At 56.7% G+C, this 56,770-nt stretch carries 58 protein-coding genes (2 of these 58 running past the window's edge); 21 read left to right on the top strand and 37 right to left on the bottom strand.

The window, feature by feature from the left end; all coding sequences use genetic code 11:
- The 5 genes from BM205_RS15740 to BM205_RS15720 all read left to right on the top strand — a co-directional run.
- Positions 1-1,052 carry the 3' portion of an IucA/IucC family protein gene (locus BM205_RS15740; protein ID WP_092415813.1) on the top strand. Its footprint begins 772 nt before the window's first position, so 1,052 of the gene's 1,824 nt are visible here — the last part of the coding sequence; its start codon lies beyond the left edge, outside the window; the stop codon is at positions 1,050-1,052.
- Positions 1,043-1,810, top strand: a complete 768-nt coding sequence (locus BM205_RS15735; RefSeq protein WP_092415812.1) for an HpcH/HpaI aldolase family protein — start codon at positions 1,043-1,045, stop codon at positions 1,808-1,810. Before BM205_RS15740 ends, BM205_RS15735 begins: the two co-directional genes overlap by 10 nt.
- A 3-nt stretch (positions 1,811-1,813) precedes the next feature.
- Positions 1,814-3,073, top strand: a complete 1,260-nt coding sequence (locus BM205_RS15730; protein ID WP_092415811.1) for a type III PLP-dependent enzyme — start codon at positions 1,814-1,816, stop codon at positions 3,071-3,073.
- Positions 3,066-3,533, top strand: a complete 468-nt coding sequence (locus BM205_RS15725) for a ParB N-terminal domain-containing protein (protein ID WP_092415810.1) — start codon at positions 3,066-3,068, stop codon at positions 3,531-3,533. The genes BM205_RS15730 and BM205_RS15725 overlap by 8 nt, the downstream gene beginning before the upstream one ends.
- A 121-nt stretch (positions 3,534-3,654) precedes the next feature.
- Positions 3,655-5,886 (top strand): TonB-dependent receptor, encoded by a 2,232-nt coding sequence (locus BM205_RS15720; RefSeq protein ID WP_092415809.1) that lies wholly within the window; start codon positions 3,655-3,657, stop codon positions 5,884-5,886.
- A 61-nt stretch (positions 5,887-5,947) separates the two neighbouring features.
- On the opposite strand, the gene BM205_RS15715 is transcribed toward BM205_RS15720, so the two are convergent.
- The 14 genes from BM205_RS15715 to BM205_RS15650 form a co-directional block, all read right to left on the bottom strand.
- Complete coding sequence (locus BM205_RS15715) at positions 5,948-6,484, bottom strand: RBBP9/YdeN family alpha/beta hydrolase (protein ID WP_092415808.1); 537 nt, start codon at positions 6,482-6,484, stop codon at positions 5,948-5,950.
- A gap of 2 nt (positions 6,485-6,486) precedes the next feature.
- Positions 6,487-7,395, bottom strand: a complete 909-nt coding sequence (locus tag BM205_RS15710; protein ID WP_254783911.1) for an EAL domain-containing protein — start codon at positions 7,393-7,395, stop codon at positions 6,487-6,489.
- 39 nt (positions 7,396-7,434) lie between these two features.
- Complete coding sequence (locus BM205_RS15705; protein ID WP_014007003.1) at positions 7,435-7,650, bottom strand: TOBE domain-containing protein; 216 nt, start codon at positions 7,648-7,650, stop codon at positions 7,435-7,437.
- A 61-nt stretch (positions 7,651-7,711) separates the two neighbouring features.
- Positions 7,712-7,927, bottom strand: coding sequence for a TOBE domain-containing protein (locus BM205_RS15700; protein ID WP_092415807.1), 216 nt, complete (start codon positions 7,925-7,927; stop codon positions 7,712-7,714).
- A 66-nt stretch (positions 7,928-7,993) separates the two neighbouring features.
- Positions 7,994-8,830, bottom strand: a complete 837-nt coding sequence (locus BM205_RS15695; protein ID WP_092415806.1) for an ATP-binding cassette domain-containing protein — start codon at positions 8,828-8,830, stop codon at positions 7,994-7,996.
- A gap of 39 nt (positions 8,831-8,869) precedes the next feature.
- Positions 8,870-9,724 carry an aliphatic sulfonate ABC transporter permease SsuC gene (gene ssuC, locus BM205_RS15690; RefSeq protein WP_371326498.1) on the bottom strand — a complete coding sequence of 285 codons (855 nt, stop codon included), beginning with the start codon at positions 9,722-9,724 and terminating at the stop codon, positions 8,870-8,872.
- A 10-nt stretch (positions 9,725-9,734) separates the two neighbouring features.
- A complete protein-coding gene (gene ssuD, locus BM205_RS15685) occupies positions 9,735-10,883 on the bottom strand; it encodes an FMNH2-dependent alkanesulfonate monooxygenase (RefSeq protein ID WP_092415805.1) in 1,149 nt (382 codons plus the stop codon).
- A 40-nt stretch (positions 10,884-10,923) separates the two neighbouring features.
- Positions 10,924-11,922 (bottom strand): aliphatic sulfonate ABC transporter substrate-binding protein, encoded by a 999-nt coding sequence (locus BM205_RS15680; RefSeq protein WP_092415804.1) that lies wholly within the window; start codon positions 11,920-11,922, stop codon positions 10,924-10,926.
- A gap of 14 nt (positions 11,923-11,936) precedes the next feature.
- Positions 11,937-12,938: an aliphatic sulfonate ABC transporter substrate-binding protein gene (locus BM205_RS15675; RefSeq protein WP_092415803.1), complete on the bottom strand. Its 1,002-nt coding sequence runs from the start codon at positions 12,936-12,938 to the stop codon at positions 11,937-11,939.
- Between the two features lie 121 nt (positions 12,939-13,059).
- Entirely contained in the window at positions 13,060-13,650 is a 591-nt protein-coding gene (gene ssuE / locus BM205_RS15670; protein WP_092415802.1) for an NADPH-dependent FMN reductase, read from the bottom strand.
- Positions 13,651-13,720: 70 nt separating this feature from the next.
- Positions 13,721-14,737 carry a sulfate ABC transporter substrate-binding protein gene (locus BM205_RS15665; RefSeq protein WP_092415801.1) on the bottom strand — a complete coding sequence of 339 codons (1,017 nt, stop codon included), beginning with the start codon at positions 14,735-14,737 and terminating at the stop codon, positions 13,721-13,723.
- A gap of 141 nt (positions 14,738-14,878) precedes the next feature.
- Entirely contained in the window at positions 14,879-16,027 is a 1,149-nt protein-coding gene (locus BM205_RS15660; RefSeq protein WP_217646053.1) for an MFS transporter, read from the bottom strand.
- 22 nt (positions 16,028-16,049) lie between these two features.
- Positions 16,050-16,826 (bottom strand): DeoR/GlpR family DNA-binding transcription regulator, encoded by a 777-nt coding sequence (locus tag BM205_RS15655; RefSeq protein WP_092415799.1) that lies wholly within the window; start codon positions 16,824-16,826, stop codon positions 16,050-16,052.
- A 91-nt stretch (positions 16,827-16,917) separates the two neighbouring features.
- Complete coding sequence (locus BM205_RS15650) at positions 16,918-17,343, bottom strand: diacylglycerol kinase (RefSeq protein WP_092415798.1); 426 nt, start codon at positions 17,341-17,343, stop codon at positions 16,918-16,920.
- A 227-nt stretch (positions 17,344-17,570) separates the two neighbouring features.
- Between BM205_RS15650 and BM205_RS15645 the strand changes: the two genes are divergently transcribed.
- Positions 17,571-18,347: an IclR family transcriptional regulator gene (locus BM205_RS15645; RefSeq protein WP_092415797.1), complete on the top strand. Its 777-nt coding sequence runs from the start codon at positions 17,571-17,573 to the stop codon at positions 18,345-18,347.
- A 208-nt stretch (positions 18,348-18,555) separates the two neighbouring features.
- Here the strand turns inward: BM205_RS15645 and pbpG are convergent, their stop codons facing one another.
- Together pbpG and BM205_RS15635 are read right to left on the bottom strand one after the other, a co-directional pair.
- The gene (pbpG, locus tag BM205_RS15640) at positions 18,556-19,695 is read right to left on the bottom strand and encodes a D-alanyl-D-alanine endopeptidase (RefSeq protein ID WP_092415796.1); all 1,140 of its coding nucleotides are present in this window, start codon (positions 19,693-19,695) and stop codon (positions 18,556-18,558) included.
- Between the two features lie 181 nt (positions 19,696-19,876).
- Positions 19,877-20,644 carry a class I SAM-dependent methyltransferase gene (locus tag BM205_RS15635; protein WP_092415795.1) on the bottom strand — a complete coding sequence of 256 codons (768 nt, stop codon included), beginning with the start codon at positions 20,642-20,644 and terminating at the stop codon, positions 19,877-19,879.
- A 134-nt stretch (positions 20,645-20,778) separates the two neighbouring features.
- Between BM205_RS15635 and BM205_RS15630 the strand changes: the two genes are divergently transcribed.
- Entirely contained in the window at positions 20,779-21,561 is a 783-nt protein-coding gene (locus tag BM205_RS15630) for a helix-turn-helix transcriptional regulator (protein ID WP_092415794.1), read from the top strand.
- Between the two features lie 10 nt (positions 21,562-21,571).
- Here the strand turns inward: BM205_RS15630 and BM205_RS15625 are convergent, their stop codons facing one another.
- Positions 21,572-22,474: a DMT family transporter gene (locus BM205_RS15625; protein ID WP_092415793.1), complete on the bottom strand. Its 903-nt coding sequence runs from the start codon at positions 22,472-22,474 to the stop codon at positions 21,572-21,574.
- A gap of 45 nt (positions 22,475-22,519) precedes the next feature.
- Positions 22,520-23,446 (bottom strand): histone deacetylase family protein, encoded by a 927-nt coding sequence (locus tag BM205_RS15620; RefSeq protein ID WP_092415833.1) that lies wholly within the window; start codon positions 23,444-23,446, stop codon positions 22,520-22,522.
- A 328-nt stretch (positions 23,447-23,774) separates the two neighbouring features.
- Between BM205_RS15620 and BM205_RS15615 the strand changes: the two genes are divergently transcribed.
- Positions 23,775-24,341, top strand: a complete 567-nt coding sequence (locus BM205_RS15615) for a phasin family protein (RefSeq protein WP_092415792.1) — start codon at positions 23,775-23,777, stop codon at positions 24,339-24,341.
- A 109-nt stretch (positions 24,342-24,450) separates the two neighbouring features.
- Here the strand turns inward: BM205_RS15615 and BM205_RS15610 are convergent, their stop codons facing one another.
- From BM205_RS15610 to BM205_RS15585, 6 genes are all read right to left on the bottom strand, one after another.
- A complete protein-coding gene (locus BM205_RS15610; RefSeq protein WP_092415791.1) occupies positions 24,451-27,024 on the bottom strand; it encodes a DUF349 domain-containing protein in 2,574 nt (857 codons plus the stop codon).
- 115 nt (positions 27,025-27,139) lie between these two features.
- Positions 27,140-27,940, bottom strand: a complete 801-nt coding sequence (locus tag BM205_RS15605; protein ID WP_092415790.1) for a competence/damage-inducible protein A — start codon at positions 27,938-27,940, stop codon at positions 27,140-27,142.
- A gap of 143 nt (positions 27,941-28,083) precedes the next feature.
- Positions 28,084-28,974 carry an EI24 domain-containing protein gene (locus BM205_RS15600; RefSeq protein ID WP_092415789.1) on the bottom strand — a complete coding sequence of 297 codons (891 nt, stop codon included), beginning with the start codon at positions 28,972-28,974 and terminating at the stop codon, positions 28,084-28,086.
- A complete protein-coding gene (locus BM205_RS15595; protein WP_092415788.1) occupies positions 28,974-29,960 on the bottom strand; it encodes a sterol desaturase family protein in 987 nt (328 codons plus the stop codon). The genes BM205_RS15600 and BM205_RS15595 overlap by 1 nt, the downstream gene beginning before the upstream one ends.
- Positions 29,957-30,814 (bottom strand): polysaccharide deacetylase family protein, encoded by an 858-nt coding sequence (locus tag BM205_RS15590; protein WP_092415787.1) that lies wholly within the window; start codon positions 30,812-30,814, stop codon positions 29,957-29,959. Before BM205_RS15590 ends, BM205_RS15595 begins: the two co-directional genes overlap by 4 nt.
- A gap of 5 nt (positions 30,815-30,819) precedes the next feature.
- Positions 30,820-31,791: a YVTN family beta-propeller repeat protein gene (locus BM205_RS15585; protein ID WP_254783910.1), complete on the bottom strand. Its 972-nt coding sequence runs from the start codon at positions 31,789-31,791 to the stop codon at positions 30,820-30,822.
- Positions 31,792-32,069: 278 nt separating this feature from the next.
- On the opposite strand from BM205_RS15585, the gene BM205_RS15580 reads away from it, so the two are divergent.
- Genes BM205_RS15580 through BM205_RS15570 form a run of 3 tightly spaced genes read left to right on the top strand, consistent with a single transcriptional unit; the run spans position 32,070 to position 32,984 of the window.
- Positions 32,070-32,426 (top strand): FKBP-type peptidyl-prolyl cis-trans isomerase, encoded by a 357-nt coding sequence (locus BM205_RS15580; RefSeq protein WP_092415785.1) that lies wholly within the window; start codon positions 32,070-32,072, stop codon positions 32,424-32,426.
- Positions 32,427-32,473: 47 nt separating this feature from the next.
- The gene (locus tag BM205_RS15575; protein WP_092415784.1) at positions 32,474-32,695 is read left to right on the top strand and encodes a hypothetical protein; all 222 of its coding nucleotides are present in this window, start codon (positions 32,474-32,476) and stop codon (positions 32,693-32,695) included.
- Between the two features lie 34 nt (positions 32,696-32,729).
- A complete protein-coding gene (locus tag BM205_RS15570; RefSeq protein ID WP_092415783.1) occupies positions 32,730-32,984 on the top strand; it encodes an acyl-CoA-binding protein in 255 nt (84 codons plus the stop codon).
- Between the two features lie 46 nt (positions 32,985-33,030).
- Here the strand turns inward: BM205_RS15570 and BM205_RS15565 are convergent, their stop codons facing one another.
- From BM205_RS15565 to BM205_RS15545, 5 genes are all read right to left on the bottom strand, one after another.
- Positions 33,031-34,035, bottom strand: coding sequence for a 2-hydroxyacid dehydrogenase (locus BM205_RS15565; RefSeq protein WP_092415782.1), 1,005 nt, complete (start codon positions 34,033-34,035; stop codon positions 33,031-33,033).
- A gap of 10 nt (positions 34,036-34,045) precedes the next feature.
- The gene (locus tag BM205_RS15560; protein WP_092415781.1) at positions 34,046-35,455 is read right to left on the bottom strand and encodes a sodium:proton antiporter; all 1,410 of its coding nucleotides are present in this window, start codon (positions 35,453-35,455) and stop codon (positions 34,046-34,048) included.
- A gap of 107 nt (positions 35,456-35,562) precedes the next feature.
- Positions 35,563-36,756: a nicotinate phosphoribosyltransferase gene (gene pncB, locus BM205_RS15555; RefSeq protein ID WP_092415780.1), complete on the bottom strand. Its 1,194-nt coding sequence runs from the start codon at positions 36,754-36,756 to the stop codon at positions 35,563-35,565.
- 108 nt (positions 36,757-36,864) lie between these two features.
- A complete protein-coding gene (locus BM205_RS15550) occupies positions 36,865-37,275 on the bottom strand; it encodes a hypothetical protein (RefSeq protein ID WP_092415779.1) in 411 nt (136 codons plus the stop codon).
- Between the two features lie 37 nt (positions 37,276-37,312).
- Complete coding sequence (locus tag BM205_RS15545; RefSeq protein ID WP_092415778.1) at positions 37,313-38,251, bottom strand: cation diffusion facilitator family transporter; 939 nt, start codon at positions 38,249-38,251, stop codon at positions 37,313-37,315.
- Between the two features lie 309 nt (positions 38,252-38,560).
- Here BM205_RS15545 and fdxA point away from each other — a divergent pair, with 309 nt between their 5' ends.
- From fdxA to BM205_RS15530, 3 genes are all read left to right on the top strand, one after another.
- Complete coding sequence (gene fdxA, locus BM205_RS15540; RefSeq protein ID WP_041742182.1) at positions 38,561-38,884, top strand: ferredoxin FdxA; 324 nt, start codon at positions 38,561-38,563, stop codon at positions 38,882-38,884.
- A gap of 237 nt (positions 38,885-39,121) precedes the next feature.
- Positions 39,122-40,210, top strand: coding sequence for an NAD(P)/FAD-dependent oxidoreductase (locus tag BM205_RS15535; protein WP_092415777.1), 1,089 nt, complete (start codon positions 39,122-39,124; stop codon positions 40,208-40,210).
- Between the two features lie 209 nt (positions 40,211-40,419).
- Complete coding sequence (locus BM205_RS15530; protein WP_092415776.1) at positions 40,420-41,553, top strand: Fic family protein; 1,134 nt, start codon at positions 40,420-40,422, stop codon at positions 41,551-41,553.
- An 80-nt stretch (positions 41,554-41,633) separates the two neighbouring features.
- On the opposite strand, the gene pnp is transcribed toward BM205_RS15530, so the two are convergent.
- Positions 41,634-43,769: a polyribonucleotide nucleotidyltransferase gene (gene pnp / locus BM205_RS15525; RefSeq protein WP_092415832.1), complete on the bottom strand. Its 2,136-nt coding sequence runs from the start codon at positions 43,767-43,769 to the stop codon at positions 41,634-41,636.
- A gap of 317 nt (positions 43,770-44,086) precedes the next feature.
- On the bottom strand, positions 44,087-44,356 hold the full coding sequence (rpsO, locus tag BM205_RS15520; protein WP_014007042.1) for a 30S ribosomal protein S15: 270 nt from the start codon (positions 44,354-44,356) through the stop codon (positions 44,087-44,089).
- A 161-nt stretch (positions 44,357-44,517) separates the two neighbouring features.
- On the opposite strand from rpsO, the gene BM205_RS15515 reads away from it, so the two are divergent.
- Both BM205_RS15515 and BM205_RS15510 read left to right on the top strand, forming a co-directional pair.
- On the top strand, positions 44,518-45,015 hold the full coding sequence (locus BM205_RS15515; RefSeq protein ID WP_092415775.1) for a hypothetical protein: 498 nt from the start codon (positions 44,518-44,520) through the stop codon (positions 45,013-45,015).
- A 125-nt stretch (positions 45,016-45,140) separates the two neighbouring features.
- Positions 45,141-46,058, top strand: a complete 918-nt coding sequence (locus tag BM205_RS15510; protein WP_092415774.1) for a YihY/virulence factor BrkB family protein — start codon at positions 45,141-45,143, stop codon at positions 46,056-46,058.
- Here BM205_RS15510 and lolD read toward each other — a convergent pair.
- Together lolD and BM205_RS15500 are read right to left on the bottom strand one after the other, a co-directional pair.
- On the bottom strand, positions 46,049-46,759 hold the full coding sequence (gene lolD / locus BM205_RS15505; RefSeq protein WP_092415773.1) for a lipoprotein-releasing ABC transporter ATP-binding protein LolD: 711 nt from the start codon (positions 46,757-46,759) through the stop codon (positions 46,049-46,051). The two genes, BM205_RS15510 and lolD, sit on opposite strands and share 10 nt — an antisense overlap.
- Complete coding sequence (locus BM205_RS15500; RefSeq protein ID WP_092415772.1) at positions 46,752-48,017, bottom strand: lipoprotein-releasing ABC transporter permease subunit; 1,266 nt, start codon at positions 48,015-48,017, stop codon at positions 46,752-46,754. Before BM205_RS15500 ends, lolD begins: the two co-directional genes overlap by 8 nt.
- 280 nt (positions 48,018-48,297) lie before the next feature.
- Between BM205_RS15500 and BM205_RS15495 the strand changes: the two genes are divergently transcribed.
- On the top strand, positions 48,298-48,759 hold the full coding sequence (locus BM205_RS15495; protein WP_092415771.1) for a thioredoxin family protein: 462 nt from the start codon (positions 48,298-48,300) through the stop codon (positions 48,757-48,759).
- A gap of 60 nt (positions 48,760-48,819) precedes the next feature.
- Here the strand turns inward: BM205_RS15495 and BM205_RS15490 are convergent, their stop codons facing one another.
- Together BM205_RS15490 and BM205_RS15485 are read right to left on the bottom strand one after the other, a co-directional pair.
- Positions 48,820-49,587: an SDR family NAD(P)-dependent oxidoreductase gene (locus tag BM205_RS15490; RefSeq protein ID WP_092415770.1), complete on the bottom strand. Its 768-nt coding sequence runs from the start codon at positions 49,585-49,587 to the stop codon at positions 48,820-48,822.
- A gap of 13 nt (positions 49,588-49,600) precedes the next feature.
- Positions 49,601-51,283, bottom strand: a complete 1,683-nt coding sequence (locus BM205_RS15485; protein WP_092415769.1) for an AMP-binding protein — start codon at positions 51,281-51,283, stop codon at positions 49,601-49,603.
- Between the two features lie 160 nt (positions 51,284-51,443).
- On the opposite strand from BM205_RS15485, the gene BM205_RS15480 reads away from it, so the two are divergent.
- Entirely contained in the window at positions 51,444-52,460 is a 1,017-nt protein-coding gene (locus tag BM205_RS15480; RefSeq protein WP_175511279.1) for an AraC family transcriptional regulator, read from the top strand.
- Between the two features lie 26 nt (positions 52,461-52,486).
- Here the strand turns inward: BM205_RS15480 and nhaR are convergent, their stop codons facing one another.
- Positions 52,487-53,407 carry a transcriptional activator NhaR gene (gene nhaR / locus BM205_RS15475; protein WP_092415767.1) on the bottom strand — a complete coding sequence of 307 codons (921 nt, stop codon included), beginning with the start codon at positions 53,405-53,407 and terminating at the stop codon, positions 52,487-52,489.
- A gap of 98 nt (positions 53,408-53,505) precedes the next feature.
- Between nhaR and BM205_RS15470 the strand changes: the two genes are divergently transcribed.
- From BM205_RS15470 to BM205_RS15460, 3 genes are all read left to right on the top strand, one after another.
- Complete coding sequence (locus BM205_RS15470) at positions 53,506-53,859, top strand: HPF/RaiA family ribosome-associated protein (RefSeq protein WP_092415766.1); 354 nt, start codon at positions 53,506-53,508, stop codon at positions 53,857-53,859.
- 42 nt (positions 53,860-53,901) lie between these two features.
- Positions 53,902-54,594, top strand: a complete 693-nt coding sequence (locus tag BM205_RS15465; RefSeq protein ID WP_092415765.1) for a Bax inhibitor-1/YccA family protein — start codon at positions 53,902-53,904, stop codon at positions 54,592-54,594.
- Positions 54,595-54,659: 65 nt separating this feature from the next.
- Positions 54,660-54,938: a TFIIB-type zinc ribbon-containing protein gene (locus BM205_RS15460; RefSeq protein ID WP_092415764.1), complete on the top strand. Its 279-nt coding sequence runs from the start codon at positions 54,660-54,662 to the stop codon at positions 54,936-54,938.
- A 1-nt stretch (position 54,939) separates the two neighbouring features.
- Here BM205_RS15460 and BM205_RS15455 read toward each other — a convergent pair whose 3' ends face one another.
- A protein-coding gene (locus BM205_RS15455) for an ATP-dependent DNA helicase (RefSeq protein WP_254783915.1) crosses the window boundary here: on the bottom strand, positions 54,940-56,770 show its 3' portion. It continues 434 nt past the right edge of the window; 1,831 of the gene's 2,265 nt are visible here — the last part of the coding sequence; the start codon falls outside the window, past its right edge; its stop codon occupies positions 54,940-54,942.

The following is a 56,770-nucleotide window of genomic DNA, read 5'->3' as shown; positions in this document are numbered from 1 at the left end:
ACGAGGTGATACTGCCGACCTATCATCAGGCGCTTGCGCGCGGCGAGTTGCTGGCGCTGGGACCGTTGCTGGCGCGCTACCTGCCGCAACAATCGATCCGTACCTTGAGCAATGCCAGCGACCCCCGGCAACTATCGATCAAGCTGTCGATGAACCTGGTCAACACCTCGACCTCACGTGTGCTGGCCCCGCACACGGTGCAAAACGCAGCTCCCATCAGCGACTGGTTGCAAACACTGGTTGCCAACACCGACTGGCCGCCGCCTCTGGCGCGTCCGGTATTGCTGCGCGAAGTGGCCGGCGTCAGTTATACCGCGCCGGCGCCGGCGCAAGGCCAGTATGGCGCACTGGCGTGCATCTGGCGTGAGAGCGTACACCAGCATTTGCTGCCGGATGAAGCCGCAGTGCCGATGACTGCCGTGCTGCACATCGATGCCGACGGCCTGCCTTTGATCCATCCGTGGGTGCAGCGTTACGGCCCGGAAGAATGGCTGCAACACTTGATCGAGCGGGCCTGGCTACCCGTACTGCATTTACTGTGGCGGCATGGCACGGCGCTGGAATCGCATGCCCAGAACATGATTCTGCTGCACACCGACGGGCTGCCCTCGCGCGTGGCGTTGAAGGATTTCCACGACGGTGTACGCTTCAGCGCGGCGCTGTTGTCCGGCCCGGCGCCGGTACTCACCACCGCTCCTGCCGAGCACGCGCGTGTCAATCCCAATTCCTTCCTGCAAACCAGCGACGCCGAGGAGTTACGCGACTTTACTTTCGATGCCTTGTTTTTCGTCAACCTGGCAGAACTTGCCTGGCTGTTCGCACGTTTCTACGACATACCCGAAAGCCGGTTCTGGCAAATCACCGCCGGCGTGTTGCGCGCCCATCAACTGCGCCATCCGGAACTGGCGGAACGCTTCGCCCTGTTCGACTGTTTTGCCGATGCCGTTGCGATCGAGTTGCTGGCTAGCCGCCGTTTTCAACCGGAAATCCGCTTGCGGACCCGGCTCGCACCCAATCCACTGGCGCACTTCGCGAAGCCGTCATGTCCTTGAAAGCCCGGCTGAAAAAAAGCGCAACACAGGACATTCCAATCTACGGCTTGTTCTGTTCAACCCCGGCCGCCTTGAGCGTAGAACTGATCGCTGCAGCAGGTTACGATTTTGTGGTGATCGATCTGGAGCATACGCTGACCAGTTCCGAACAATTGGCAGCGATGCTGCTGGCGGCGCGCGCCAGCAGCATCGCTGCATTGGTTCGGGTAGCTGCCCCGCAGCAGGTGGTTCAGGCGCTCGATGCGGGTGCCGAAGGCATCGTATTCCCACGTATCCGCTCGGTGCGGAATGCGCAAGCGGCGGTACGTGCCTGCCATTTTTCGCCGCGCGGCGAGCGCGGTTTGAACAGTACCTGGCACAGCCGCTACGGTCGCGACGACCTGACACAAGCAATGAATGCGGCAAGCGCGGCCACGCTGGTAGTGGCAATGATCGAGGACAGTGAAGGATTGAAACAGGCCGACGCCATCGCCGCCGTCGACGGCATCGACGTTTTGCTAGAGGGTGCCGCCGATCTGTCGCAATCGCTCGGCCTGCCATGGCAAACCCGTCATCCGCAAGTCATGGCGGCGCTGGAGCGCATTCGACAAGCGGCACACGGCTCCGGCAAAAGCTTTTGCGCACTGCCACGTACACCCGAAGATGCTCACGCGGCTTATCAGGACCAAGTACGCATGTTCATTCTCGGTGACGACCGTGGTGTCGCCCGGCGCGCCATGGCCGCGCATTTGAACCAACATCAAATGAAAGATCTTTAAGTAATGAATCGCCTCCCGAATCAGTCCATCAGTCAGCCCGTCAAACACCAACACCTGCGCAACTATCTGGACAGCCGCATAGGGCAGGTTTGCGCCTATTTGTACGATCTGGCGCATTTGCGCCAGCGCGCCGAAATGCTGCGCCACGCACTGCCGCCGCAATGCAGTTTGTTTTACGCGATCAAGGCTAATAGCGACGCCCCGATCCTGCAAACCCTGCTGCATCGCACCGACGGTTTTGAAGTCGCCTCGCTGGGCGAGATCGAAAGCGTGCGCGCCATCGACGGCGATGTCCCGATAGTCTTCGGAGGCCCTGGCAAGACCGACGCTGAACTGGAAGGTGCGCTGGAACAGCGTGTCATGTTGATTCACGTCGAAAGTGAGCATCAATTACGCCGTCTCGACTGGATCGCGCGACGCCGCAATCAGGTCGCTGACATCCTGCTGCGGGTCAATCCGGCACAACTGCCGGCAGATGCCAAGGCAACGCTGCGTATGGGCGGCCAGCCGACCCAGTTCGGCATCGAAGAAGCGCAGATCCCGGCCATGATCGCCCTGGCCCAAAGTTTGCCGGGGGTCCGACTCAAGGGTTTGCATCTGCATGCAATTTCCAACAACCTGGATGCGCGCAGCCACCTGGCGGTGCTCTCGCATTACCTGACGCTGGCGCAAGACTGGCAACAGCGTTATCAATTGCAGTTTGAATGGCTCAACGTCGGTGGCGGGATCGGCGTCAACTACGGCGAAAACCATGCCGATCCGTACGCCCAGTTCGACTGGGAAAGTTTCTGCGGCGGCCTGGCGGCACTCATTGCGACACACCGGCCCCGCTTCCGGATCGTCTTCGAGTGTGGTCGTTTCATCACTGCCGATTGCGGCTATTACCTGGCCGATGTGACCGATGTCAAAACCACACACGGCAAGCATTTTGCGATTCTGCGCGGCGGCTCGCACCATTTCCGTTTGCCGGTATCGTGGCAACACAATCATCCGTTCACAGTGCTGACGCGCGAAGCATGGCCTTATCCATTTGCGCGTCCGACTGTGCGAAACGCCCCGATTACACTGTGCGGCGAACTTTGTACACCGAAAGACACGCTGGCGCGCGATGTCCATGTCGACCAGCTGCGCGCGGGTGACTGCGTGGTCTTCCTGCTGGCCGGCGCCTACGGCTGGCATATCTCGCATCACGATTTTTTGAGTCACCTGCATCCCGAGCGGGTGTATCTGAATACTGAAACGGATACCCGAGACCATGAATAGACTCGACACATCGGGCACACTACTACAGCCGTCACAGCAGGCCATCCATTTTGTCCGGCTTGATCAGATTCGCCCTAACGAACAGCACTATCCAGAACACGCACTGTTCCTGGCCGATACGATCCTGCGCGAGCGACTTTGGCGCGTCCCGGTCGCGCTGGAACGACACAGCCTGGCAGTGATGGATGGCCATCATCGGCTTGAGGCTGCGCGCCGTCTTAAACTGGCGCTTGTACCGTGCCTGCTGCTCGACTACGCGCAGGTCGAAGTCAGTGCAACCCGTCAGGGCTATGTGGGTACACCGCGGGAGATCGTGCGGCGCGCCAGAAGCGGCGAGCTGTACCCGCCGAAAACCACCCGCCACAGCTTCCAATCGCCGCCACCGACCTGCAGTATTTCGCTGTCGTTTCTCACTCAAGCCGTTCCGGAACAGGTTCCAGGAGAGCATCGGCACCCCTAAGTCAGCTTTGCCAGCTTTGCCGGTTTAAACATTTTCATTTCACTGGCCATACAGCAATCAGGTTAAGCGTTATTGCGCAGCATATTGGTTTGTACGGCCGTACTTCATAAGGGATTCATCCATGTCGCAATTTCGCTTTTCCGTATTGGCAAGTGCACTTTCACTAGCATTTTCAGCGCCTCCCGCATGCTCTCAAACGCCACCCGAATCCGAACAGAGAAAAATCGGTTCCGATACAAAACGCCAATCTACATCGACAACAGAGCATGAATTGACAGCACTGGATGTCACCACCCAACGGACAAAGAGCGATTTGATGCGCCCGACGCGCCAGATCAACGTAATCGAGCATGAAGAGTTGGAGGAGCTACGCCAGGGCTCCGGCAGTTTCGCCACGCTGTTGAGCAAAATCATACCGGGCATGGCGGACTCAAGCCACACCGTCAGTGATTTCGGGCAAACGCTGCGCGGCCGGAATATGCTGGTGCTGGTAGATGGCATCCCGCTCAATACAAATCGAGACTCCGCGCGAAATCTGGCTAGTATCAATCCTGCCAGTATTCAACAAGTCGAAGTTCTGCGGGGCAGCAGCGCCATTTACGGCAGCGGTGCGACCGGCGGCATTATCTACGTGACCACCCGCCCGGCCGGCGGCGAGCCCTACGCCGAGACCACATTTTCAGCGACATCGCCGCTATCCCGGGTAGGCAAAGACGGGCTGGGTGGACAGGTTCAGCACTATCTTTCGGGTAGCAATGGCGTCATCGATTACGCACTCGATATCGACATGCAGCATAGCGGCGGCTCTTACGATGGCCGCGGAAATCGCCTGGCGCCGGAACCAAGCCAGGGCGATATGTTCGATAGCAATGCTTATAGCATCGGCGGAAAAATCGGCATGCGCATCGATCGCGACCAGCGACTGCAATTTGCAGCGAGCCACTACGACGCCAGGCAGGATACCGACTACGGGTCCGATCCTGCGGTTGCTAAACTAACCGCGGGAACAGCGACTGCGTACGCCATCAAAGGCTTGCAACTGGCGGATCAAAACCAGATCAGGAACACCTTGCTAAGCGCCGATTATCAGCATCAGGATTTTTTTGGAAGTACGCTCTCCGCCCAACTTTATTATCGCGATTTTTTCACGCGCTTCCCGCCATTCGATGCACGCGCAGTAGCGACCCGCGGCAACAATGTGGATCAAGTGATGCAGAACACCAGCGTGCTTGGCAGCCGTGTGACGCTCAAGACGCCTTTGACTGAGGACAAGAAAACCCAACTGACCTGGGGCATGGACTTTAACCAGGAACGCAGCGACATGCCGACCAACATTTTCGATCCGGCAGCCTACGACGCCAGCGGTGGCCTGGTCTTTAACAAGATCGGTACCCTGACCTACATGCCGTCGCTAACCACCCGCAGCATTGGCGCCTTCGGTCAGTTGCAGCACAAGTTCAACCAGCAATGGTCGGTGGAAGGCGGCGCGCGATATGAACACGCGAGTGCCCGCTTCAACGACTTCATCCCGTTGTCTCAATACCGCATAGCGAATCCGCAAGCGGTCAAAGGCGGTTCAGTCAGTTACGGCTCGTGGTTGCTGAACGTCGGCGCTACGTATTCACCGGTCAAACAGCAGGAATTCTATGCTTCGTTCAGCCAGGGCTTCCAGCTGCCGGATATCGGCCTGCAGATCAGGAATGCCACGCCACGTTTCGACATCGCGTCGTCCAATCTCGAGCCTGTGACAACCAACAATTATGAGTTGGGCTGGCGTGGTGCATTTGATAATATACTGACATCGCTGGCGGTGTTTTACACTACCTCGAAGCTGGGCGACGTACAAAGCTTCAACAATGGTCTGATCTTGACGCGTACCAGCGAAAAAATCCTGGGGGTCGAAGGCAGCCTGGATTATTTACCTGATGATTCCGTGTGGGGTGCGGGTGGCACCATGACCTGGATGCGCGGTCGCGAGCTGCCGCAAAACGCTGTCAGCGATCAGGTCATGACAGGTTATCGCATCCCGCCGCTGAAACTGACCAGTTATATTCAATACAAACCGAACAGCCGCTGGAGCAATCGTTTACAGGCCACCTATTTTGCGGCACGGGATTATCGCCTGAACGGCCAGAACAGCTTTGGCCGCAGGGCAGTCAGCAGCTATACGACGCTTGATCTCATCAGCCGTTACCAGCTTAGCAAAAAAGATACGATTAGCGGCGGTGTCGAAAACCTGCTCAACCGTTATTACTATCCGCTATACAGCCAGCTGATGAGAAATAGTAACAATACCAGCCGCCTGCCGGCCCCGGGAACGGTGCTGAAAGTAAGTTACAGCCATGTCTGGTAAAGGCGACGTTCAACACCACTGAAGATGCGGGAGATGGCGCTAATGAAGTTGCTGCGCGCAATTACGCCAGTGCCACCTGCCCCACCAGACTCTGCAATAGAGACTGGCCGTACAGCCAATCGCCCAGATTGGATTCGGCATTGATATGTCCAAGCGCGCCGGCATCGATGAATTCCGCGCCCCAGACTTGCGCCCAGTGGCGGGCGCGCCGGCTCTCCATCCACGGATCGTTGAGGCTGCCGACCACGATCGAAGGTATCAGCAAGCGTCCGTTCACCGCCGCACTGACATCGAATTTATCCGGATCGGCCGGCGCCACCAGCAAGGCACCGGCCAGATTCGGAATCTCGCTTAAGGCGCTGTGTACCGTAGTCAAGCAACCGAAGCTGTGGGCGATCGCTAAAGTGGGTTGCTCTGACTGGCGCAACTGCTGTTGCATACGCTCCGACCAGACTTCCAGCATCGGTGCATCCCAGTGCGTTTGCTCAACCCGTTCAAAGCTTGGATACAGCCGCTGCCATCGCGATTGCCAATGCAGCGGGCCGCTGTTATACAGCCCCGGCACTACCAGCACGCGAAACGATGAGAGCGTAGTCATGTTTAATTTCTATCAAGTGTCTCTGTCGACGTATCATCTTGCTGCCCATCTTGCCGCAACGGTGCGGAATCGGCAAATGCATGCAGCGCCGCCTGCGGCAGATCCCACAAAAAACCTTGCGCATGCAAGGGATGGGCACTAATCCTTGCCAGTTGCTGCAGCACCTCCAGATCGCGCGCCTTTTCAAGACGCTTGAAAATCACCCGGATTCCACGCGTCGCGCAATTTTCCAGCAAACGCGTAGTCTGCTCATCATGCGTGACGCCGCGCGCATCGATCTTGATCACATCCGGCTTCACCCGTTCCAGCAAGGTCGCCGCTTGCGCCACGTCGTCGGCATTTACCGCCAGCCGGAAACGATTGCGCCGGTAATTGTCCAGTACATAGTTTAGCAGCCAGCCCTGGTTTTCAGTAATGGTTGGCAGCTGCAACACTATCCTGTCATGCGGCAGGCCGAGCAAGTTCAGGATGCGCCGAAACGCCATGCCATGATTACTGTCAACCGCCGCCAGCAAACGTGCGTGCACGCTCAGGTACAAATCGCCAGCCACAGCTTCTTCCTGCCGATAGAAATTGATCGAATGTAGCATGCGGCACAGACGATCCAGCTCGATCGATTCGTCGTCGCTGGCCGCATGATCCAGCAATTTCCACAGATACAGGCCGTTGTCGCTGGCCGAATAACTGTGGGCGAAACCCTCGTGCCCGATGATGGCGCCCTTGCCCGCTCCGGTTTCGATCCGGCGCAAAGGCTGGAATACGCTGGTCAGCGTGGTATTGAAATAACGCCCCTGCGCACGTCCGTCGCCATCCAGCCAGACCCGGCAATCGCTACGGGGTTCGTCGTGATTCGGGTCATCCCTGGCGCCGTTCAAGCGGGCCAGATACTGCTCCAGAGCGGGAAAGGACATGGCTTATCTCGATATTATCAATAGTCGGAAGGAAGATACTCAGATCTTCGCAATCGATACTTCGGTGGCTTTGACCAACGCCACCACTTCGGTGCCGATCACCAGTCCCAGGTCCTTGACCGACCGGGTAGTGATTACCGAAGTGACGATGCCGGCCGGTGTCTCGACATCGACTTCCGACACCACGGTGCCTTCGATGATTGCCTTGATCTTGCCCTTGAACTGATTACGTACATTGATAGCTTGGATAGTCATGATTTTTTCCTGAAAAGATGCGAATGAAATTTATGAATGAAATTGATGAGTGCGAAAGAAATTACAGTTTGGCGATCGATACTTCAGTGGCCTTTACCAGCGCCACCACTTCCGATCCGACCACCAGTCCCAGATCGCGTACCGAACGGGTGGTGATGACTGAGGAGACGATGCCGGACGGGGTTTCGATGTCGAGCGCGGATAACACCTCATCCTCGGTAATGCTCTGGATCCTGCCGCGGAACTGGTTGCGGACGTTAATTGCCTGGATGCTCATGGTTTCTCCTTTGGTGATACGGTTACATCAAAATGACATCAAAATAACTTCAGAATTGCACCCGGATCAGATAGCCCAGCCAACCTGGCTTACCGTCCGTTGCAGCGAGATATCACCCAACGCCGAATCAAGCTGCGGCGCCGGATGTTTCAGTACGCGCGCCAGGATCCGTTCTTCCAGCTGCGCAAAAGCCAGGTTGCCGCGAGCCCGCGGACGCGGCAGGCTGATACGTTCATCCAGCGTGATTTCACCGTCTTCAATCAACAGCACGCGATCTGCCAGGGCAATCGCCTCTTGCACATCATGCGTCACCAGCACGGCGGTAAACCCGCGCTCCTTCCATAACGATTCGATCAATTGCTGCATTTCGATACGGGTCAACGCATCCAGCGCACCCAGCGGTTCGTCCAGCAACAGCAGTTCCGGGTCATGCACCAGCGCCCGCGCCAGCGCTACCCGTTGCCGCTGCCCGCCGGACAACACCGCCGGCCACTCGCTGGCACGGTCTTCAAGGCCGACCTGGGTCAATGCGCGAATCGAAGCCAGGGAAGCGCGTGGCAAACCCAGGCCGACATTGTTCAATACACGCTTCCACGGCAACAACCGCGAATCCTGGAACATGATGCGGATTTCAGGTTTATCGTCACGGGCGCCAAAGCCGATGCTGCCGTTGCTCGGCTGTTCCAGCCCCGCTATCAAGCGCAGCAATGTGCTTTTACCGCAGCCGCTACGGCCTACGATGGCGACGAATTCACCGGCTGCGATCTCGACATTGAGCGTCTTCAATACCTCCCGACCGGCATAGGATTTGGATACCGAGCGCACTCGAATGCCGATGCCACGCCCGGCATTAAGCTGGACTGCAGCGTTGACTTCGGCATTTTCAACAGGATCAATTTGCATCTTCGCACCCACCTTGGATAAATTTTATTTACGGCCTGCTTACTGATAACCCGGATGCCAGCGCAGCCAGTAACGCTCCAGGAGGCGCGCCAGGATATCGGCCAGCTTGCCTAGCAAGGCGTAGAGCAAAATGCCCACCAGCACCACATCGGTTTGCAGGAACTCACGCGCATTCATGGTCATGTAGCCTATACCCGCCTGTGCCGAGATGGTTTCGGCAACGATCAACAGAACCCACACCAGGCCCAGTGCGAAACGCACACCGACCAATATCGACGGCAACGCACCCGGCAAGATCACGTCACGGTACAAGGGCCAGTCGGACAAGCCGTAACTCTTCGCCATCTCGATCAAACCTTTGTCTACCGAGCGGATGCCATGGAAGGTATTCAGGTACACCGGGAAAAATACGCCTATCGAGACCAGGAACAGCTTTGACGATTCATCGATGCCGAACCACAAGATCACCAAAGGGATCAAGGCCAGCGCCGGAATATTGCGGATCATCTGGATACTGGTATCGAGCAGGGTTTCCGCTTGCTTGAACGTCCCCGTCAGCAAACCCAGCAACAAGCCCAGGCCTCCACCCACCGCAAATCCGGAAATCGCACGCCAGGCGCTGATCCGCACATGCGTCCACAGTTCGCCGGATAGCGCCAGTGACCACGCGGCCCGCGCCACCGCCCAAGGCTCTGGCAAGATCCGGCTCGACAGCCAGCCGACCTTGGCGGCAAACTCCCAGGCCAAAATCAGCGCCACTGGCAACAGCCACGGCAACAGGCGCTCTTTCCAGATCTGCATCACCTTCACCCGCCGATTTACCGCCAGATCCGCTGCCTGCCCTGCAGGGCGACTGCCGTGCGCCGTGTCTGCCGCTGTAATGATTGCGCTCATATCGATTCCTTCAACTTTGCGATGCTTTCGGCAGCAAGCCGTTGGCAATCACTTCGCCAAATGGCCCCGTCAACGCTTGCTCCCCGGTAGCTGCACGTCCTTTGCCCAATAACGGGAAAACCAGTTCGGCAAAACGGTAAGATTCTTCCAGGTGCGGATAGCCCGATAGAATGAATGTGTCTATGCCCAGCGCCTCATATTCCTGCATCCGTTCAGCCACGGTTTCCGCATCGCCAACCAGCGCAGTGCCGGCGCCGCCGCGTACCAGGCCAACGCCGGCCCACAGGTTTGGCGACACTTCCAACTTATCGCGACGGCCGCCGTGCAAAGCCGCCATGCGCCGTTGTCCTTCTGAATCCATTTTGGAAAATGCTGCCTGCGCCCGGGCAATGACATCGTCATCGACATGGCTGATCAGTTCTTCTGCTGCGGCCCATGCTGCCTGATTGGTTTCCCGCACGATCACATGCAAGCGAATCCCGAAGCGCACAGTGCGCCCGTGTTTGGCGGCGCGTGCGCGAATATCGGCAATCTTTTCAGCCACCGCGGCCGGCGGTTCGCCCCAGGTCAGGTAGACATCAACCTGCTCCGCTGCCAGTTCATGCGCCGGCTCCGAGGATCCACCGAAATATAAAGGCGGATACGGTTTCTGTACCGGCGGATAAAGTGTCTTTGCGCCCTTGACCTTGATGTGCTTGCCGATGAAGTTGTAACCCGATTCGCCGCCTTCGCCGGACAAAGCGCCACGCCATACCTTCAGGAATTCCGAAGAAATTTCATAACGCTCGGCATGTTCGGCGAACAAGCCGTCGGCTTCCAGCTCGGCCTGGTCGCCGCCGGTAACGACGTTGATCAGCAAGCGTCCATTGGACAAACGATCGAAAGTCGACGCCATCCGGATCGCCAGGCCTGGCGTGCTCAAGCCCGGCCGGATCGCCACCAGGAATTTGAGACGCTGGGTGAAGCCGAGCAAGCTCGATGCAACCACCCAGGCATCTTCGCAAGAGCGTCCTGTCGGCAGCAATACGCCGTCATAACCGAGGGTATCGGCAGCTACCGCGATCTGCTTCATGTAATCGAAATTGACCGGGCGCGCGCCCTGGGAGGTGCCTAGATAACGACTGTCGCCGTGGGTAGGGATAAACCAGAAAACGTTCATGTCTGCTTCCGTATTGATTGATTAATCTGTACTTTGAATTTCACTGCTGTGCCAGCGGCGCATTCTTTGGATACCAGACGATATCGGCCACCTTGACAGCGCGCGGGATCAAGCCGATTTCCTTGAAACTGTCGGCGACACGCTGCTGATCGATCGCCATGGCAGGACTGATTACCGAAGTCGGCGACGGATTGGCGCGACGGCTCAGAAACAGATGCACGGTCGCCAGGTTCAAGCCACTGACATCGGAAATCAACTGCGCAACTTCCCTGTGATTCTGTTGCACGTAACGATCAGCCTTGGTCAGTTCATCCAGCAAACTCAATACCGTGCCAGGATAGTTTTCGGCGAAACCGCGCGCCGCAAGATAGAAGGAATTATTGTTGGACAAACCACGGCCGGTGCTCAGGACCCGCGGTTTGAAACTCAGCTCGGCAGCGCCGTAATACGGATCCCAGATCGCCCAGGCATCGACGCTGCCACGTTCAAACGCCGCGCGCGCATCTGCCGGCGCCAGATAAATCGGCTGGATGTCGGTCCACGCCAGGCCAGCTTTCTTCACCGCCTGCACCAGCAGGAAGTGCGCACTGGAACCCTTTTGCAAGGCGATCCGCTTGCCTTTCAAATCCGCCAGGGTCTTGATCGCCGAAGCGGGTTGCACCAATATCGCGGAACTCTCCGGCTTCGGTGGCTCGGCGCCGACGTACAGCAAGTCCTTGTTGGCGGCCTGGGCAAATACCGGCGGGCTATCGCCGGTCATGCCGAAATCCAGACTACCGGCGGATAAAGCTTCCAGCAACTGCGGACCGGCAGGAAATTCCAGCCAGACTATTTTGCTATTCTTGAAGCGTTGTTCCAGCGTGTTGCGTTGTTTCAGGACCACCAGGTTGACCGCGCTTTTTTGAAAGCCGATGCGTATCTGCTCAGGTTCTTTTTTGTCGGTCAACGGCTGCGCTTGCAACAGACCTGGCGACAACAGAGCTGCTAATAATGGAAGCGTCACCAGCAACAAGCGGCGATGGAGGAAAGCGATCTTCATGATGTCCGGCCTTCTCAGGATTTAGGAGGAAACAACACGGCGTCGCGAGTCGAAATCTTCTTTGGAATCAGTTTCAACTCGTAGAAGGTATCGGCTATCTTTTGCTGCTCGTCCAGCACCTTGTTATCGATGGGCTTGTAAATGTGGGCGTAATGCCTGAGGCCGGCTTCGATCACATCCGGCTCCAAGCCCTGGATCGGCGCCAGTTGCAGCGCTGCTTCCTTGTAATTGGCGCGGATCCAGCGCCCTTCTTTATCGGCCTCTTCCAAGACCGTGTTCACCACCGCGCTATTTTTTGCGGCGTATTTGCGCGCACTCAGAAAGAACTGGTGATGGCTGACGGCGCCACTGCCGCTGGCCAGGACCTTGGCATCGAGTTGCTTGATCGCTGCCGTTTGAAATGGATCCCAGATCGCCCAGGCATCAACCGCACCGCGCTCGAAAGCCGCACGGGCATCGGCCGGCGCCAGGTAGATTGGCTGGAATTCACTGTAGGCGATGCCGCCTTTCTTGAGCAGGCTGATGACCAGCCAATGCACATCGGAGCCTTTGTTGAAGGCTATTTTCTTGCCCTTGAGTTGCGCAACAGAGGTGATCGGCGAGTTCTTCTGCACCAGGATGCTTTCTGCCTCCGGCGTCGGGATTTCGTAAGCGCTGTATACAAAATCGGCGCCGGCCGCTTGCGCAATGATGGGCGGCGCTTCACCGACATAACCGAAATCGACCGAGCCGACATTCAAGGCTTCCAGCAATTGCGGGCCGGCGGCAAACTCGGCCCATTTCACCTCAATGCCCTGGGGCGCCAGGATTTTTTCCAATGTGCCATGAGCTTTCAGCAGCACCAGCGTACTGGCTGCTTTCTGATAACCAATCCGCAACACCTGCTTTTCCTGCACGTGTTTTTCCTGCGCCTGCGCCAACTGCGGCACGCTGACCGCAAACGCGCCGGCGGCGACCGCGGAGAGCAACGCCAGCACATGGCGTCTTGTGTGTTTGTTTCTGGTCGAAGCTGTCATTGCCGGTTTCCTGATTTTTTAGACAAAGCGATCCCCGCCATCGGCGACGATGGAATTTTTCAAACCGCTGGAATGGGTAAACTGTTAGCTAATTGATTTGGTATCCGCGTGGATTTTTCCGTTACACGCTACATCGCACCTGGGAAAACGGAATAGGATCGAAATCGTTTGCACTAATCTTGCGTAACGCCAGCAAACTATCCGATAACTGATGCACGCCTTCGTTAATCCGCTGGAAGATATTCTGATCCAGGCTCAAACCCTCTTGTTCCGACCATTGCACCTGCGCTTCCGTCGCATAGATACTGGGCAGTACATGCTTGGCGGCTAGCGACGACAATACCGGTCGCAAGGCGTAATCCAACGCCAGCATGTGCGATTGGCTACCACCGGTGGCCAGCGGCAGCACCAATTTTCCGGTCAGGCCAAACTGCGGCAGCAGATCGAGAAAAGCTTTTAGCGCACCGCTATAGGCTGCCTTGTAGACCGGCGTTGCCACCACTACCGCCGTCGCTTGCTCCACTTGCGCCAGCGCGGCCTGGATCAGCGTGTTGTTGAAATCGGCGCGTAGCAACGCGTCGCCCGGCAGATCCCGCACATCCAGTTTGCTGTATCGATGTCCTAGCAACGCCAATTTTTCACCTGTGTAATGCAGCAAACGGGTAGAACGCGAGGGTGCCGACGGGCTGCCAGCCAATAACAAAATAGTCATCTGTTGCAATCTTGAGACGGCCCTGCCATGCAGGGCCGTTGAGTCTTTACGATCAATTCGATCAAGCGGCTTATTTCACGCCAGGCTGATAAATCTTGTCGAACACACCGCCGTCGCTGAAGTGAACTTTCTGCGCATTTTTCCAACCGCCGAAAGTATCGTCAATGGTGAACAGGCTCAGCTTCGGAAATTTAGTCGCGTACTTGGCGGCGACTTTGGGATCGATAGGACGATAGTAATTATGAGCAGCGATTTCCTGTCCTTCCGGCGAGTACAGGTACTCCAGATAGGCTTGCGCAATCTTGCGTGTGCCACGCTTGTCGACCACCTTGTCGACCACCGCTACCGGTGGCTCGGCCAGGATGCTCAGCGATGGGAACACGGTATCGAATTTGCCTTTGCCGAATTCCGCCTCGACCAGGTAAGCCTCGTTTTCCCACGACAGCAATACATCGCCTACACCGCGTTCGGCAAAGGTGACAGTCGAGCCGCGCGCGCCGGAATCCAGCACCGGTACGTTCTTGTACAGGCGCGAAATGAAATCGCGTGCCTTGGCATCGTCGTTATTGTTCTTCTTCAGCGCATAACCGTAAGCGGCCAGATAAGCCCAGCGCGCACCGCCTGAAGTCTTTGGATTAGCCACCACCACCGATACGCCAGGCTTGACCAGATCGTCCCAGTCTTTGATGCCCTTGGGATTACCCTTGCGCACCAACAATACGATGGTCGAGGTATATGGCGTGCTGTTATGCGGCAAGCGCTTTTGCCAGTCGGCTGGCAGCAACTTGGCCTTTTCGGAAATTTCATCGATATCGTAAGCCAGCGCCAGCGTCACCACGTCGGCTTCCAGGCCGTCGATCACGGAACGCCCCTGCTTGCCCGAACCGCCATGCGACGCCTTCAGGGTGAGGTTGTCGCCAGTCTTTTCTTTCCAGTACTTAGCAAAAGCCTTGTTGTACTCTTGATAAAGCTCACGCGTAGGATCGTAAGAAACATTGAGCAACGAAAAATCCGCCGCATGCACAATCTGTGCACTCTGCGCTACCAAGGCGATGGCGATCACCGAACGAACGATTTTCTTCAACATGTTCTGCTTCCCTCGTAAATGTTTTTTTGTTTTGAGGAGTACAGATTAATGAGGGCGCCTGGAAAACAGAACGAATTCTTTCTTCTCTCCTTATGCTAAAAACAGATATGCATGGATTGCCCGGATGAATAAGGATGAGGCTTATTCCTGCTGAATTGGCATAAAGCCGCGCAGATGGGCGCTGGTAGCGACCAGCAGCAGCGCGCAACCCAATCCGGCGAAGGCCATGCTCAAACTGGTAGCGTGGGCCACGAAACCGATCAGGGCGGGACCGGCCAGGATGCCGGCATAGCCGATGGTGGTGATAGCGGCAATCGCCAGGCTGGCCGGCATTGCCGTCTGGCTGCCGGCTGCGGAAAACAGGATCGGCACGATGTTGGATGCACCCAGGCCGATCAGCACAAACCCGAACAGCGCAACGCTAGCGGTCGGCGCAAAGATCGCCACAAAAAAACCGGCGGCGGCAAACAAGCCTCCCAGCAGCAGCACGCGCTTGCCGCCGAAACGCCTGACGATGCGGTCACCGGTAAGACGGCCGCTGGTCATGGCGATGGCGAAAGCGGCGTAGCCGAGTCCGCCCTGACTGGCGTCCAGGCCGCGCGTGGCCGTCAGGAACAAGGCGCTCCAGTCGAGGATGGCGCCCTCCACCAGGAATACGATAAAGCACAGCACGCCGATAAAAATCACTGCGCCATGCGGCAGCACGAACAATTTGCCAGCGGCGCGCGGTTCCGGCTCGCGCAGCAAATGCGGGCTGGCTATCGCCAGCACCGTCGCCACAATAACCGCTGCCGCCACGCTAGCCCGGAATGGACTCAAGCCACTCCAAAGCAGCAATGCCATGCCACCGGCGCCGGCAAAGCCGCCGACACTGAACATTCCGTGGAAACCGGACATGAGCGCGCCACCGCTAGCTTTTTCAACCATCACAGCCTGGATATTCATGGCGACGTCGAGGGTGCCGATGGCGGCCCCGAACAGGAACAGAGCGATCGCCAGCTGCCACGGACTGGCTGCCAGCGACAGACAGGGAAGCAGCACGGTAGCCAGGCCACCGGCAATCAGAACCACACGCCGGCAACCCAGGCGCGCCGCCAACATGCCAGTCAACGGCATGGCGAGCAGCGAGCCGGCGCCCAGGCACAATAGAAGAAGTCCCAGTTCAGCCTCCCCCAGCCCCAGCCGTGCTTTGATATACGGCACCAGCGGCGCCCAGGCCGCCATGGCCAGGCCCGCGGTAAGGAAGGCTAAACGGGTCGACAAGCGTTGTTTAAGGCCAATATTGTCCATTGCATGATCTCCGGATCTGGCCTCATTCAGCCTTTGCATACATCAGTTGCACGCCCCGCCGGGCAAAGCCATCGGCCTGCTCGCTACTTGCGCCGGCTTCGAGCACCAGATGGGTAAGATGCGCTGCGGGTAGCACCGCATAGTTTGCAGCGGTGCCGAATTTTTCACTGGTGGCGGCAACCACCACCGATTTGCTGACCGTTGCCAGGCGGCGTTTGAACTCGGCTTCTTCATAGTTAAAACAGGTAATGCCGGCGTCGATATCAACGCCGCAGCCACCTAGAAAGAAAATGTCAGGCCGTATACGCTCAGCGTCACGCAGCGCCGCGGCGCCCAGGTTAGCGCCGGTTCGACGATCAAAACGGCCGCCGATCATGATCAATTCAATCCCCGGCCGATCCTGCAATGCCAGCGCCACAGCGGCGGCGTTAGTGACGACGGTGAGCGGCAACTCTGGTAAAGCCGCGGCAATCGCCAGGTTGGTCGAACCGGCATCGATAAACAGCACGCAGTCGGCAACCACCAGCGATACCGCCGACTGCGCCAGCAGTGCTTTGCGCTCCGGCGCCAAGGTACGCCGCTCAGCCAAAGATCCGGTCGCAGGAGAAGGTGGTAACGCGCCGCCATACACCCGCGTGCACCAGCCGGCCGCAGCCAGGTCGCGCAGGTCACGCCGGATGGTGTCTTCCGAGACACTCAGTTGCTGCGCCAGATCCAGCGCCAATACCCGGCCATCGGCCTGCAGACGCTGCCGGATGAACGCGTGACGTTCTTTGAGAAGGAGATTGGCGGTGTTCATATCGACTCACAACATGCATAAACAAGTACAAATATACATAAACGTGCAAACATGATCAACAGAAAACCGCAAAAGGTCTTTTGCGGCAGTTTTACGCTTGCGTCAGGACAGGATAGAGAATGACGGCCCAGGTGGCGACAGCAAGCACGCAAGTCAGCAGCACCGCGGCGCTGCCAAAATCCTTGGCGTTCTTGGAGAGTGGATTGCGCTCCAGCGAGACCCGGTCCACCACCGCTTCAATCGCCGAATTGATCAGCTCGATGATGATGATCCAGACCAGCACTGCGATCAGCATCAGCTTTTGCACCGCAGAGACCGGTAACAGCAAGGCAACAATGATGCCGGGAATCACAATCATCAATTCCTGACGGAATGCATGCTCGTTTTTCCAGGCCGATTTAAAGCCTTCCGCCGAATAAAAGAAAGCTGAAAAAATCCTCTTGAATCCGCTGGTGCTTTTGAATTCGCTGATCGGCTGCGGCTGCTGCGATTGCGGTGATTGCTTGTTTTCGCTCATGCTGTGCTGGTTCTGATGGCAAGCTGGGATTGCCAGGCTTGCCTTGATGGAAACGCAGGTTTGCGTTTGCGAATTTTAACAGCCTTGTTGCGCTGCACGCTAAATGCTTTTTTTACACACTGCGGCAGTTGCGCGAGCTCGTGACTGCACTCTAATCGATGACGATAGCGAAGCACAACTTTTCACATTATGATATAAACATTCCATTGCAATGCACCATTACTCCAATGAAAACAGCCACTACCGACGACACCGATAAAATTTCGATCCAGGTCATAGAGCGCATGATTTCGCTACTCGATACCCTGGCGCTCTACCCCGATCCGGTCAGCCTGAAAGAGTTATCGGCAGTCACCGGCCTGCATCCTTCAACGGCACACAGGATTCTTAACGACCTGGTGGTAAAACGCTTCGTAGACCGCTCCGAACCGGGCAGCTACCGGCTTGGCATGCGCCTGTTGGAATTGGGCAACGTCGTCAAAAGCCGGTTGAACGTGCGCGAAGCGGCGCTCGATTTCATGCGCGGGCTGCATCGCAAGACCAACCAGACCGTCAACCTGTCGGTGCGCCAGAGCGATGAAATCGTTTATATCGACCGCGCGTTTTCAGAACGTTCGGGCATGCAGGTGGTGCGTGCCATCGGTGGTCGGGCGCCATTGCACCTGACTTCTACCGGCAAATTATTTTTATCCATCGACGATCCGAAAATGGTCCGTGCCTACGCTACCCGCACCGGGCTGGCCGGACACAACAAGAATTCCATCACCGACCTGAGCAAGCTGGAGCGTGAATTGAGCCTGGTGCGCGCATTGGGTTACGCCCGCGATAACGAAGAACTCGAACTGGGCGTGCGCTGCATGGCCGCCGGCATCCGCGACGATTCGGGCAAGATGGTCGCCGGCTTGTCGATCTCTGCGCCGGCCGATCGCCTGCAAGAGGAATGGGTGGATGATCTGATCAGCACGGCGAATCAGATTTCCGCGGTGCTGGGCTATACATCGTAGCGTGGGCAAGATTTTTTGCCCACGCGTGACTTGCCAAGCACAATGAGAGTTTGAGATAGTTTGGGATACCGCGTGGGCACTTCGTGACCACCCTACGCCCGCCGTCATCAGCAACCGACACAAAAAAAACAGAGTTTATTCATCAGTTTCCTGACGAATAAACTCTGTTTTTTTTCTACCCGATTACAACCTGGATTGCGTTCGATCTTTAGGTTTGACCATCAGCGAGTTTCACGCGCGTCAGGGTTGCAGGATGCGAATCAGCCAGCCATTTGCGAACCCGGTCGGCATCCGCCTGGCGTGAATACTTGCCGCGCGAATCAAGGAACACCATCACGATCTGGCGACCGTCGATAGTAGTTTGCATGACCATGCAACGGCCTGCTTCGTTAATGTAACCGGTCTTTTGCAAACCGATCTGCCACTCAGGTTTATCGACCAGATGATTGGAAGTCGAGTATTGCAACGGACGTCCGCCCGGCTCCACCACATATTTTGAATCGGTCGAATATTGACGAATCACCGGATGCTGGTAGGCCGCCATGACCAGACGCGATAAATCGCGGGCGCTGGCGACATTCAGATGCGACAGCCCGGTCGAATCGACATAATGGGTTTCGGTCATGCCCAGCGCCTTGGCCTTGGCATTCATGGCAGCCACAAAGGCTGGCAAGCCGCCTGGATAGTTACGGCCAAGCGCCGATGCGGCGCGATTCTCGGAACTCATCAAGGCGATGTGCAGCATGTCGGCACGGGTCAGTTGCGAACCGATGCGCAGACGCGAGCTGCTGTGTTTTTCGCGATCGATGTCGTCATCGGTCACGGCCAGCACTTCGTTCATGTCCTGCTTCGATTCGACCACCACCATGCTGGTCATCAGCTTGGTCAGCGATGCGATCGGCAATGCAACCTGGGAATTTTTATCCAGCAGTACTTCCGAACTATTCTGATCCAGCACCAACGCTACACTGGATTTCAACTCGAGCGGATCATGCGTCAAATTCAATCCGGCCTGCTCACCTGCAGACAGGACTGGCGGCAAGGCTGGTACGACCGGTGCGAATGCAACGCGCTGGTAAGTCACTTTACGGCGACCGTTAACCATCGCGACTTTCTTCACCAGCTTTTCATTTTTATTGAACGACGCTGTATTGCTACGGCCACGCGCAGCGATCACCGCATGTTTTCTGGAACCGGTTTTGGCAGCAGTTTTCTTGTGGGCAGAAGCAGTACCAGCTGCTGATTTTTTAGCGGTGCTTTGTTTGGTTTGGTCAGAAGCAAGAGCGGCGGGCGCGTTCGCGAGCACGAGGAAGAGTGACAAAAAAACAATTAACGCGGATTTGCCCATTTGCGGCTCCAATATGCGGCGATGTATAACTTTGTGGCAGTGTAGGCAAATATCGGAAAAATCGCAAGAGAATTAGATAGTTAGCGCACTAAATTAAACGACTTTCGATGTCAGGTCGACGATTTGCGAGATAGATTTTACCGCAACTCGTCGACCTGGCACTTACTTTAGTATCGGCTACTTAAACGTGACATTCAAGCAATATTGCGTCAATTGAAAAAGAATAATCAGCTTGCAAGCTGAAATACGTCGTTACCTCTGACGGCGCGCTATCCCACAAAGACTTGATCGCCGCCACCCGCTCCGCAGGCGTACGCATCCTGGCTACCCAGGTATCGAACTGCAGCGGTAATTTCCAGCTCTGGTCGGCAGTCGGACGCAATCCTGCCTGATCCAGCAACTGGCGCCAGCTGGACAAGCTGCGATTACGCACATGCGAAGTGTCGCGCAGCAATTCTATCGACTGGAAGTAGGTATCGCTCAGGACATCCTCGGGCGAAGCGGTATCGATCACGATGCACATGCCGCCCGGCTTCAACACCCGCGCCATCTCGGCCAGCGCTTCTGGCAGCCGGGTCCAGTGATGCGCGCTAAACCGCGTACACACCAGATCGAAAGAGGCGTCGGCAAACGGCATGCGCTCGGAGCTGCCCTGCTGCACGTGCAGATTTTTCAAACCACGCTCGGCAGCCGCGTGCTGCACCACATCCAGCATTTCAGTAGCCAGGTCATACGCGATTACAGTCCCGATATGCGGCGCAATGGCGAAAGCGGCATGTCCTGCTCCACAACCGACATCAAGCGCTTTGCCTTGGGGAAAACGGCTGGCATAGGCGGCCAGTTGTTGTAAATCGGCGCCTTGGGCGTGGACGGTGCTGGTCAGGTAAGCGGCAGCGGTGCTGCCGAATTGTTCGGAAACCACTTTATCGTGATTGCGGGCGACGATCATCGGTTTTCTCCTCAGAAATGAATCAAAGCAAAGTATTAGTGTTTGCGACAGAGCCCAGTGTAATTATTTTTTATCCTGTTACAAGACTAGTGCTTATACTAGTACCTCTAATAACAGGATAAACACGGACCAGCATGGATCAGGCCGGAAAACGCAAAGCACTTGGCGAATTCATCAAAACCCAGCGCACCCAGATCCCTACCGCGACATTGCGCCTGGGCGGCAGTACGCGCCGTCGGACTCCCGGTTTGCGACGCGAGGAAATAGCCCAGCTGTGCGACATCAGCGTTACCTGGTACACCTGGATAGAACAGGGCCGCACTGTCTCGGTATCGGCGGCGGCGTTGGCAAGAATCGCCGAGGCTTTGCAGTTGTCGCGTGCCAAGCGTGCTTATCTGTTTGAGTTGTCCGGCAAAAAAGATCCGCAGGCACAGGATGCGCTGGCCCAGGAAATTCCCGATGAAATACTGGCGGTCACCGACGCCATCAAGACTCCGGCTTATCTGCTGGATCGTCATTGGAATGCCGTCGCCTGGAACCGCGCTGCCAAAACCTTGTTCGTCGGCTGGCTGGATAAGAAAAGCGCCAGCAGGAATCTGCTTGAGTACACTTACTGCCAGCCTGAAGCTGCCACCTTGATCAGCGACTGGGAGCAACGCGCAAGCCGACTGGCGGCAGAATTTCGCGCCGATTGCGGCATGTACCTGGACGAACCTGAGATTGCCCGGCTGGTAGCGCGCTTGAGTACCGCCAGCGCTGCTTTCAAGCGCGCCTGGAATCTGCATGACGTGGTTGAGAAAGAAGGCGGCGAGCGCCGTTTCAGTCATCCGGCACTGGGCCAGCTGGCGTATCGGCAAGTCAATCTGCGGGTCGCCAACCGGCCTGAGCTGAAGCTGGTGATGTTGCTGCCGGTTTGAGTTGAGCCCGTTACTTTTTCATGACGAACACCACGCCCAATATCGCCACCGCCATGCCGATGACGCCAGGCAAATTGAAGACTTCGCCAAACATCAGCCAGGCCATCAGCGCGGTGGTCGGCGGTGTCAGGTAGAGCAAGCTGGTGACGCGGGTTGCCGCGCTCTTGCGGATCAGTGCGAACAGCAGGAAGATCGCGCCTATCGACAAAGCCAGTATCGACCACAGCAGCGCGCCGATGAAACGCGGCGTCCATTGCACGGTGTCCAGGCTCGGTCCCAGGTGCTCGTAGTAAATCGCGAATGGCAGCAGCACGACTATCGAGGCGGCAAACTGGATGATGGTGCCGGTGCGCAAATCGAAATGCGAGCAGTTGTGTTTCTGATACAGCGTACCGAGCGTGATCGATACCAAGGCCAGCAGGCACAGCGTAATACTTTGCCAGGACAAACCGACCAGGCTGATTTTGGCGGCCACCACCAGCCCCACTCCGCAAATGCCAAGCAGCAGGCCCAGCCATTGCCGTGGCCGTACCGACTCACCGATCAAGGGCGCGGCAAATGCGGTCAGGATAGGCTGCATGCCGACAATCAGCGCCGACACGCCGGCCGGCATGCCGAGTTTGATGGCGCACCAGACACCGGCCAGGTAACCGCCTTGCAACAAGATTCCGGCAAACGCGATATGGCGGATCTGCCCCGTCGGCCACGGTGCCCGCATTAATAACACCAGAGGTAACAAGACCAGCAGCACACCGACAAACCGCAACAACAAAAACGTCAGCGGCGGTGCATACGGCAAGCCGAATTTGGCAACTACAAAGCCGGTGCTCCAGAGCAGCACAAACACCATTGGCATAGCCGCTAACAAGCGATGAGCGGGCCGCGATGCGGTCGGGAGGCTTGCTGATTGCATGAATTATCCGTATGGGATCCGTCTTGGATCCGTGTTTGATCAGTATTATGTAGGGAGTTGCTCTGCACCGTTCCGACGCGCGAAATGTGCCGCAAGCGAGATAGTTTGCAGGTGGATCGCTACCGTGTCTTGTATATTCTTGCCATAGCCCCCGGCCATGGCGATTGCCACCGGTATGCCATGCTGGCTGGCGGTCTCCAGCAGCATGGCGTCGCGCCGGGCCAGACCGTCGAAACTCAGTTTCAAACGCCCTAGCCGATCGCCTTCATGCGGATCGGCGCCCGCCAGGAAAATAATCAGCTGTGGCGAGAAACGCGCCATCATGGTTGCCAGCGCATCCCGCAGCGCACTCAGATAAACCTCGTCGCCGGTGCCGTCTGCCAGCGCAACATCCAGGTCGCTGCGCTCCTTGTCGAACGGATAATTGCGGGCTCCATGCAGCGACAGGGTGAAAATCGACTCATCGTTGGCCAGGATCGATGCCGTGCCGTTGCCTTGATGGACATCAAGGTCGACGATGGCAACCCGTTGCAGCCGGCGCTCCGCCTGCATCAGCCGGGCCGCAATCGCTGCGTCGTTGAAGACGCAGAAGCCGGCGCCCTGATCGGCAAATGCGTGATGGGTGCCACCCGCCAGGTTGACCGCAATCCGCTCAGGCTCCGTCAGCGCCGCGCGGCAAGCAGCAATGGTGGCGCCGGCCGAGCGCCGCGAACGCTCCACCATCTGCGGCGTCCATGGGAAACCGATGGCTTTTTGTACATTTTCCGTCAAAGTACCGTTGCTGACTGCCGCAATATAGTGAGGATGATGGGCAAGAGCCAGTACACCGTCGCTGGTGGTCGGCGCCTCTTGAAAATCGATATCGCTGATACTCGCCAGCGCGGCTTCGTGGATAAGCCGGTACTTTTGCATGGGGAAGCGATGGCCGGTCGGCAGGGGCAACACAAAATGGTCGCTGTAGAAAGCTTTCAAGGTAGGCGCGGAGGTCAGGTGAAGAAACAGGTAAGACAATTAGTCTACCATCAGGGAATCGCTGCCGCAGATTACTCAAAATAACAACATTTCCCCATGCTAATACCTTGATTTTATAAGCTTTTACTTAATCTGTATAAACAATATATTGCAGCGCACAAAAATTCTCTTGACACCGTTTCAGAATAATTTAGAATGAAATTGTTGCGACGCACAATGTTCATTTAAGGCCATTGGCAGACGCAATCAACGGCTAGATCTTAGCCACCTCTAAGTCACTCTATCGTTCTATTTGTCATTTTTGCAGTATCGAATCCTAGGAGAAGCCATGTCTACCGTTGCAGAACAATTTTCAGCCGCTACCAAAGCCAATTTCGAAGCTAATCTGGCCCTGTTCACCGATTTCACTACCAAGGCATTTGCCGGCGTGGAAAAGCTGATCGATCTCAACCTGAGCGCCGCCAAGGCTTCGCTGGAAGAGTCGAACGCCACTACCCAGAAATTGTTTGCGGCTAAAGACCCACAAGAATTTTTCTCGCTGAGCGCAGCCCTGGCCCAGCCAAACACTGAAAAAGCCATTGCTTACGGTCGTCATTTCGCCAGCATCGCTTCCAGCACACAAGCTGAACTGACCAAGTCGGCAGAAGCGCAAGTTGCAGAAACCAAGCGTAAAGTCATCGAGTTCGTTGACCAGGCATCGAAAAACGTGCCGCCAGGCGCAGAAGGCGCAGTTGCTTTCGTCAAATCGGCAATCGGCAGCGCCAACGCCGGTTACGAACAGTTCGCCAAGAGCACCAAGCAAGCTGTTGAATCCCTGGAAACCAACGTCAACAACGCTGTCGACCAACTGTCCCAAGCTGCTACCAAGACTACAGCTCGTTCGACCAAGAAGTAATTTGTAAAACAGGCGTGCCTGGCGCGCCTGTCTGAATCTCCTCGGTACCCGGCAACGCCGGTATCATTATTTACCCCGGCTTACCGGGGTATTTTTTTGCCTGGAAGGTTTATGGTTTGACCTGGGCTACCAGCTTCAACAGTCGTTGCAGCGTCGGTTCATCCATCAAGGCCGGCAAGTCGCAAATATGCAACAGTTGCTGCTCGATATTTCTCGCTGAGCCGCCCGCTTTCAATGACGCTTGCAACACCTCAACCTGCAATTGCAAACGTTCGCGCGAAAGCGCTGCAGGGCTCTCGATTCCGGCCAGGATTTCGGCACGCAACAACTCCAGTTGTAACGCAGGGCTGCTGGCTTCAAGAGTAGCGGCGTAATTGTCGCTATTCTGCAACGCCCGTTCGAAACGTGCCGTGATGATTTTTTCAAATGCCGGCGCCAGCTTCGGCAATGCTTGCCAGCTATTGCGCCAGTCGGATTCGACCCGGGTTCCTGCGGAGCCTGTATTTGCATGGACGATGCTTGCTTCAGCTTGCTGGCACAAAATCAGTTTGTCGCGCAGGGCATCGGCCTGCGCCAGCGCCGCCTGCTGCCGGCTCTGGTCGAGCCGCGCTTGCAGAGCGCCGATCGCTGCCTGGAAACGTGCATCAATCTGTACCTGAACCGCGCGTGGCACTTGTCCGCCGCGCGCCCATTCTTGCTGTGCTTGCTGCAGGATTTTCGGCAATTCAGCTTCCGGCCGCTCAAGCGCTGCTTCCAGCAACGTGCATTGCTCTTCGCGCAGATGTAGATTGTCGCGGCGTTCTGCGTCGGCGCTTGATGCGGCCTCCTTGCGTTGGGCAAAGATGGCGTCGCATGCGCTGCGGAAACGCTGCCACAATTCCTGCTCATGCTGCCGCGGCAAAGGCAGCGCCTTTGCTTGCTCTTGCCAGCGTTGTTGCAATTCCTTTACGCGTTCGGCGGTATCGCGCTGGTTGGCGGGCAGTTGCGCCGCTTCGGTGATCAATTTTTCTCGCCGGGCGATTTCGATATCTTGTTGCTGCGCCAACGGCGCCAGCAAGGTATCGATCGCAGCGGCAAAACTGTTATCGAGTGCTTTTTTTTCACTACGATTGATCGGCCCCAGGTTTTTCCATGCCTGTTGCTTTTGCTGGCAATACTGGGCGACGGCTTTCCAGTCCGGCGCCACCTCCGTCGGCAGCATCGCTTGTGCATGCTGCAGCACTTCATCGATCAAGGTACGTGCATTAGTTTGATTGGTTTGCCGCTGTTCAGCCTGTTGCTGGAAATGGGCAGCGACTGGCGCATAAGCGTTGGTGCAAGCTGTGTCAAATCCCTCCCACAGGATTTTCGGCGCCGGCCCCGAAGTGCCATCCAGCGACTTCCACCGTGCCCGCAGGCTACCGATTTTTTTTGCCAGCTCGGCTGGCGCCAGTTCCTGCAGCGGCAATTCCTGCGCGGCCTTGGTCAGTTCTTCACGCGAGACATTGCCGCCCCAGCGCGCCCAGCCTTGCAACCGGGTCAACTCGCCACGTGCTTGCGCCAGACGCGCGTTTTGGCTTGCATTCGGTTTGTGCAACTTGAAGTCGATCGCGCGCAACACCTTGTCGAAATCCATCGCCACTTGCAATGCGCCGTCTTCCAGGGCTTTTTCAAGGCCATCCAAAGCTTCGGCAATTTGCGGACGTGCGGTTGCCCCCGATGCTCCGACGGCATCGGCCGCTTCGGCCGATGCCGTCGGAGCATGAATCTTTTGCGGTTTGACAGGCACTCCCGCATGTTGTCTCAACAGCGCCTGATAGCGTTGCTCCAAACCGTCGTCAAGTAACGCCGCCGGCAATTTTGGCAATGCCGACCAGCTGGCTTTTAGCGCATCCGGATTCAACGCCTCGGTAGCCGCTTCCCAGTTTGCCAACGCGTCGTTACGCGCCTGCAAAGCCGATTGATGCTGCTGCAAAGTGGACAGCAACTTGCGTAATGCCTGGGCTTGCTGTGCGAACTCTGCGGCCAGATGGCGCGGCAAGCTCAGCGCTTCCGCATGACCTGCGCAGACGGCCATTTGCGATTCTAATGCATCCAGCTCCTGCCCGAACTGCGGTGCACTGGCCATTGTCGTTTGAGCCTGTGAATGCAAGGTGCGCACACTGTTCAATGAACCGATGGCGCTGCGTTGCAAGTCGGCCTGGGCCGTCAAACGATCGGCAAGTGCGGCACGCAGTTGCGTGAATTGCTGCAGTAATTCGGCGGGCACGTCCTTGCCGTCCCAGCCACGATCCAGTTCTGCAACCTGATTCGGCATCAGTTGCAGCTCTTGCTGCAAGCGCTTTGCCTGCGCCACGGATGCGGCCGCCTTGTCGGCGATCAATTGCTGCTGACGCCCACTGTCCAGCCGTCCTTGCATTAATTTGGCAACCCGCCTGTCGGTATTGCGGCATGCCTGCAGTACTTGTTCCAACGCTGCGCGCGACTGCACCTGCTGTGCCGCGCACAAGCGGGCGTCAGCGAACGTCGATTGCAAAATGAATGCGACTGCCGCAGCTTCATCCGGCAAAGCCTGTGCCTGTTGCAGCGCTTGCTGCCTGACCTGGTCGGACACTTGCCTGGCTTCGGTACGCAATGCGGTCTGAGGAGCAACGACCGGTTGTGGCGCTTTACGATCAGCGCGTTTAAAGAGAAATCCGAACATGTGATATCAATCAGATGGAAGCAGATTACCGTTAATTGGTAACGGCATATGCTTTGGTTAAGTGAGGAAATAAGTGGGGAAATAAGTAAAAATAGAAAATGGCTCGGGCCCGTAACTAAGCCGGCCGATACTCTGCCTTGAGCTGATCGAGGCCGGCCAGCATTTTCTTGAATGCCGCAGCGCTCTGCACCGGTTCACCCTTGACGCCGAGATCGATATGACGCCGGGTGTTGCCATCGCCAACATGCGGCAGGCTGAATACCTTAACCAAGGGAAACTCCATCTCGATCGCTTCCATCAGCGGCGTCAGCGTCGACTCCATGGCCTCAAACACCAGTACCGATTGCTCCAGCTGTGGATTCTGATGGAATCGGTCTGCGTAATACGTATCCAGTACCCACTCGAACATGGGCCACGCCATCACCGGGAAACCCGGCGCAAAATAATGTGCGCCCGCCCCTTCGTGCGGCACTGAAAAACCGGGAATCTTGTTAAACGGATTGGGAATGATGGCGGCGCCCTGCGGAAACTCGCCCATCTTCAGCCGGTGCAGGTTATCGGGTGTGTCGTAGTCAAGTTTCAAACCGGCATCGCGCGCGGTATCGGCAATCCTTTCGCGGATTTTCTCGCGCGCTTCGGGATGCAGCACCAACGGCACGCCAAGCGCCGCCGCCGCACACTGGCGCGTGTGATCGTCTGGCGTGGCGCCGATGCCGCCGGTACAAAACACGATGTCGTCACTAGCGAATGTGCGTTTCAGGGTCGCTGTAATCCGCGCCGGATCGTCGCCTATGTATTCTGCCCAGTCCAGGCTTAAACCGCGGGTGGAAAGCATTTCCAGTATTTTCGGAAAGTGCTTATCGACTCGCCTGCCTGACAGGATTTCGTCGCCGATGATGATAAGTCCGATTGCCATGGGGATCGCCGCTTATTTGAAGATGAGCTGAAGATGGGTAGAAACAGGTCGCAGAAATATGTAGTAGAAAGACAATGAATCAAGGAATAACGCTAAGGTACTCTATACAAATCAAATCTTAACTCCGAATCCTTACGGGCACATCAAACCTGATCCGGCGATGATGTATCTGTGACATCGGACAATTGATGAATCACCCGGCTGTCGTGGCGTTCAGCAATAATGATAGCAGCCTGGCCTGCCGCTCGATATTTGGCCAGCGCCGCCAGGCAATAATACTCAAACCACAAACCGGTGAAAACAAACACCAGGACGTACAGCCAGATGGAACCGGCTGCCAGCAACGGGAAAATCACCAGCCACAAGGCGCCGCCCAGCCACAATATGGTTGGCGCCGCACCCATGGCGCCGGCAATCACGCCGATCAGCAGCAACGGCCAGCGATGAATCCGCAGCAGCGCCCGCATTTCTTCCTTGTCGGCATGCGCTGCCAACGCTTCATAAGCGAATACCCGATACGTCAGCCAACCCCACAATACCAGCGGGATCAGGAAGGCGAACGGCGGAATCAGCCATAGCGGCAACGTCACCAGCCACAATACACAAAACAGCAGGAAAGCGCTAAACGAAGTCCACATGCCACCGAGCAGCGAGCCGCCCTTGCGCAGTTCCAGATCCGGGAAGTGGCGGCGACCGATGTGACGCGCAGTTGCCGGCAGGGCAAATGCGCCGACGAACAGCAACGCGGTCAGAATCATCAACGGTAGCAGCGCCCACAATGCGAGCCATGGCACGATGACCGTCTTGAGCGCACCCAGACCGAGCCAGGCGGGCACGTAGTTGGCAATGCCCCAGCCATCGTTGCCGGCAAAATAATTCTTTTGCAGCCAGTCGATCATCGGTTGCAAACCCCACCACAGGGCCAGGCCCCAGACCAGCACCGACAGTACAAATGGCAGGAAAGTCAGCATCAGCATGCGGTAATGCAGCTGCGACAATAAAGCCCGGCCGAAGGCTACCAGTACCGGGCGCATCAGCGGGACGACCTTCTGGCAAATTCAACCATGCGCTTCAACCCCAGCCATTGCTGGGACCAGAAACCCTGGCCATAGTCGCGGGCCGGCCGGCTTGCCGTCGGCAACTGGTCGCGCACTCCGGTAAGTTCGAAGGTCTTGCCGAACCAGGCACTGCGAAACAAGATATCCCAGAATGCAAACAGCACGCCGAAATTATGGCCACCCAACGTGCCCCGCCCTTTGCTTTCATGCCCGATGCCGATCGCGTGGTGCCAGCGATGAAAGCGCGGCGAGACGACAATGACGTCGCCCAGGCGGCCGAAGTGAATACGTACATTGGCGTGTTGCAGGCTTTGCAACATGCGGGTGATTGACACCAGCAGCACGTACTGTGTCGGCTCGACGCCGATCGCCAGCGCTACCAGGGCCAGCATGACATCGTGAATCAACCCGTCCAGCAGATGATTGCGATCGTCGCTCCACAGGTTCATGTTTTGCTGGCTGTGATGCAAGCTGTGCAAACCCCATAACCAGCCGACATTGTGCTGCGCGCGGTGATACCAGTACTCGCACAGGTCAAGCACCAGCAGGTACATCAGGAAGGTAATCAAAGGCTGGTCGGTAAAACCGGGCAACAGGTTTTCCAGGTTGAATGGATTGAGTCCTTGCAGATGCAGCAACTCGGTGACCTTTGCCATCAGCGGATCGACCAGGAAGAACACTAGCATCGAAAAAGCGCCGAGACGGTACAACACGGTATAAATGAAATCGGTCCGGCGTGCGCGGCGGTCGGTAAAGGCATGTACTGGAATCACTGCTTCCAGCGGTCGCAAGATAAGGAAAAGGACGACCAACTCGCAGACGCCGATCAGGAACCATTCAGTCCCGTCGAAAGCGTCTTCCAGATATTCGCTAAATCCTGCATGGAACATGAGCGGCTGCACCACGGCCTGGAACAGCCAGGCCTGGGCGCTTGCAAACCAGTCCACCAAGGTATTGGTCATGATGCCTTATGAACCTTTCCTGCGTTAGTCTCGGCGACCGGCCCTTTCAGGTTGCCTTTGTAGGCGGGATGGTCGCGCAGCGTCGCAAAACAGAAACCCTTTTTTTCAAGGCCGCTGATCAAGGGTTCCAGCACCGCCGGCGCCCAAGGATCCTTGCGTGACCAGATTCCCAGATGCGCCATGACGATATCACCATCTTTGAGATTTTTCAGCATACGCTCCAGCAACATCTGATTTGGCCATTTATCGCTGGGCAGCTCGTCACCGGAAAAACCGGCGTCGGCCCATGCCACGTGTTTGTATCCGCAGGCCTCCCCTGCCGCCAGCGTGTGCGGCGTCAGATGGCCGCCGGGCGTGCGCCAGAAACGGCCAATATGGGTACCCGTCAGCGTTTGGAAACGCTGGTCGACGCGATTGAGTTCATCGCAATATTGTTGCGGCGTCCAAGCCAGCAGCTTGCCGCCATTGGCGCCGAACTGCGGCTTCACTTCGATCTTGCCATCGGCCAGGTCGCGCTTGGCGTAAACATGATCGAAAGTATGGGTACCGAAGGCATGGCCATCAGCCACCAGCGATTTCCAGAATGGCGCCCAGGCAGGATCCAGCGTGTAATCGCCATTCACGGTTTTTTCATTGGCCATGAAAAAAGTGGCCTTGATGTGATGCCGCCTCAGGGTCTGGGCGACGTACTCGGCCTGCGACTGGCTGCCAGTATCGAAACTCAAATAAAGCGTACCGCTGCCGCATGCCTTGGCTGACTGTGCCAGTGACAGCGTGGCCGGCGCCAATGTTGCCAACGCCACGGCTGCTGCCAATAAACTATGCCGGGTTGCGGGAAACTTGTAGGAAAACATATGCTTCACACTTCAGAAGCACGGTTATGAAAATAGATGCCGTGCGGCGAGCGCCCCACCGGAATCGTCTTTATCACTTTACGCGTTGTCAAATCGATCACCGAAACCCGCTTGAGCCAGCGCTGGGTGACCCACATGGTCTTGCCGTCTGCCGTCACTTCCATACAATCCGGCCCGCCGGGAACGGCGATGCTGCCGACGCTTTCCAGCGTGTTCAAATCGAGCACATTGATGGTGCCGGCGACCCGGTTGGAAACGAACAGATGGCGATTATCGCCTTGGGGACGGAAATTATGCGCGCCGTCGCCGGTCTTGATTTTCTTGACGATCTTCTGGGTGCGCCAGTCGATCACGGCAACGTAGTCGCTGCCCATCACGCCTACCAGCAGATATTTGTTATCCGGCGTCATGTACACGCCGGCCGGCTGCTTGCCGACAGGTATGGTCCATTTCACTTTTTGCGTTGCCAGATCGACAGCTGCCAGTTCGTCGCTGCCTTGCAGGCTGATGAAAGCCAGTGAGCTGTCGGCGGTGAATGCCATATGGCTAGGCATGGCCGGCAGCGGCAGGCGCTTGGCCAGTTTCAGATTCTTGCCGTCGTAACCATAAATATCGATGCGGTCAAGGCGCAGGCCGTTGGCAATAAACCATTTCTGATCAGGCGAAAAACCGATTTGGTAAGGATCGACAATATCCTTCACCTGGTTCTGGATCTGGCCGCTTTTGGGATCCAGGAACAACAGCGAGTTACCGGTGGCGGCGGCCACGATCAACGATTTGTTGTCCGGCGTCGGCATCAGGTGATGCGGCTCCTTGCCAACTGGAAATGTACCGATTTCCTTGTAAGTTGTCTGGTCCAGCAAAGTAATGGTGGCGTCGCGCGAATTCAGCACGACCACTGTATTGTTGTTGGCAGTAGCAGGAAGAACGGGCGTTGCAGCGACAGGCGCTGCCGCGAAAGTGGAAAATGCAGTCAACAAGCCGCAAGCGGCTACAACAGAACGACGAACAAAAACAGACGTAACAACGAACATAAGGAACTCTGAGAAGCAAAAACGACTATTTTACCGTGCATGAATGCTGCCTATAGATTTAAATGACTTTTGCCGGCGTGCCGAGGCAGCCCACTAGATTACCTCGCCGCATGGATTCGCGGCTGAATTTTGGTTTACACTGCTCTACCTGGCAGGGCAGCTGGCTCGAACGTAAACTCTTGCGCCGCCTGGCAATTATTGACTACTTTTAAAGGATTCCCATGTCGACCACCACTACCGTTTCTGGCCTGCAGTATGAAGATGTCACCGTTGGCGAAGGCGCTGAAGCCAAAGCAGGCGATCATGTGACTGTGCATTACACCGGCTGGCTGCAAAACTCCGACGGCAGCGCCGGCAAGAAATTCGACTCCAGCAAGGACCGCGGCGACCCGTTCGAATTCCCGCTGGGCGCCGGCCATGTCATCAAAGGTTGGGACGAAGGCGTACAAGGGATGAAAATCGGCGGCGTGCGCACGCTGATCATTCCGGCAGCGCTGGGTTATGGTCCACGCGGCGCCGGTGGCGTGATCCCGCCAAACGCAACCCTGATTTTTGAAGTTGAACTGCTGGGCGTGTAAGTTCGTCTCACTCACGCACCTCACCCGATAATCGCAACGGCCATCCAATGAAAATTTTCAGTTTGCCTGATGCCGTTCTGAATGGCCGTTGCATCACCGCATTGCTGATGGCGTTACCGCTGTTTGCCGGTTGCACCGTCGTCAGCGTCACCACCAGCGTGGTCGGCGCCGGCATCAGCGTTGGCAGCGCTGCTGTCAGCGTCGGTGCTACCGTGGTGGAAGGCACCGTGAAAGCGGGTTCTGCAGTAGTTGGCGCTGTTACCGATTGATTCGATTTTCTCCCTCTCCCCTTACGAGACCCTTATGACCCTCCAAGCCCAGTTCGAACAAGCCCAGGCCGACTCAAAGACGTTGAGCGAGCGCCCTGACAACATGACCATGTTGAAAATGTATTCGTTGTTTAAACAAGGCAGCAGCGGCGACGCCCAGGGCGAGCGTCCTGGCATGACGGATTTTGTCGGCCGCGCCAAATGGGATGCATGGAATGAGCTGAAAGGCACCAGCCAGGCCGACGCCCAACAGCAATATATCGATCTGGTCGAAGGCCTGAAAGATTAAAGTGGAATTCGCGCCGGACTCTCGGACCAGGGCCTGATAACAGGTCCTAGCTCAACGTAACCCGGCCGAGCACTTCCGGATTGAGCAGGTTCGGCGGCCATTTCCGCTCTGTCGTCGGCAGCAATGCCGCCAGCAGGTTATCCGCCGCGCAGTCGGCCATCGCCCGCCGCGTAGGCTCCGAAGCGCTGGCAATATGCGGCGTCAACACCACGTTCGACAATTCCAGGAAATCCGGATGCAAAGCCGGTTCGTTCTCGAATACATCGAGCCCGGCAGCCGCAATCTTCTTGTCGCGCAAAGCGGCAATCAGCGCCAGGTCGTCGACAATACCACCGCGCGCCAGATTGACCAGGGTCGCTCCGGGCTTCATTAACGCCAGTTCGGCAGGACCGATGGTGTGATGCGATTCTTTCGAATACGGCAGCACCAGGATCACATGGTCGGCAGTGGCCAACAACTCTTCCTTGCTGACATAACGCGCATTGTTTGCGCGCGCCTCCTGCTCTGGCGCCAGGCGCGAACGATTGTGATACAGCACCTGCATGTCGAAGCCCATCGAACGCCGCGCAATCGCCTGCCCGATACGTCCCATGCCGATGATGCCCAGCGTGGCGCCATGCACGTCTGCGCCGAGAAAACTATCGTAGCGCCATTGTTTCCAATGTCCGGCACGCAGCCAGTGCTCGGCCTCGGTGACCCGGCGCGCGGTAGCCATCAGCAGAGCCCAGCCGAAATCGGCCGTGGTCTCGTTCAGCACGTCAGGCGTATTAGTCACCATCACACCGGCCTTGGTGGCCGCGACGACGTCGATATTGTTGTAACCGACAGCCTGGTTGCATACCGCCTTCAGGCGCGGACTGGCCTGCAGCAATTCAGCCGAGATACGTTCGCTCGCGGTAGCGATCACGCCATCCTTGTCGTGCAATTTTTCAGCCAGCTCCGCGGCGCTGAAGATGCGGTCTTCCTGATTGCTTTCCACTTCGAAATGCTGCTGCAATCTGGCGATTACATCAGGAAACACCGCCCGCGCCATCAATATCTTTGGTTTCATCGTTTTGCCATTAACGGAAAAAAATCAACGTCATTATCACAAACAATGGCAACAATACCACGCAAGCCCAGCCCATGTAACCGAAGAAGGACGGCATGCGGATGCCGCGTTCTTCGGCGATGGCTTTCACCATCAGGTTCGGCGCATTGCCGATGTAGCTGTTGGCGCCCATGAACACCGCGCCGCAGGAAATCGCCGCCAGCGTCGCCGCCAGCCTGGTCATCAGTTCAGCAGCGTCGCCGGAGGCTGTGTTAAAGAACACCAGGTAGGTCGGCGCATTGTCGAGGAAGGAAGACAGTATGCCGGTAGCCCAGAAATACATGACGTTATTGGGTTGGCCGTCAGCGCCGGTGACGGCGCTGACCACCATACCGAAAGCACCGTGCTCGCCGGCGCGCAGCATGGCGATCACCGGTGCGATGGTGACGAAAATCCCGGCAAACAATTTGGCAACCTCAAGAATCGGTCCCCAGCTGAAATCATTGCCTTCACGAGCGATTTTCGGCGTCAGCCAGAGCGAGGCCAGGATCACCACGACCAGCAAACCGTCCCGCAGCAGATTCTGCAGTTCCACGGGCGTGCCGTAGATGTCGTAAGTGATTCCTGGCTTCCAGAAGCCGCTCATCAGCACCAGCAGGACCACCAAGGCCAGCAGCACAAAGTTGAATTTTCCTTCGAAGCGCAGTTTGGCATCGTCCGGCGTCGGATCCAGCGACGGCGCAAACTCTTCTTCGCGCTTATGGAAATAAAAGCGGTCGAGGCAATAGAAAATCAGCAGCAGCGAACCCCACATGAACATGGTTTCGCCAAAGATGTTCTTGAGGGTCCAGGTAAAATCCACGCCCTTCAGGAATCCCAGGAACAAAGGCGGATCGCCAAGCGGCGTCAATGCGCCGCCGGCATTGGCCACCAGGAAGATGAAGAACACGACGATATGCACCACATGCTTGCGATTGTCGTTGGCGCGGATCAAAGGCCTGATCAGCAGCATTGAAGCGCCGGTGGTGCCCATCAAGCTAGCCAGCAAAGTCCCGATTGCCAGCAAACCGGTATTCAGGGCCGGCGTCCCATGCAGATTGCCGCGCAGGCATATGCCGCCAGCCACCACGAACAAGGCGAGCAACAAAATAATGAAGGGAAAATACTCCGCCATGAAGGCATGCACCACGCCGGCGGCGGCTGTCGGCACGCCAAACGCCAGTGCGCACGGAATCAGGAAAGCCAGCGACCACACTACCGTGATCTTGCCAAAATGATGGTGCCAGAAGGTCGGCGCCAACAAGGGGCCGAGCGCAATCGACAGTAGCAAGCCCATGAAAGGCACGCCCCACCTGACCGACAGCTGGGCGCCGTCCAGTTCTGCTGCCTGCGCAGCTACAGGCAGGAAGGCAATCAAGATAGCTAGGATTTTTTTATGCAATGTAGTCTTCCGGATAAGGTGATCGATCGGAAATTGACCGGTGCTTGATCAAGGCGCGAAGTATTTTAGCACAAAATAGATATCAAATAAATAACAAATTCACTGCACTATGTTGCTGCGGCAACAGGATCGGCGATCTCGAAAACCTGGCGCAGGTAGTTCAGATAAGCCTGGTCATCACACATGTTCTTGGATGGCGTATCCGACAGCTTGGCGACCGGCTGGCCGTTACAGCGCACCATCTTTATGACGATTTGCAATGGCGTGTAGCCCAGGTCGTTGGTCAGATTGGTACCCACGCCAAACGCCACCCGGGTCCGGTCCTTGAAACGCAGGTACAACGCGTTGACCTTGCCGAAATCGAGGCTATCGGAAAACACCAGGGACTTTGTCGACGGATCGACACGATTGTCCTGGTAATGCTTGATCAGGCGCTCGCCCCATTCGAACGGATCGCCGGAGTCATGGCGCGCGCCGTCAAACAATTTACAGAAATATAAATCGAAGTCGCGCAGGAATGCCGCCATGCCGTAGACATCGGACAAGGCAATACCGAGATCGCCGCGATATTCCTTGGCCCACATTTCAAACCCGAAAATCTGCGAATCGCGCAAACGCGGACCGAGCGACTGGCAGGCTTGCAAATACTCATGCGCCATCGTGCCGAGAGGCGTCATGCCGTATTTCATGGCGAAATAAACGTTGGAGGTACCGACCAGATGTTGCGCGAAATCGCGCTGCAAGGTCTGCACCACTTCTTCGTGCCAGGTACGGGAAAAACGGCGGCGCGTACCGTAATCGGCTATTTTGCAACCGGCCATGGCGGCATCGTCGCGAATCAGCGCCATCTTGCTTTGCAGGCGCTTGCGTCCCTCAAGATAATCCGGCACAGCCTCAGTGGCACGGAAATAGACTTCGTTGACGATCGCCAGCACCGGTACTTCAAACAGGATCGTATGCAGCCACGGCCCTTTGATCACGATATCGATTTCGCCATTATCCGCGGCCGACGGCTGCACGCTGATATATTTTTGCTGCAGATGAAACAGGCTCAGGAATTCGATGAAATCGCTCTTCATGAAGCGCAAACCGCCGAGATAAGCCAGTTCCTGCTCCTGGAAACGCAGACGGCACAGGCCGGCGATTTCGTCGCGGATTTCATCGACGTAAGGCCGCAGGTCAATCCCTTTATTGCGGCATTTATAGCGATATTCCACTTCGGCAGCCGGAAAATGATGCAATACCACCTGCATCATCGTGAATTTATACAAGTCTGTGTCAAGCAGCGAAGTAATGATCATGGTGTGTGAATGCGGGACGGTGATGGCTGAGAGAATGGCTGCTGCCGGATTGCCTGGAATCGATTTCGCATCTTACAACAGCAGCCAGGCAAAACGACGGAAAGCAGCTTATTTGACGCATTCGCTGCGATAGCGCGCTTCCAGCTTGCTGCGCTCGTCGTATTGCGGAACATTGCCATTCGCGGTTTGATTCAAGCTGCCCGTGGCCGCTTGGGTACGCTTGATCTGCTGCTGTAAATCGTCGCAATAATTGCTACCCTGGAAAATCACGCCGCTGCCGCTTGGGTTTGCCTGGACGTCCGTTTCCGGCGCAGCCAGCAATTTCTTTTTATCTTCAGCTGACAAGGCGTTAGTACTTCCCCCGGAGCTGGCAGGGATCGACTGGATCACGGGATTTGGCGACGTGACCGGCCCCGCTGCATAGGTCGACAAGGCCGGGACGGCAAACAGGAGCATCAGCGACAAGAGACGAAATTGCTGACGAGACTGCGGAAAAAGCTGCGACAGATGCTGGCTCATGGCAATGCTCCCTGATGATAAAAATAATGTGGCTGGTTTATTCCGCTCCGGTTGCAGCCGCTTGCAACAACGCATGGTCGGGTTCGAAGAAACACCAGTGTACCTGCGGCCAGCGCTCCTGGATCCCGGCCTCGATGCGGTTGATCGCATCGATCAGCGCCATATCGGAAGATTGTGGCCGCATCACGGCTTGCACCGCAATCATGACTTGCTCGCCCCATTGCATCGAAATCAGATTCCTGATGCTCGCCACATCGGCGTCGGCTTCAATATGCGCCTTGATGGCGGCATGCACTTCAGGTGCGGCAGACTCGCCGGTAACCATGGCTTTCACTTCGCGTATCACCATCACCGCGACCACCATCAGCAACACGCCTACCGCAATCGTACCGCAGGCATCCCATAGCGGATTACCGGTGATCACAGTCATCAACACGGCAGCAAATGCCAACGCCAGACCCGCCAGCGCGGCGATATCCTCACCTGCCACCACCATCAGTTCCGATTGCCGGGTTTCGCGAAACCATCGCATGAATGGCTTGCCTTGCGAAATCTTGCGGATTTCCACCATCGCTCCGCGCAGGGAAAATGCTTCCAGCACTACCGACACCCCCAGCACGCCCAACGCTACCCAAGGAGCGCTGATCGGCTGCGGATGCTTGAAATGCTCGATGCCTTCCATGACCGAAAACGCGCCGCCGACAAAAAACAACAGCAACGCCACCATCATCGCCCAGAAATAAACCACGCGCGCATAACCCATGGGATGGGATGCGTTGGCTGGTTTCCGGGCTTCTTTCAGGCCGATCAGCAAAAATACCTGGTTGGTGCAATCGGCCAGCGAATGAATGGCTTCCGCCAGCATGGCGCCGGAACCGGTATAGATTGACGCGGCAAACTTGGCTAGCGCAATCCCGCCATTGGCGCCCAACGCATAAAATATGGCTTTGGTAGAGCCTTCCGTGGACGATGACATAATTATTCCATAGCAACAAAGACGTTCACGATAGCCATTTTGGCAAGTTCACGCAAGTAATCCAGCGGCCGCCTCAAAAAACCTTGGACAGATATGGTAAAACTACAGATACAACGGCATTTGCGGCTAATGTGAATTTCACATTTGCTTATATGGATTCTATATAACAGCTGTTTGTGGGAAACCTCGAATTACCTTAAAATACAAGGCTTTGCGACAGGGTGCGTAGAACAGCGCCGCTTGCTGGGAAACCCTTGCCGCCGCCTCAAGAACCGCTTCAAGACCAATATTACAGATAGGAATGTTGTTATGACCCACGTTGTGACCGAATCCTGCATTCGCTGCCGCTATACCGACTGCGTGGATGTATGCCCGGTTGATTGCTTCCGCCAAGGCCCGAATTTCCTGTCGATCGACCCCGACGAGTGCATCGATTGCGCAGTTTGCGTCGCCGAGTGCCCGGTGAATGCCATCTACGCAGAAGAAGATGTGCCTGCCGACCAGCTGCATTTCATCAAACTGAATGAAGACCTGTCGCGCCACTGGCCATCGATCACCAAGACCATTGCACCTTTGGCAGAAGCCGAGGAATGGAAAGATGTAAAAGAAAAGCTGGATTTCTTGCAACGCTAAGCTGCCTGTCGGCCGCTGTTTGAACGGCGGTCCGGTGCAGCAGTGGCGTCAAGCCACTAGCTAAGTAAGTTAAGTTAATAAGTTAAGCCAGGCCATTGCCCCCAGCCACAGCGCAACATTTATTCGCCGTCAGACAGAAATTCGCGAAATTTTAATCCAATCGCCGTCGCAGCCATCGTTAGCACACCGCCACGGCGTTTTGGGGGACCCAACTGAAACAGGAATCAGATCGTCGTTATGGATACCAACGTCAAGCTTGCAGCAGCACTCAACTCCGCCAACAGCACACCGATCGAGACCGATGCCGTCATCGTCGGCGCCGGTCCGGTCGGCCTGTTCCAGGTCTTCGAACTCGGCCTGCTGGAAATCAAGGCCCATGTCATCGACTCCTTGCCGGTGGTCGGCGGCCAGTGCGTGGAACTGTATCCTGACAAGCCGATTTACGACATTCCTGCAGTCCCGGTCTGCACCGGCCAGGAACTGACCGACAACCTGCTCAAGCAAATCGAACCGTTCGAACCGACCTTCCACCTGAACCAGGAAGTCACGCTGGTGGCGCGCCGCGAAGACAATCGCTTCGACCTGGAGACTTCGGCCGGCACCCGCTTCATCACCAAGACCATCTTCATCGCTGCCGGCGTCGGCTCGTTCCAGCCGCGCACCATCAAGGTCGACGGCATCGACCAGTTCGACAATACGCAACTGTTCTACCGGGTCAAGGATCCGGTCCAGTTCCACGGCAAGAACCTGGTGATCTGCGGCGGCGGCGATTCGGCGCTGGACTGGGCGCTGGATCTGGTCGGCAAGGCGGAATCGGTCGTACTGCTGCACCGTCGCGAAGAATTCCGGGCGGCGCCAGCGTCGGTCGCCAAGATGAAAGCCTTGTGCGAAGCTTACGAAATGCAGTTCCTGGTTGGCCAGGTCACCGGCCATGAAGTCAAGGACGGCAAACTCAGCGAAATCAAGGTCACCGGCCCGGATGGCGTCACCCGCCGCCTGCCGCTGGATACCCTGCTGGTGTTCTTCGGCCTGTCGCCAAAACTCGGCCCGATCGCTGAATGGGGCCTGGATATCGAGCGCAAGCAATTGCGCGTAGTCGATACCGAGAAGTTCGAAACCAATGTGCCGGGCATTTTCGCGGTTGGCGACATCAACACTTACCCAGGCAAGAAGAAACTGATCCTGTCGGGCTTCCATGAAGCCGCGCTGGCTGCTTTCGGCGCTGCGCCGTACATCTTCCCGGACAAGAAGATCCACATGCAGTACACCACCACATCGCCGAAGCTGCACAAGATTTTGGGTGTAGAATCGCCAGTGTTCGATTAAACCCGGTTTCAACGATAAAAAGCCGCCCGAGAGTCATCACTCGGGCGGCTTTTTTTATCTCTGTAGAGTAGACATCTACCCCCTCCGCCATTCATTGATAGGCCAAGATGCCTGTAATTTTTACAGTGAGGCGCTTTCAAGTAATTTTCACCTCTTGCAATGAGTCGTTTAGGCGCTATAATCAACTCAAATAATGAGTCGATAAAGCCATGAAATCACCTCACCTTATCTGGCAGGACCATGACTGGCCAAAAATGCACTACGATGGTGCGTTAATTGGCGCTGAAATTGCCCTTACGAGACGTGCCCAGGGCATCATCGAAGGAAAGTTGGCCGCGCTCGGATTTGAGCAGCGCCAGGAACTGACAGCGGAGGCATGGAGCCAGGAAGCTGTTTCAACCGCCGCGATTGAAGGCGAGCGCCTGGATCTGCAGGCGGTCCGCTCGTCGGTCGGGCGCAGACTAGGCGTAGCAAATCATGGCGGCCCGAATGCGCCCCGCCATGTTGACGGCCTTCTGGATATCATGGATGACGCCGTCAGCCATGCCGCCGCTCCGCTAAGCCATGAGCGCCTCCAAGCCTGGCAGGCCGCACTGTTCCCGACCGGCTATTCCGGCATGAGCAAGATCCGCGTCGGTGCTTACCGTGAGCACGCAGAGCCGATGCAAATCGTGAGTGGCCGCCTCGGCAGCGAGAACATTCATTACGAAGCACCGCCTTCCGCGCAGGTGCCTGCTGAAATGAACCGATTGCTCGATTGGTTCAACAGTCGACAAGAACCGGAGAGCCTTGCTCAAGCCGCCCTTGCGCATCTTTGGTTCGAAACCATCCATCCATTCGAAGACGGCAATGGCCGTGTCGGCCGCGTCGTCGTTGATTTGGTATTGGCACGCGACATCGGCGAAGCCAGCCGCCTGATCCGCATCTCCCAGAGACTGCTCGAAGAACGAGGAGAGTATTACAAAGAACTGGAACGCGCACAACATAGCGCGCTGGACGTAACCAGCTGGGTTGCATGGTTCGTGGCGCAAGTCCGGATCGCTTGTGAGCAGGCATCGGTAGTCGTCGATGAATCGCTGGTGAAGGCAAAGTTCTGGTTCAATCACCGCGACAAAGAACTGACTCCACGCCAGCGCAAGGTATTGAATGCGCTGCTGGACGCCGGCCCCGGCGGCTTCGAAGGCGGGATGAGCACGAAGAAGTATGAAAATTTTACCGGCGCCTCGCGCGCCACGTCTTCACGCGACCTCATTGAGCTGGAGGAAATGAAACTGTTGCGGCCGGCGGGCGCCGGCCGGTCGACTCGATACTATCTCAACATTGAAGGTTGGGGACCTCAGTAACGAGGGTCGATAGACGTAAGCTGACAAACGTAAAAATGCCCGGGATGCATCTGCATCCCGGGCATTTTTTAACAGCTGAATTACTGCGCCGCTGCCGGAGCAGCTTCGCCGCCTTCGTCAGACTGAGCTGCCTTCATCGACAGTTTCAAACGGCCGCGGTCATCGGTTTCGAGAACCTTGACGCGCACTTGCTGGCCTTCTTTCAGGTAGTCGGCAACCGCATTCACGCGCTCATTGGCGATCTGGCTGATGTGCAGCAGACCGTCTTTGCCGGGCAATACCTGCACGATTGCGCCGAAGTCCAGCAGCTTCAAGACCGTACCTTCGTAGACCTTGCCGACTTCAACCGAAGCCGTCAGTTCTTCGATGCGACGCTTGGCTTCCTGGCCTGCAGCAGCATCTACCGAAGCGATAGTCACGACGCCTTCGTCGCTGATATCGATCTGGGTGCCGGTTTCTTCAGTCAGCGCACGGATCACAGCGCCGCCCTTGCCGATCACGTCACGGATTTTTTCCGGATTGATCTTGACGGTGATCAGGCGTGGTGCGAAATCGGACAGCTCGGTTTTACCGTGCGGTACCGCTTCTTGCATTTTGCCGAGGATATGGATGCGGCCTTCTTTAGCTTGCGCCAATGCGACCTGCATGATTTCCTTGGTGATGCCCTGGATCTTGATATCCATCTGCAAAGCAGTGATACCGTTGGCGGTACCGGCTACCTTGAAGTCCATGTCGCCCAGGTGATCTTCATCGCCCAGGATATCTGTCAGGACGGCGAACTTGCTGCCTTCCTTGATCAGGCCCATGGCGATACCGGCAACGTGTGCTTGCATCGGCACACCGGCATCCATCAACGCCAGGCAGCCGCCGCAGACCGAAGCCATCGACGACGAACCGTTGGATTCGGTGATTTCCGATACCAGGCGTACCGAGTAGCTGAAATCTTCCGGCGCCGGCAATGCTGCTTGCAGTGCGCGCTTAGCCAGACGGCCATGGCCGATTTCACGGCGCTTAGGCGTACCGACGCGGCCGGTTTCGCCGGTGGCGAACGGTGGCATGTTGTAATGCAGCATGAAGCGGTCCGAATACTCGCCCATCAGCGCGTCGATCTTTTGTTCGTCGCGTGCGGTACCCAGCGTGGCGATTACCAGCGCTTGAGTTTCACCGCGGGTGAACAGTGCCGAACCGTGGGTACGCGGCAACACGCCGGTACGGATCGTGATCGGACGCACAGTGCGGGTATCGCGGCCGTCGATACGTGGCTCGCCTTCGAGGATCTGCGAACGGACGATCTTGGCTTCCAGGTCAAACAGGATGCCGCTGACTTCCGAAGAATCAGGTGCAGTAGCGCTAATCGATGCAGCTTCAGCAGCCAGTGCTGTGTTGACTTCAGCAAAAGCGTCTTTCAACTTGGCAGTACGGGCTTGCTTGTCTTTGGTCTGATAGGCTTCACGCAGTTTGGCTTCGCCGAAATGCGCAACGCGAGCGATCAGTGCCTCGTTCTTTGGCGCCGGGCTCCATTCAACTTCAGGCTTGCCGCCGTCGCGTACCAGTTCGTGGATCGCGTTGATAACAGCCTTCGATTGCTCGTGGCCGAAAACAACCGCGCCCAGCATGATTTCTTCCGACAATTGCTTGGCTTCGGATTCCACCATCAGCACGGCAGTTTCAGTACCGGCAACCACCAGGTCCATGGCCGACTTGGCCAGTTGCGAAGTGGTCGGGTTCAAGACGTACTGGCCGTCGATATAACCAACGCGCGCAGCGCCAACCGGGCCGGCGAAAGGAATACCGGCAACCGACAAGGCAGCCGAAGCGCCGATCATTGCAGCGATATCAGGATCGATTTCAGGATTGACCGACAACACGTGAATGATGACTTGCACTTCATTCAGGTAACCTTCTGGGAACAACGGACGGATCGGACGATCGATCAGGCGCGATGTCAGGGTTTCTTTTTCGGAAGGACGGCCTTCGCGCTTGAAGAAACCACCTGGAATACGGCCGGCAGCGTAAGTCTTTTCAACATAATCAACGGTCAACGGGAAAAAATCCTGACCTGGCTTGGCATCTTTGCGTGCCACAACGGTAGCCAGCACAACGGTATCTTCGATCGATACCAGCACTGCGCCGGAGGCTTGGCGAGCGATCTCGCCGGTTTCCAGGGTAACCTGATGTTGACCATACTGGAATGTCTTCGTAACTTTATTAAACACAATATATCCTTTCATTTTGCCGACAGATTTTCAGGCGCTGTCGTTCACCTCACCACAGACGATTCATCGCTGGCTGTTGCCAATGAATTGCCGTCTCCTTGCCTTTAACACTAACTTCTCAACTTCTTACTTTTTAAAACTTGTGCAGAGATAAATTTGCCGCAAATAAGCTGCCGCAAAAGCAAAAATGCCCGCATCAGAGACTGATACAGGCATTTTTTTTCAACTTATCGACGGACCACGGACATCGTCACGAAATATCGAAACTGGATGTCGCTAAAAATATCGGAGGCCGACGACGAGTCGCGCACTGACTATTACTTACGCAAGCCGAGTTTTTCGATCAGCGAACGGTAACGATTCAGGTCCTTACCTTTGAGGTAGGACAGCAGGCTTTTACGACGGTTAACCATCATGATCAAGCCGCGGCGGGAATGATGATCCTTAGCGTGGGCTTTGAAGTGACCGTTCAAGTCGTTGATACGGGCAGTCAGCAGCGCAACTTGCACTTCTGGGGAGCCGGTGTCGTTTTGACCGCGCGCATTATCAGTGATAATAGCGGCCTTGGCAGTTTTTTCGATAGTCATGCTTTACCTTTCACAAGCGGTGTACAGAGTACGTAACCCTATGCACCGTGAACAAACAATTAAAGAACCCGGTCGAATGACCAGACGCGCAGTATATAGCAAAAATCCTGCTGATTCAAATAGTTAGCGCTCCCGACAACAATCAATATTGGAGTATTGCCATGAAACACTTTTTTCCCACTCTTCTAGCCGGTTTGCTGCTAAGCCTTGGTGGTTGCGCCTCCCTGCTGGCGCCGCCGGTCAATCCCGGCGAACCTGAGGCGCAGGTGCTGGCCCGCTTGGGGAAACCGACCGGAACTTATCAAGACGGCAACGATGTATTACTGGAGTATTCCCGCGGCCCGTTTGGCCAGGCGACCTACATGGCAAAAATCGGCCCGGATCGCAAGTTGGTTTCCTATGAGCAAGTACTGACTCTGGAAAAATTCGCCACCATCAAAGTGAATCAGTTCAACCAGAACGATGTCTTGCGGACCATCGGCAAGCCGATCGAAACCATCTACTACAGCCGCGTGAAGTTGAATGGCTGGAACTACGGTTACAAGGAAAGCGGCGTCTGGAATTCGATGATGACGGTTTATTTCGATGACAGCGGGATTGTACGCAAACTCGAAAACGGACCGGACCCACGTTATGAACATACCCGGTTTGGCATGTAACGGTTTTAAGAAAAGCTTGAATAACCCTTGTCATGTCATTGGCGCCCTCGGCTACGCGCCCCGGACTAGGCGTTCGCGGGGATGACGGAATTTTTTGGCAGTCATTTTTCAGGAAAGCGGCATAAATGATAAAACTCCCCGCACGTCAACGCGTCCAGGCGATGTTAGCCGGCACCTTGCAGGAATGGTTCAAGCAGCGCTCCGGCAGCAAAGGTGCGGCCCTGGCCTTCTACACCCTGTTCTCGATGGCGCCTGTGCTGATACTGGTGATCGCCATTGCCGGAGCGGTATTTGGCGAGCAGGCCGCAGGTGGAGAAATTTTTGGCCAGTTGTCTGGCTTGATCGGCCCGACCGGCGCCGACGCCATCCAGCTATTGCTGGCTGCCGCCCACAACGATCGTTCCGGCCCCATAGCGGCAGTGATTGCCGTACTGGTGTTGCTGGTCGGCGCCACCACCGTATTTTCCGAGCTGAAGGATAGCCTGGACGAAATCTGGTACGTTGAGCGTACCCAGCAATCGGGCATCATGTCTCTGATACGGACCCGCCTGCTGTCGTTCGGGCTGATACTGGTGCTGGCATTCCTGTTGCTGACATCGCTGGTAGTAAGCGCCGCGCTGGCGCTGTTGGCGAAGTACCTGGGCGGCACCTGGATCAGCGTCACGACGATTTTCTCGCCGCTATCGCAACTGTTTGCGTTCGCTGTAATTGCCAGCCTGTTCGCCTCGATCTACAAGATGCTGCCGCAGGTCAAATTGCCGTGGCGCGATGTATGGATAGGCTCGATCGGCACCGCTGCCCTGTTCGTGCTGGGCAAATACCTGATCGGCATCTATCTCGGCAATAGCGGTATTGCCTCCAGCTACGGCGCCGCCGGCTCGGTGATTGCTTTGTTGCTGTGGATTTACTACTCGGCGCAGATTTTCTTTTTCGGTGCGCAGTTCACGCGCCAGTACGCCTTGTTTTTTGGCAGCCTGCAACACCTGAACAACGATGCCGGCAGTCAGTCGACGCCGGCCCCGTCTTCTTCGACTCAGTCCTGATACGGTTCCAGCCCGCGCTCTGAAAGCCGCAGGATGCGACCGCAGCGACGCGCCAGTTCGATGTCATGGGTGACGATAACGAACGCTGTGCCCAGTGTTTGCGACAACTCCAGCATCAGGTCGAAAGTCATCTGCGCAGTGGCACGGTCCAGATTGCCGGTTGGCTCGTCGGCCAGCACGCATGCCGGCCGGGTAACCAGCGCCCGCGCCAGCGCCACCCGCTGGCGCTCGCCGCCGGACAACTCGCCCGGCACGTGAATCACACGCTCCGCCAGGCCGACCCGCGCCAGGATGTCGCGCGCCTGCTGTTGCGCATCGCTACGCTTGAGACGGCGAATCATCAACGGCATGGCGACGTTATCCAGCGCCGAAAATTCCGGTAACAAATGATGGAACTGATAGACGAAACCGAGCGCATTATTGCGCAAGTCGCCGCGCGTCTTTTCTCCCAGCGTCGTGAAGTCCTTGCCCAGCAGGCTGACGTTGCCGGCAGTCGGCGCATCCAGGCCGCCCAGCAAATGCAGCAGGGTCGACTTGCCCGAGCCTGAAGCACCGACAATCGCCACTTGCTCGCCCTTGGCGACATCGATATCGATGCCGTTCAATACCTTCACCGAATAACTACCCTGGGTGAAGGTTTTTCCCAAACCACGGCAGGACAGGACGATTTGATTGTTGGTCTGATTATTTGTATTACTCATAGCGCAATGCCTCAGCAGGTTTCACCCGGGCAGCCCACCAGCTCGGATACAAAGTCGCCAGGAAGGCCAGCACCACGGCGACACCGCCGATAGTCCAGACATCCGGCCAGCGCAAGTCTGACGGCAATTCGGTAATCACATACACGCTCTTCGGCAGGAACTGCACGTGCAGCAGGTTTTCGATAAACGGCACGATGACGTCGATGTTCAGGGCCACAAGCACGCCGGCCCCGACCCCGATGGCGGTGCCGATCAAACCCACCAGCGCGCCTTGGATCATGAAAATCTTCATGATCGAACCGGGCGAGGCGCCCAGGGTACGCAGGATGGCAATATCGGCCTGCTTGTCGGTTACCGTCATCACTAGCGTCGATACCAGGTTGAAGGCCGCCACCGCGATGATCAGGGTGAGGATGATGAACATCATGCGTTTCTCGGTCTTGACTGCCGCAAACCAGTTGCTGTTCTGCTGGGTCCAGTCACGCAGATACAAGTTGGGCGGCAGCGTAGTCGCCAGCTGCTGCACGATCTGCGGCGCCTGCAGCATGTCGGTAACCTTCAGGCGCACGCCGGACGGCGAATCCTGGCGGAACATCTTTTCCGCATCCTCGAGGTGGATGAAAGCCAGGGTCGAATCGTATTCAAAATGGCCAGCCTCGAAAATTCCCGCCACGGTAAATTGCCGCAGGCGAGGAATCACGCCGGCCGGTGTCACCTGTCCCTGGGCCGCCATCAACGTCACCTTGTCGCCGACGCCGACGCTCAAGGCGTGCGCCAGCTCTATGCCCAGTACGATATTGAACTCGCCCGGCTTGAGGTCGTTGAAGCTGCCTTGCTTGACCTTGCTGGCCACATCCGACACCTTCGGTTCCTCGGCCGGCAGTACGCCGCGTATCGCCACGCCGCGCAGCACGCCTTCATGCACCAGCATGGCCTGGGCATCGACGTAGGGTGCGGCGCCGATCACTTCCTTGTTCCTGAACGCTTGTTTGGCGACTTCTTCCCAGTTCGGCATGGCGCCGGAGGCATCGAACACCTCGATATGCGCCAGCACCGACAACATGCGGTCACGCACATCTTTCTGGAAGCCGTTCATCACAGACAGCACCACGATCAGCGCCGCCACGCCCAGGGCGATGCCGGCCATCGATATCAGCGAGATGAAGGAAATAAAGCTGTTACGGCCACTGCGCTTACCCGCACGGGTATAGCGAATGCCGACCAGCCATTCGAACGGTAAATTTTTTAAGATGCTCAACACGGGGCTCCCGAAATCAGCCCGCAGTTTGCCATAATTTGGCAAACTTACGGAGCTTTACAACTTATTGCGCCTGCTAATGCGCTTACTCTGATCGAAAGCGGGCACTATCGTTCAAAATCAAAACACTCCCAAAACTGCGTAATCACGCTGTCAGCCAGGGTGGCCCACCGATTGCCAAAACGAAATATACTATTTGGGATACGACCGTATTCGTAAAACATCCGGCATCTGGCTTCGGCAAATGCCGGATGACGACCCAACCTGAACAGGATTGCAGATGAAAAAATTCTTTACTCTATGCCTGGGGCTGTTATTGGCGCAAGCGGTAGCCGCTGCCTCGCTTCCCTATGACGAAAAGGCTGACGCCAAGACCGACGTAAGCCAGGCATTAAGCCAGGCCAAGAGCAGCCACAAGCAGGTGATATTGGTTTTCGGCGCCAACTGGTGCACCGATTGCCGCGAGCTGGACAAAGCGATACATGGCAAAAGCGCGGCGCTGATCGACGGCAAGTTCATCCTGGTGAAAGTCGACGTCGGCAATTTCGACAAGAATCTCGATGTCGCCCAGTCTTACGGCAACCCGATCAAAAAGGGTATTCCAGCCGCTGTGCTGCTCAATCCGGACAACCAGATCCTGTACTCGACCAAGGCCGGCGAACTGGCGGACGCCCGCCGCATGGGCGAGAACGGCATCTATGATTTCTTCAATAAAGAGATCGTAAAACGACAAGGCGGCTAAACCTGCATTCAGCCGCCCTGCAATTCAATAACTGTTCGACAACTACTGTGCAATGCGCTATTACTTAGGCGCCATCCGAATCCCGCCGTCGAGACGAATCACTTCGCCATTCAGGTAGGTCGTCTCGATGATGGTTTTCGCCAATGCGGCGAACTCAGCCGGCTTACCCAGGCGCGACGGGAACGGCACCATTTTCCCAAGCGCATCCTGGACTTCTTCCGGCATGCCCAGCAACATCGGCGTTTCCATGATGCCGGGCGCAATCGTCATCACGCGGATGCCGTGGCGCGCCAGTTCACGCGCTGCCGGCAAGGTCAAGGCCACTACCCCGCCCTTGGACGAGGCGTAGGCGGCCTGGCCTATCTGGCCATCAAATGCAGCTACCGAAGCGGTGTTGATGATCACGCCGCGCTCGCCATCTGCATTCGGCTCGCCCTTGCTCATTGCGTCGGCGGCCAGGCGCATCATGTTGAACGTGCCGATCAGATTGATCTGGACCACGCGGCTGAAATCTTCCAGCGCATGCGGCCCTTCCTTGCCGACGATACGCTTGGCAGGCGCCACGCCGGCGCAGTTGATCAATCCGTGCAAGCCGCCAAATACGGTGAGAGCGGTGTTGACCGCTACCGTAGCGCTGGTTTCGCTGCACACATCGGTAGCCACAAAGCGGGCATTGGCGCCCAGCTGCGTCGCCAATGCAGCGCCGGCTTCCTGGTTGATATCGGCGATCACCACCTTGGCGCCGCCCTGCACCAGCATGGCGGCGGTCGCCGCACCCAGGCCGGAACCGCCGCCGCTGATCAGGAATACATTATTTTCAATTTGCATGTTTTTCTCTTATTTACATTTTGGATTTGGCGACTTCCTGGTTGCGCAAGATGAAGCGCTGCAGTTTGCCGCTTGGGGTTTTGGGTAATTCTGTTAAAAATTCAATTTCGCGCGGATAGGAATGCGCGGCCAGGCGATGCTTGACGTATTGCTGCAGCTCGGCGATCAGTTCCGCACTTGCTTGATAATCCTTGCTTAAGACGACAAAAGCCTTGACCAGCTCAGTACGCTCGGGGTCCGGCTTGCCGACCACTGCCGCCTCGACCACCGCAGGATGTTCCAGCAATGCGCTTTCGACATCGAAGGGTCCGATGCGATAGCCGGACGAGGTGATGATATCGTCGCCGCGCCCGATAAAGCTGATGCTGCCGTCCTGGTTTTTCTCGACTGTATCGCCAGTGATGTAGTAATCACCGTTGTCGCTATTGTCAGTATCGTGCTGCCAATAACCCCGGAACCAGTACACCGGGGAATGGCGGCGATCCACTGCCAGCACGCCCGGCTCGCCAACTCCCAGTTCATTTTGGTCATCATCCAGCACCGCCAGCCGGTAACCTGGCATGGCAAGGCCGGCCGAACCCATATGCACCTCGTGTTTCAATCCATGATGATTGCACAACACCATGCCTGTTTCAGTCTGGCCGTAGTGATCGTTGATAAGACAAGCGAGATGCTCGCGGAACCAGCGAATCACTTCAGGATTCAAGGGTTCGCCGGCACTGCTGACAGCACGCAGACGGCCCTTGACCGTCGCCGCGGCCTCTTCACCGCCGGCAATCAGCATCCGATACGCGGTGGGCGAACCTGCCAGGTTGGTAATCTTGTATTTATCGATGATCCGGTAGGTGCTTTCGACCGTGAACGACCCCTCGTAGAAGGTGATGGCATGCCCCATCAGCAAGGGTCCGGTTACGCAATAATACAAACCATAGGCCCAGCCCGGATCGGCGATATTCCAGAAAGCGTCTTCCGGCCGCACGTCCATCGCATACCGGGTGTAGACGTAAAACGCCAGCATTGCCCGCAACGGCACCGCGACGCCTTTGGCCGGCCCGGTCGTGCCCGACGTAAACAACATGATGAAAGCGTCGTCAGCCTTGCGCATCACCGGCGCGAACTCGGTCGGCTGGCTCTCTAGTTCGGCCCAGAAGCTGAAATCGCCTGTTTGCGTTTCGTTGTCACCGACGACAGTCATGATGGGCGGGCAATCCGGCACGTCCTCCAGCTTGTGGCGGTTATCGATGTCGGTAACGATCAGCTTGGCCTCGCTGGCAGCCACCCGGTATTCGATCGATTTCGAACCGAAAGCGGTGAACAGAGGTTGGTACACCGCGCCGGCGCGCCAGGTGCCGAGTATCGCAATCAGCAATTCCGGCGTGCGTGGCAATAATCCGGCTACGCGATCGCCCGGCTGGATGCCTTGTGCTTTCAGGAAATTTGCGAAACGGCCCGATAACTCCTTGAGCTGGGCAAAGGTATAACTCGCGCTACGGCCATCCTTACCCTCCCAAAACAGCGCTATGCGGCCGGGCGTGGCATGGCGATCGCAACATTCAACGCACGCATTGATACCGGTTTGCAGATTCCCGGACAGCTCGGCAGCAATGCTGTCGGCGCTGAAATCCGCATAAAACTGGGCATAATCCGGAACGGTAGCGGCCGCAGTGGTTGCGTCGGCTGGCAAAGCAGATGACATGAGTGTTCTCCTCTAACCTAAAATGGCGGGCTTAATCAGCTCTTTTTGTTATCAGAAATGGAACTACTGCTACTAAGTCTAGAATACTTAGCGGCTGAGAGCCATGTCAAAAGCGATCATCAGCATTGATCGAAATTGCAATAAGCAGGCAAATGAATTTATGAAAGATTGGGAAAAAGGCACTATCGCGATCGATTTTGTCGATGAAGCACTGCGCAGCATGCGCGAGCGCGGCATGGATACCGAATCGCTGCTGCTCCAGGCCGGTATTTCTCCGCGCTGGCTGAACACGCCCAACGCACGGGTCGCTGCCTCCAATTACGGCCAGCTGTGGTACCTGATCGCGCACGCCATGGATGATGAATTTTTCGGCTTGGATAGCCATCCGATGCGCGTTGGCAGCTTCAACATGCTATGCCGCGGCGCCCTCCATAGCGCCACTCTCGGCAAAGGCCTGGAACGCATGCTGGATTTCCTGCGGCTGGTGCTGGATGACATGTCGGCAACGCTCTCGCAGCAAGACGGCCTGGCCCGCATCGTTATCAACGAAACCGGCAGTCCGCGCCGCATGTTTACCTATGGCGCCTTCCTGATGATCGTGCACGGTGTCGGTAGCTGGCTGATTGGACGCCGCATCCAATTGCTATCGGCGGACTTCCGTTGCGAGGAGCCGCTCACCAGCCTGGATTACAAGATCCGACTGTGCGACCAGGCGCGTTTCGGCCAGGCCCAAACCAGCATCACTTTCGACGCTGCTTGCCTGGCTTTGCCGATAGTGCAAACCCAACGCTCGCTGAAGCCATTCCTGCGCGAAGCACCGGGCAACCTGTTGGTAAAATACAGTAATCACAATAGCCTGGCAGCCACCATCCGACGCCGTTTGCGCCGTTTGCCGCTGACCGAGTGGTCGGATTTCGACAGCATGTCGAAACACCTGCACACGCCGGCCTCGACCCTGCGCCGCAAGCTTAGCCAGGAAGGACAATCATATCAGGCGATCAAGGACAATCTGCGGCGCGACCTGGCGATCAACTATTTAAGCGGCTCGACCAGGAGCATTGAAGAGATAGCGATCAGTCTCGGGTTTGCCGACTCAAGTGCTTTTCACCGGGCGTTCAAGAAATGGACCGGGAGCAGTCCGGGTGAGCATCGGCGTGCTTTGTCAGCGACGTTATAGCTCACCTGCCATTGCTCATTTACTATTCACTTGCGTTTGGCGGGAATAAAAGCCTTCCCATGTATCGCCGATAAAATCGCTTCAACCGCCGGATGCTTGATCTTACGTTCATTCGAAACCGCATAAAATTGTTCGTGCACCTGATCCAGCTCGCCAATCGGCACTGCGCCAAACTGTTCCTCGACGTCTGCCGCGAGGGCGGACGGCGCCGGAAATAAACCTAGGCCGCTACGGCCGAAGGTATTCAACAGCGCATTGTCATCGAACTCTCCCACCACGTCCGGTCGCAGATCGCGCGATTCAAACCAGTGGTCGATGCGCCCGCGAATCACGTTATTGCGAGTAGGCAGCAGCAACGGCGCGCCGTTCAGGCTGGCCGGGAATGTTGCGCGATAACGCTTCGCCAGTTCTTTGTTGCCAAACAGCGCGATGTCGCTTTCTCCCAGCAAATGGCTGAATACGCGCAATGCCGTGCCGGAAGGCGCCGGCCGGTCGGTCAGCACTACATCAAGCTTGTGCAGGGTCAGGTCGCCCAGCAGCGATTCGAATTTATCCTCGTAACACACCAGCTTTACCCGCTGCGGCAGCCGCAATGCGGCTTCCAGCAAGCGTGAAGAAATCAATTTCGGCAGCGAATCGGAAATGCCGACTGCCAGCCGCATGGTGGGCTCATCTTCAGCGACAGCCAGCGCTTCCTGCATCTGCTCGCCCAACAGGAAAATCTGGTCGGCGTAACCCAGCGCCAGGCGCCCCGCCTCGGTCAGCACCAGGCGCCGCCCTTGCGGCGCCAGCAACGACTTTCCTATCGCTTGCTCCAGCAACGAAATCTGAGTGCTGACAGTTTGCACGGCCAGCCCCAAACGCTCTGCAGCGCGCGTAACGCTGCCCTCCTTGGCCACTACCCAAAAATAATGCAGGTGCCGAAAATTCAATCCCGATGATTTCATTGTTCTGTTTTTCAGAAGTAATTGTTCGATTATCTTCGCTTTTTAAAATTATGTCGCGACTATATGATGGTTTCTCCTGAAACGAACTGGAGTCTTTGATGAAACCGACCATCGTTGCAAAAGGTGTAAAACTCAGCCGCAGACTGCGCGAGTATGTAATCCATCGCTTGAGCCTTACGCTCGACAGAAAACACTACAGCATCCAGGCAATGAAGGTGCGCATCAGCGACCAGAATGGGCCTAAAGGCGGCATCGACAAACATTGCCAGCTTCACCTTACCTTGCCCGGCCTCCCAACCGTGGTCGTCACCGAAAAAGGGGACGATATCGCCGCCATGGTCGACCAGGCTGCGCATCGTGCCGCGCAGGCGATAGACCGTCTGTTGTCGCGAGCGAAATCGATCCGGCATACCAAATACACGGTACCGGTAACTGAAGCCGCTCTCATCTGATTTTACGAACGAATTTACGTAAATAAATTACGAAAGACCCTCATGAACAACCGTTACAACACTCTCCGAAACAGAAGCAGCAACATCCGGTATGCAACCACCACGGTGATGGATGGCGCGGCACGCCAGGTCTTGCGCAACACCTATCTGTTGCTATCGCTGTGCCTGGGTTTCAGCGCCATCGTCGCAGGCGCCTCGGTAGCTTTCAGCCTGCCGAGCCCTGGCATCATCGTCACCCTGGGGGGCTATTTCGGCCTGCTGTTCATGGTGACGAAATACCGCGACCGCGGTCTCGGCGTCGGGCTGGTATTCGCGCTGACCGGTTTCATGGGCTACACCCTGGGACCGATCATCAGCCATTACCTGAATCTGCCGAACGGCGGCTTGACGGTGATGATGGCGCTGGCCGGCACTGCTGCCATTTTCCTGGGGATGTCCGCTTATGCGCTGGTCACCAAGCGTGACTTGTCCTTCATGGGCGGCATGCTGACGGTCGGCGTGCTGGTCGCTTTCGTAGCCGGACTGGCTGCAATTTTCTTCAGCATCCCGGCCTTGTCGCTGACCGTGTCCGCAGTGTTCGTGCTGCTGATGTCGGGCATGATCCTGTTCGAAACCAACAATATCGTGCGCGGCGGCGAAACCAATTATGTGATGGCCACCGTCAGCTTATTCGTCTCGATATTCAATCTGTTCACCAGCCTGCTGCAGTTGCTGGGCTTTGCCAACAAAGAGTAAGTCTCGGGGCAGGTGCGCAGCGCGCGCCTGCTCTTTATCAACATTAAACGTGATGGAGAGTGGATATGTATTGCCCTGTATGTAAAGACAAAGAGCTCGTCATGAGCGAACGCCAAAGCATCGAGATCGACTATTGTCCCGGCTGCCGCGGCGTTTGGCTGGATCGCGGTGAACTGGACAAGATCATCCAGCAATCGACTCAGGAACTGGTCAACGCGCAGGTACCAGCACCGCGACAGCAACAACCCCGGCCCGAGTACCACGCACCACAGCAAGGCTCGCATTACAACGACTATCGCCGCCCCAAGAAAAAGGAAAGTTTCTGGCAGGAGCTATTCGACTGATTCATGCAACTTGCCACCACGCCGGCAGCAACTGCTTGATTTCCGGCCGCGCAAAACGATCGTCGATCAGGTACACCACACCACGGTCCTGCTGCGTACGGATCACCCTGCCCGCGGCTTGCACCACTTTCTGCATGCCGGGATAAAGATAGGTGTAGTCATAGCCGTTGCCGAAAGTCTCGCCCATGCGCCGCATGATCTGTTCGTTCACCGGATTGATCTGCGGCAGCCCTAGCGTTGCGATGAAAGCGCCGATCAGCCGCGCACCGGGAAGATCGATGCCTTCGGCGAACGAACCGCCCAGCACGGCAAAACCAACCCCTTGCGAGGTATCGGTAAAGCGCGCCAGGAAATCTTCCCGTTCCCGTTCATCCATGCGACGCGCCTGCAGCCACAGTGGAATCTCCGGGTAACGTTCGGCAAACAGCGCGGCGACCTTTTGCAGGTAATCGTAACTGCTGAAAAACATCAGGTAATTACCGGATTGTTGCTGATACTGGCGCGCGATCAGATCGACGATGGGAGACAGCGAACGCTCCCGATGCAGGAAACGCGTCGAAATACCGGTCACCAGTTGCACCGTCAACTGATCCGCGGTGAAAGGCGACGGCACGTCGATCCAGGCCGTGTCGGCCGGCATGCCCAGCGTATCGCTGTAAAAATGCCAGGGACTTAACGTTGCCGAAAACAGCACCGTGCTACGGGCGGCGGCAAAGCGTGGCGTCAGGAAAGGCGCCGGCACGATATTGCGGATGCATAAGGTACTGCCATGCCCACCCTGCCTGGTGATATCAAATAGCGAATGCGAGCCAAACAGTTCAGCCATGCGCGTAAAGTGCAAGGCGTCAAAATAGAATTGCTGCAAGTTGCTGTCCATGGCGGCCGGATGCTCCACCATATAGTCAGTAATGTCGGCCACCGCCCTCAGCAATGCCTCGACAAACGCCTCCGGTATTTCAGCGTAATGCTGGTATTCGCCATCCTGTTCCTTGCCCAAGGCTCCCCATTGGCGGCTAACCCGGTCCAGTCCGCGCTTGAGCGCCGGCGGTGCGGTTTTTCGCAAGGTTTTCAGGTGGATGTATTCCATTTCAGCGGAATACATCTTGCGCGCGCGGTCGATCATGTTGTGCGCCTCGTCAACCAGCACCCCTACCCGCCACTGGTTGGCGTTGGCCATGCCGTACAACATGGCGCTCACATCGAAATAGTAGTTGTAGTCGCCAACGATCACATCCGACCAATTGGCCATCTCCTGGCTCAGATAATAGGGACAGACCCGATGCGCGGCGGCGACCTGGCGCAGGCTTTCCTTATCCATCGCGCCGGCTTCGATCGCGGCACTGCGCGCCTGCGGCAAGCGGTCATAAAATCCTTGGGCCAAAGGACAGGATTCGCCATGACAAGCTTTATCGGGATGTTCGCAAGCCTTGTCGCGCGCTACCAGTTCCAGCACCCGCAAAGGTAGCGCCGGCGCACTTTGCCGGATCCGCGTCACAGCTTCCAGCGCCAGCGCCCGGCCCGAGGTCTTGGCTGCGAGGAAAAAGATCTTGTCCAGCGCCTGGCCCGGGCTCGCCTTGAGCATCGGAAACAAGCTGCCGATGGTCTTGCCGATACCGGTGGGAGCCTGCGCCAGCAAGCAACGGCCACTCACAGTACTTTTGTAGATCGCCTCAGCCATCACGCGCTGGCCCGGACGAAAATCCGCATGTGGAAACGGCAAGGCTGTCAGTTGCACATCGCGCCCGGCACGATGCGTCATTTCCTGTTCGGCCCATGCCAGGAAGCGTTGGCAGTGATCTTCGAAGAACTGCTTCAACAGCTTGGCGGTCAGA

The sequence above is a fragment of the Collimonas sp. OK307 genome, from assembly GCF_900113705.1.
Taxonomy (GTDB): Bacteria; Pseudomonadota; Gammaproteobacteria; order Burkholderiales; family Burkholderiaceae_D; genus Collimonas.
The sequence above is the reverse complement of the archived record's forward strand: the minus strand, read 5'-3'. Positions and strand labels throughout refer to the sequence as shown.

Bases quoted from the DNA above. Each gene is read 5' to 3' on its own strand.
- BM205_RS15735 (WP_092415812.1), top strand. From the start codon at position 1,043: ATGTCCTTGAAAGCCCGGCTGAAAAAAAGCGCAACACAGGACATTCCA.
- BM205_RS15720 (WP_092415809.1), top strand. From the start codon at position 3,655: ATGTCGCAATTTCGCTTTTCCGTATTGGCAAGTGCACTTTCACTAGCA.
- BM205_RS15695 (WP_092415806.1), bottom strand. From the start codon at position 8,830: ATGCAAATTGATCCTGTTGAAAATGCCGAAGTCAACGCTGCAGTCCAG.
- BM205_RS15575 (WP_092415784.1), top strand. From the start codon at position 32,474: ATGAAAATTTTCAGTTTGCCTGATGCCGTTCTGAATGGCCGTTGCATC.
- BM205_RS15605 (WP_092415790.1), bottom strand. From the start codon at position 27,940: ATGGCAATCGGACTTATCATCATCGGCGACGAAATCCTGTCAGGCAGG.
- BM205_RS15675 (WP_092415803.1), bottom strand. From the start codon at position 12,938: ATGACAGCTTCGACCAGAAACAAACACACAAGACGCCATGTGCTGGCG.
- ssuD (WP_092415805.1), bottom strand. From the start codon at position 10,883: ATGAACGTTTTCTGGTTTATCCCTACCCACGGCGACAGTCGTTATCTA.
- BM205_RS15630 (WP_092415794.1), top strand. From the start codon at position 20,779: ATGGATCAGGCCGGAAAACGCAAAGCACTTGGCGAATTCATCAAAACC.
- BM205_RS15495 (WP_092415771.1), top strand. From the start codon at position 48,298: ATGAAAAAATTCTTTACTCTATGCCTGGGGCTGTTATTGGCGCAAGCG.
- BM205_RS15470 (WP_092415766.1), top strand. From the start codon at position 53,506: ATGAAACCGACCATCGTTGCAAAAGGTGTAAAACTCAGCCGCAGACTG.
- BM205_RS15580 (WP_092415785.1), top strand. From the start codon at position 32,070: ATGTCGACCACCACTACCGTTTCTGGCCTGCAGTATGAAGATGTCACC.
- BM205_RS15705 (WP_014007003.1), bottom strand. From the start codon at position 7,650: ATGACTATCCAAGCTATCAATGTACGTAATCAGTTCAAGGGCAAGATC.
- BM205_RS15565 (WP_092415782.1), bottom strand. From the start codon at position 34,035: ATGAAACCAAAGATATTGATGGCGCGGGCGGTGTTTCCTGATGTAATC.
- BM205_RS15615 (WP_092415792.1), top strand. From the start codon at position 23,775: ATGTCTACCGTTGCAGAACAATTTTCAGCCGCTACCAAAGCCAATTTC.
- nhaR (WP_092415767.1), bottom strand. From the start codon at position 53,407: ATGAAATCATCGGGATTGAATTTTCGGCACCTGCATTATTTTTGGGTA.
- BM205_RS15595 (WP_092415788.1), bottom strand. From the start codon at position 29,960: ATGACCAATACCTTGGTGGACTGGTTTGCAAGCGCCCAGGCCTGGCTG.
- pncB (WP_092415780.1), bottom strand. From the start codon at position 36,756: ATGATCATTACTTCGCTGCTTGACACAGACTTGTATAAATTCACGATG.
- lolD (WP_092415773.1), bottom strand. From the start codon at position 46,759: ATGAGTAATACAAATAATCAGACCAACAATCAAATCGTCCTGTCCTGC.
- BM205_RS15635 (WP_092415795.1), bottom strand. From the start codon at position 20,644: ATGATCGTCGCCCGCAATCACGATAAAGTGGTTTCCGAACAATTCGGC.
- pbpG (WP_092415796.1), bottom strand. From the start codon at position 19,695: ATGGGCAAATCCGCGTTAATTGTTTTTTTGTCACTCTTCCTCGTGCTC.
- BM205_RS15570 (WP_092415783.1), top strand. From the start codon at position 32,730: ATGACCCTCCAAGCCCAGTTCGAACAAGCCCAGGCCGACTCAAAGACG.
- BM205_RS15490 (WP_092415770.1), bottom strand. From the start codon at position 49,587: ATGCAAATTGAAAATAATGTATTCCTGATCAGCGGCGGCGGTTCCGGC.
- ssuE (WP_092415802.1), bottom strand. From the start codon at position 13,650: ATGACTATTTTGTTATTGGCTGGCAGCCCGTCGGCACCCTCGCGTTCT.
- fdxA (WP_041742182.1), top strand. From the start codon at position 38,561: ATGACCCACGTTGTGACCGAATCCTGCATTCGCTGCCGCTATACCGAC.
- BM205_RS15625 (WP_092415793.1), bottom strand. From the start codon at position 22,474: ATGCAATCAGCAAGCCTCCCGACCGCATCGCGGCCCGCTCATCGCTTG.
- BM205_RS15600 (WP_092415789.1), bottom strand. From the start codon at position 28,974: ATGCGCCCGGTACTGGTAGCCTTCGGCCGGGCTTTATTGTCGCAGCTG.
- BM205_RS15655 (WP_092415799.1), bottom strand. From the start codon at position 16,826: ATGAACACCGCCAATCTCCTTCTCAAAGAACGTCACGCGTTCATCCGG.
- ssuC (WP_371326498.1), bottom strand. From the start codon at position 9,724: ATGAGCGCAATCATTACAGCGGCAGACACGGCGCACGGCAGTCGCCCT.
- BM205_RS15725 (WP_092415810.1), top strand. From the start codon at position 3,066: ATGAATAGACTCGACACATCGGGCACACTACTACAGCCGTCACAGCAG.
- BM205_RS15465 (WP_092415765.1), top strand. From the start codon at position 53,902: ATGAACAACCGTTACAACACTCTCCGAAACAGAAGCAGCAACATCCGG.
- BM205_RS15485 (WP_092415769.1), bottom strand. From the start codon at position 51,283: ATGTCATCTGCTTTGCCAGCCGACGCAACCACTGCGGCCGCTACCGTT.
- BM205_RS15530 (WP_092415776.1), top strand. From the start codon at position 40,420: ATGAAATCACCTCACCTTATCTGGCAGGACCATGACTGGCCAAAAATG.
- BM205_RS15710 (WP_254783911.1), bottom strand. From the start codon at position 7,395: ATGTCCTTTCCCGCTCTGGAGCAGTATCTGGCCCGCTTGAACGGCGCC.
- BM205_RS15515 (WP_092415775.1), top strand. From the start codon at position 44,518: ATGAAACACTTTTTTCCCACTCTTCTAGCCGGTTTGCTGCTAAGCCTT.
- BM205_RS15510 (WP_092415774.1), top strand. From the start codon at position 45,141: ATGATAAAACTCCCCGCACGTCAACGCGTCCAGGCGATGTTAGCCGGC.
- BM205_RS15665 (WP_092415801.1), bottom strand. From the start codon at position 14,737: ATGTTGAAGAAAATCGTTCGTTCGGTGATCGCCATCGCCTTGGTAGCG.
- BM205_RS15680 (WP_092415804.1), bottom strand. From the start codon at position 11,922: ATGAAGATCGCTTTCCTCCATCGCCGCTTGTTGCTGGTGACGCTTCCA.
- BM205_RS15480 (WP_175511279.1), top strand. From the start codon at position 51,444: ATGAAAGATTGGGAAAAAGGCACTATCGCGATCGATTTTGTCGATGAA.
- BM205_RS15550 (WP_092415779.1), bottom strand. From the start codon at position 37,275: ATGAGCCAGCATCTGTCGCAGCTTTTTCCGCAGTCTCGTCAGCAATTT.
- BM205_RS15535 (WP_092415777.1), top strand. From the start codon at position 39,122: ATGGATACCAACGTCAAGCTTGCAGCAGCACTCAACTCCGCCAACAGC.
- BM205_RS15590 (WP_092415787.1), bottom strand. From the start codon at position 30,814: ATGTTTTCCTACAAGTTTCCCGCAACCCGGCATAGTTTATTGGCAGCA.
- BM205_RS15700 (WP_092415807.1), bottom strand. From the start codon at position 7,927: ATGAGCATCCAGGCAATTAACGTCCGCAACCAGTTCCGCGGCAGGATC.
- BM205_RS15545 (WP_092415778.1), bottom strand. From the start codon at position 38,251: ATGTCATCGTCCACGGAAGGCTCTACCAAAGCCATATTTTATGCGTTG.
- BM205_RS15645 (WP_092415797.1), top strand. From the start codon at position 17,571: ATGAAAACAGCCACTACCGACGACACCGATAAAATTTCGATCCAGGTC.
- BM205_RS15715 (WP_092415808.1), bottom strand. From the start codon at position 6,484: ATGACTACGCTCTCATCGTTTCGCGTGCTGGTAGTGCCGGGGCTGTAT.
- BM205_RS15650 (WP_092415798.1), bottom strand. From the start codon at position 17,343: ATGAGCGAAAACAAGCAATCACCGCAATCGCAGCAGCCGCAGCCGATC.
- rpsO (WP_014007042.1), bottom strand. From the start codon at position 44,356: ATGACTATCGAAAAAACTGCCAAGGCCGCTATTATCACTGATAATGCG.
- BM205_RS15460 (WP_092415764.1), top strand. From the start codon at position 54,660: ATGTATTGCCCTGTATGTAAAGACAAAGAGCTCGTCATGAGCGAACGC.
- BM205_RS15610 (WP_092415791.1), bottom strand. From the start codon at position 27,024: ATGTTCGGATTTCTCTTTAAACGCGCTGATCGTAAAGCGCCACAACCG.
- BM205_RS15730 (WP_092415811.1), top strand. From the start codon at position 1,814: ATGAATCGCCTCCCGAATCAGTCCATCAGTCAGCCCGTCAAACACCAA.
- BM205_RS15660 (WP_217646053.1), bottom strand. From the start codon at position 16,027: ATGGACAATATTGGCCTTAAACAACGCTTGTCGACCCGTTTAGCCTTC.